The 55,557-nt window shown below is 71.4% G+C and carries 56 protein-coding genes and 1 riboswitch; of the genes, 30 read left to right on the top strand and 26 right to left on the bottom strand.

Annotated elements, in window-relative coordinates:
- The first annotated feature begins 104 nt into the window (after positions 1-104).
- Positions 105-1,517, top strand: coding sequence for an aminotransferase class V-fold PLP-dependent enzyme (locus tag ACWD02_RS00280; protein WP_451202791.1), 1,413 nt, complete (start codon positions 105-107; stop codon positions 1,515-1,517).
- Here ACWD02_RS00280 and ACWD02_RS00275 read toward each other — a convergent pair.
- From ACWD02_RS00275 to ACWD02_RS00245, 7 genes are all read right to left on the bottom strand, one after another.
- Positions 1,469-2,677 (bottom strand): glycerate kinase family protein, encoded by a 1,209-nt coding sequence (locus ACWD02_RS00275; protein ID WP_451202789.1) that lies wholly within the window; start codon positions 2,675-2,677, stop codon positions 1,469-1,471. The two genes, ACWD02_RS00280 and ACWD02_RS00275, sit on opposite strands and share 49 nt — an antisense overlap.
- A gap of 31 nt (positions 2,678-2,708) precedes the next feature.
- Positions 2,709-4,121 carry an SLC13 family permease gene (locus ACWD02_RS00270; protein WP_451202786.1) on the bottom strand — a complete coding sequence of 471 codons (1,413 nt, stop codon included), beginning with the start codon at positions 4,119-4,121 and terminating at the stop codon, positions 2,709-2,711.
- Between the two features lie 90 nt (positions 4,122-4,211).
- A complete protein-coding gene (locus tag ACWD02_RS00265; RefSeq protein WP_451202784.1) occupies positions 4,212-4,874 on the bottom strand; it encodes a response regulator transcription factor in 663 nt (220 codons plus the stop codon).
- Complete coding sequence (locus ACWD02_RS00260; RefSeq protein ID WP_451202782.1) at positions 4,871-6,388, bottom strand: ATP-binding protein; 1,518 nt, start codon at positions 6,386-6,388, stop codon at positions 4,871-4,873. Before ACWD02_RS00260 ends, ACWD02_RS00265 begins: the two co-directional genes overlap by 4 nt.
- A complete protein-coding gene (locus ACWD02_RS00255; RefSeq protein WP_451202779.1) occupies positions 6,315-6,656 on the bottom strand; it encodes a small secreted hydrophilic protein in 342 nt (113 codons plus the stop codon). Before ACWD02_RS00255 ends, ACWD02_RS00260 begins: the two co-directional genes overlap by 74 nt.
- A 96-nt stretch (positions 6,657-6,752) precedes the next feature.
- Positions 6,753-7,034 carry an Lrp/AsnC family transcriptional regulator gene (locus tag ACWD02_RS00250; RefSeq protein ID WP_363208281.1) on the bottom strand — a complete coding sequence of 94 codons (282 nt, stop codon included), beginning with the start codon at positions 7,032-7,034 and terminating at the stop codon, positions 6,753-6,755.
- A complete protein-coding gene (locus tag ACWD02_RS00245) occupies positions 7,031-7,762 on the bottom strand; it encodes a rhomboid family intramembrane serine protease (RefSeq protein WP_451202776.1) in 732 nt (243 codons plus the stop codon). Before ACWD02_RS00245 ends, ACWD02_RS00250 begins: the two co-directional genes overlap by 4 nt.
- A 138-nt stretch (positions 7,763-7,900) precedes the next feature.
- Here ACWD02_RS00245 and ACWD02_RS00240 point away from each other — a divergent pair, with 138 nt between their 5' ends.
- The 5 genes from ACWD02_RS00240 (at position 7,901) to ACWD02_RS00220 (ending at position 13,358) form a co-directional block, all read left to right on the top strand.
- The gene (locus ACWD02_RS00240) at positions 7,901-8,140 is read left to right on the top strand and encodes a hypothetical protein (RefSeq protein WP_363208279.1); all 240 of its coding nucleotides are present in this window, start codon (positions 7,901-7,903) and stop codon (positions 8,138-8,140) included.
- Between the two features lie 34 nt (positions 8,141-8,174).
- Complete coding sequence (locus ACWD02_RS00235; RefSeq protein WP_451202773.1) at positions 8,175-9,524, top strand: NYN domain-containing protein; 1,350 nt, start codon at positions 8,175-8,177, stop codon at positions 9,522-9,524.
- A gap of 317 nt (positions 9,525-9,841) precedes the next feature.
- Positions 9,842-10,873 carry a C40 family peptidase gene (locus ACWD02_RS00230; RefSeq protein WP_451202770.1) on the top strand — a complete coding sequence of 344 codons (1,032 nt, stop codon included), beginning with the start codon at positions 9,842-9,844 and terminating at the stop codon, positions 10,871-10,873.
- 224 nt (positions 10,874-11,097) lie between these two features.
- A complete protein-coding gene (locus ACWD02_RS00225) occupies positions 11,098-12,123 on the top strand; it encodes an NlpC/P60 family protein (protein ID WP_451202768.1) in 1,026 nt (341 codons plus the stop codon).
- Between the two features lie 38 nt (positions 12,124-12,161).
- A complete protein-coding gene (locus tag ACWD02_RS00220) occupies positions 12,162-13,358 on the top strand; it encodes a hypothetical protein (RefSeq protein ID WP_451202765.1) in 1,197 nt (398 codons plus the stop codon).
- Here the strand turns inward: ACWD02_RS00220 and ACWD02_RS00215 are convergent.
- Positions 13,315-14,589: a glycosyltransferase 87 family protein gene (locus ACWD02_RS00215; RefSeq protein WP_451202763.1), complete on the bottom strand. Its 1,275-nt coding sequence runs from the start codon at positions 14,587-14,589 to the stop codon at positions 13,315-13,317. The genes ACWD02_RS00220 and ACWD02_RS00215 overlap by 44 nt on opposite strands.
- A gap of 114 nt (positions 14,590-14,703) precedes the next feature.
- Between ACWD02_RS00215 and ACWD02_RS00210 the strand changes: the two genes are divergently transcribed.
- Complete coding sequence (locus ACWD02_RS00210; RefSeq protein ID WP_451202760.1) at positions 14,704-15,846, top strand: glycosyltransferase family 4 protein; 1,143 nt, start codon at positions 14,704-14,706, stop codon at positions 15,844-15,846.
- Positions 15,847-16,027: 181 nt separating this feature from the next.
- On the opposite strand, the gene ACWD02_RS00205 is transcribed toward ACWD02_RS00210, so the two are convergent.
- Positions 16,028-17,824 carry an AMP-dependent synthetase/ligase gene (locus ACWD02_RS00205; protein ID WP_451202757.1) on the bottom strand — a complete coding sequence of 599 codons (1,797 nt, stop codon included), beginning with the start codon at positions 17,822-17,824 and terminating at the stop codon, positions 16,028-16,030.
- 319 nt (positions 17,825-18,143) lie between these two features.
- Between ACWD02_RS00205 and ACWD02_RS00200 the strand changes: the two genes are divergently transcribed.
- The 6 genes from ACWD02_RS00200 (at position 18,144) to ACWD02_RS00175 (ending at position 23,036) form a co-directional block, all read left to right on the top strand.
- A complete protein-coding gene (locus ACWD02_RS00200; RefSeq protein ID WP_451202754.1) occupies positions 18,144-18,914 on the top strand; it encodes a metallophosphoesterase family protein in 771 nt (256 codons plus the stop codon).
- A gap of 90 nt (positions 18,915-19,004) precedes the next feature.
- Entirely contained in the window at positions 19,005-19,445 is a 441-nt protein-coding gene (locus ACWD02_RS00195; RefSeq protein ID WP_451202751.1) for an SRPBCC family protein, read from the top strand.
- Positions 19,446-19,505: 60 nt separating this feature from the next.
- Positions 19,506-20,642: an ArsA family ATPase gene (locus ACWD02_RS00190; RefSeq protein ID WP_451202748.1), complete on the top strand. Its 1,137-nt coding sequence runs from the start codon at positions 19,506-19,508 to the stop codon at positions 20,640-20,642.
- A 73-nt stretch (positions 20,643-20,715) separates the two neighbouring features.
- A complete protein-coding gene (locus ACWD02_RS00185) occupies positions 20,716-21,186 on the top strand; it encodes a DUF5304 domain-containing protein (RefSeq protein ID WP_451202745.1) in 471 nt (156 codons plus the stop codon).
- A 54-nt stretch (positions 21,187-21,240) separates the two neighbouring features.
- The gene (locus tag ACWD02_RS00180; protein WP_363208268.1) at positions 21,241-22,182 is read left to right on the top strand and encodes an ROK family glucokinase; all 942 of its coding nucleotides are present in this window, start codon (positions 21,241-21,243) and stop codon (positions 22,180-22,182) included.
- A 98-nt stretch (positions 22,183-22,280) separates the two neighbouring features.
- Positions 22,281-23,036, top strand: a complete 756-nt coding sequence (locus tag ACWD02_RS00175; protein ID WP_451202742.1) for an endonuclease/exonuclease/phosphatase family protein — start codon at positions 22,281-22,283, stop codon at positions 23,034-23,036.
- A gap of 26 nt (positions 23,037-23,062) precedes the next feature.
- Here ACWD02_RS00175 and ACWD02_RS00170 read toward each other — a convergent pair whose 3' ends face one another.
- Together ACWD02_RS00170 and ACWD02_RS00165 are read right to left on the bottom strand one after the other, a co-directional pair.
- Positions 23,063-23,728 (bottom strand): hypothetical protein, encoded by a 666-nt coding sequence (locus ACWD02_RS00170; RefSeq protein WP_451202739.1) that lies wholly within the window; start codon positions 23,726-23,728, stop codon positions 23,063-23,065.
- Positions 23,721-24,500, bottom strand: coding sequence for an alpha/beta hydrolase (locus ACWD02_RS00165; protein ID WP_451202737.1), 780 nt, complete (start codon positions 24,498-24,500; stop codon positions 23,721-23,723). The genes ACWD02_RS00170 and ACWD02_RS00165 overlap by 8 nt, the downstream gene beginning before the upstream one ends.
- A 156-nt stretch (positions 24,501-24,656) precedes the next feature.
- On the opposite strand from ACWD02_RS00165, the gene ACWD02_RS00160 reads away from it, so the two are divergent.
- The 5 genes from ACWD02_RS00160 to ACWD02_RS00140 all read left to right on the top strand — a co-directional run bounded on the left by ACWD02_RS00160 (position 24,657) and on the right by ACWD02_RS00140 (position 29,738).
- Complete coding sequence (locus tag ACWD02_RS00160; protein ID WP_451204301.1) at positions 24,657-25,403, top strand: lysophospholipid acyltransferase family protein; 747 nt, start codon at positions 24,657-24,659, stop codon at positions 25,401-25,403.
- A 69-nt stretch (positions 25,404-25,472) separates the two neighbouring features.
- Positions 25,473-26,735, top strand: coding sequence for a MacS family sensor histidine kinase (gene macS, locus ACWD02_RS00155; RefSeq protein ID WP_451202736.1), 1,263 nt, complete (start codon positions 25,473-25,475; stop codon positions 26,733-26,735).
- Complete coding sequence (locus tag ACWD02_RS00150) at positions 26,732-27,439, top strand: response regulator (RefSeq protein WP_451202735.1); 708 nt, start codon at positions 26,732-26,734, stop codon at positions 27,437-27,439. The genes macS and ACWD02_RS00150 overlap by 4 nt, the downstream gene beginning before the upstream one ends.
- A 146-nt stretch (positions 27,440-27,585) precedes the next feature.
- Positions 27,586-28,623 carry a 6-phosphofructokinase gene (locus tag ACWD02_RS00145; RefSeq protein WP_365822779.1) on the top strand — a complete coding sequence of 346 codons (1,038 nt, stop codon included), beginning with the start codon at positions 27,586-27,588 and terminating at the stop codon, positions 28,621-28,623.
- Positions 28,624-28,733: 110 nt separating this feature from the next.
- Complete coding sequence (locus tag ACWD02_RS00140) at positions 28,734-29,738, top strand: 2-hydroxyacid dehydrogenase (RefSeq protein WP_451202732.1); 1,005 nt, start codon at positions 28,734-28,736, stop codon at positions 29,736-29,738.
- On the opposite strand, the gene ACWD02_RS00135 is transcribed toward ACWD02_RS00140, so the two are convergent.
- The 3 genes from ACWD02_RS00135 to ACWD02_RS00125 all read right to left on the bottom strand — a co-directional run bounded on the left by ACWD02_RS00135 (position 29,735) and on the right by ACWD02_RS00125 (position 32,374).
- A complete protein-coding gene (locus ACWD02_RS00135) occupies positions 29,735-31,606 on the bottom strand; it encodes an anthranilate synthase family protein (protein ID WP_451202730.1) in 1,872 nt (623 codons plus the stop codon). The two genes, ACWD02_RS00140 and ACWD02_RS00135, sit on opposite strands and share 4 nt — an antisense overlap.
- Before the next feature lie 113 nt (positions 31,607-31,719).
- Positions 31,720-31,776, bottom strand: coding sequence for a trp operon leader peptide (locus ACWD02_RS00130; RefSeq protein ID WP_351162541.1), 57 nt, complete (start codon positions 31,774-31,776; stop codon positions 31,720-31,722).
- 10 nt (positions 31,777-31,786) lie between these two features.
- A complete protein-coding gene (locus ACWD02_RS00125; protein ID WP_451202728.1) occupies positions 31,787-32,374 on the bottom strand; it encodes a TetR/AcrR family transcriptional regulator in 588 nt (195 codons plus the stop codon).
- 51 nt (positions 32,375-32,425) lie between these two features.
- Here ACWD02_RS00125 and ACWD02_RS00120 point away from each other — a divergent pair, with 51 nt between their 5' ends.
- From ACWD02_RS00120 to ACWD02_RS00110, 3 genes are all read left to right on the top strand, one after another.
- Positions 32,426-33,355, top strand: coding sequence for an SRPBCC family protein (locus tag ACWD02_RS00120; RefSeq protein ID WP_451202726.1), 930 nt, complete (start codon positions 32,426-32,428; stop codon positions 33,353-33,355).
- 35 nt (positions 33,356-33,390) lie between these two features.
- The gene (locus ACWD02_RS00115; RefSeq protein ID WP_451202723.1) at positions 33,391-34,743 is read left to right on the top strand and encodes a class II 3-deoxy-7-phosphoheptulonate synthase; all 1,353 of its coding nucleotides are present in this window, start codon (positions 33,391-33,393) and stop codon (positions 34,741-34,743) included.
- A gap of 146 nt (positions 34,744-34,889) precedes the next feature.
- Positions 34,890-35,171 (top strand): (2Fe-2S)-binding protein, encoded by a 282-nt coding sequence (locus ACWD02_RS00110; protein WP_451202720.1) that lies wholly within the window; start codon positions 34,890-34,892, stop codon positions 35,169-35,171.
- A gap of 19 nt (positions 35,172-35,190) precedes the next feature.
- Here ACWD02_RS00110 and bfr read toward each other — a convergent pair whose 3' ends face one another.
- Positions 35,191-35,670, bottom strand: a complete 480-nt coding sequence (gene bfr, locus ACWD02_RS00105; protein ID WP_363208257.1) for a bacterioferritin — start codon at positions 35,668-35,670, stop codon at positions 35,191-35,193.
- 174 nt (positions 35,671-35,844) lie between these two features.
- Here bfr and ACWD02_RS00100 point away from each other — a divergent pair, with 174 nt between their 5' ends.
- On the top strand, positions 35,845-36,477 hold the full coding sequence (locus ACWD02_RS00100; RefSeq protein WP_451202717.1) for a sulfite oxidase-like oxidoreductase: 633 nt from the start codon (positions 35,845-35,847) through the stop codon (positions 36,475-36,477).
- 32 nt (positions 36,478-36,509) lie between these two features.
- On the opposite strand, the gene ACWD02_RS00095 is transcribed toward ACWD02_RS00100, so the two are convergent.
- From ACWD02_RS00095 to thiO, 6 genes are all read right to left on the bottom strand, one after another.
- The gene (locus ACWD02_RS00095; protein ID WP_451202715.1) at positions 36,510-37,046 is read right to left on the bottom strand and encodes a DUF4396 domain-containing protein; all 537 of its coding nucleotides are present in this window, start codon (positions 37,044-37,046) and stop codon (positions 36,510-36,512) included.
- 99 nt (positions 37,047-37,145) lie between these two features.
- A complete protein-coding gene (locus ACWD02_RS00090; RefSeq protein ID WP_451202713.1) occupies positions 37,146-38,045 on the bottom strand; it encodes a deoxyribonuclease IV in 900 nt (299 codons plus the stop codon).
- Positions 38,046-38,168: 123 nt separating this feature from the next.
- Complete coding sequence (pknB, locus tag ACWD02_RS00085) at positions 38,169-40,139, bottom strand: Stk1 family PASTA domain-containing Ser/Thr kinase (protein ID WP_451202711.1); 1,971 nt, start codon at positions 40,137-40,139, stop codon at positions 38,169-38,171.
- Between the two features lie 91 nt (positions 40,140-40,230).
- Positions 40,231-41,025: a thiazole synthase gene (locus ACWD02_RS00080; protein WP_160504559.1), complete on the bottom strand. Its 795-nt coding sequence runs from the start codon at positions 41,023-41,025 to the stop codon at positions 40,231-40,233.
- A 6-nt stretch (positions 41,026-41,031) separates the two neighbouring features.
- Positions 41,032-41,259, bottom strand: a complete 228-nt coding sequence (thiS, locus tag ACWD02_RS00075; protein ID WP_451202709.1) for a sulfur carrier protein ThiS — start codon at positions 41,257-41,259, stop codon at positions 41,032-41,034.
- Entirely contained in the window at positions 41,256-42,452 is a 1,197-nt protein-coding gene (thiO, locus tag ACWD02_RS00070; RefSeq protein WP_451202707.1) for a glycine oxidase ThiO, read from the bottom strand. The genes thiS and thiO overlap by 4 nt, the downstream gene beginning before the upstream one ends.
- Positions 42,450-42,562: riboswitch (TPP riboswitch) on the bottom strand. Its footprint overlaps the gene before it by 3 nt.
- A 183-nt stretch (positions 42,563-42,745) precedes the next feature.
- Here thiO and ACWD02_RS00065 point away from each other — a divergent pair.
- The 5 genes from ACWD02_RS00065 (at position 42,746) to ACWD02_RS00045 (ending at position 47,016) form a co-directional block, all read left to right on the top strand.
- Positions 42,746-43,912: an NAD(P)/FAD-dependent oxidoreductase gene (locus ACWD02_RS00065; protein ID WP_451204299.1), complete on the top strand. Its 1,167-nt coding sequence runs from the start codon at positions 42,746-42,748 to the stop codon at positions 43,910-43,912.
- Between the two features lie 65 nt (positions 43,913-43,977).
- Positions 43,978-44,343, top strand: a complete 366-nt coding sequence (locus tag ACWD02_RS00060; protein WP_363208251.1) for an Rv2175c family DNA-binding protein — start codon at positions 43,978-43,980, stop codon at positions 44,341-44,343.
- An 85-nt stretch (positions 44,344-44,428) separates the two neighbouring features.
- Positions 44,429-45,079, top strand: a complete 651-nt coding sequence (gene thiE / locus ACWD02_RS00055) for a thiamine phosphate synthase (RefSeq protein WP_451202703.1) — start codon at positions 44,429-44,431, stop codon at positions 45,077-45,079.
- Positions 45,080-45,168: 89 nt separating this feature from the next.
- Positions 45,169-46,089, top strand: a complete 921-nt coding sequence (metF, locus tag ACWD02_RS00050) for a methylenetetrahydrofolate reductase [NAD(P)H] (protein WP_365822753.1) — start codon at positions 45,169-45,171, stop codon at positions 46,087-46,089.
- A 45-nt stretch (positions 46,090-46,134) separates the two neighbouring features.
- Entirely contained in the window at positions 46,135-47,016 is an 882-nt protein-coding gene (locus ACWD02_RS00045) for a hypothetical protein (protein ID WP_451202701.1), read from the top strand.
- A gap of 22 nt (positions 47,017-47,038) precedes the next feature.
- On the opposite strand, the gene ACWD02_RS00040 is transcribed toward ACWD02_RS00045, so the two are convergent.
- The 5 genes from ACWD02_RS00040 to ACWD02_RS00020 all read right to left on the bottom strand — a co-directional run bounded on the left by ACWD02_RS00040 (position 47,039) and on the right by ACWD02_RS00020 (position 53,127).
- On the bottom strand, positions 47,039-48,565 hold the full coding sequence (locus ACWD02_RS00040) for a phytoene desaturase family protein (RefSeq protein WP_451202699.1): 1,527 nt from the start codon (positions 48,563-48,565) through the stop codon (positions 47,039-47,041).
- Between the two features lie 45 nt (positions 48,566-48,610).
- A complete protein-coding gene (locus tag ACWD02_RS00035; RefSeq protein WP_451202698.1) occupies positions 48,611-49,225 on the bottom strand; it encodes a DUF4126 domain-containing protein in 615 nt (204 codons plus the stop codon).
- A gap of 386 nt (positions 49,226-49,611) precedes the next feature.
- The gene (locus tag ACWD02_RS00030; protein WP_451202696.1) at positions 49,612-50,229 is read right to left on the bottom strand and encodes a TetR/AcrR family transcriptional regulator; all 618 of its coding nucleotides are present in this window, start codon (positions 50,227-50,229) and stop codon (positions 49,612-49,614) included.
- Positions 50,230-50,279: 50 nt separating this feature from the next.
- A complete protein-coding gene (locus tag ACWD02_RS00025; protein WP_451202693.1) occupies positions 50,280-52,364 on the bottom strand; it encodes a YhgE/Pip family protein in 2,085 nt (694 codons plus the stop codon).
- Complete coding sequence (locus ACWD02_RS00020; RefSeq protein WP_451202691.1) at positions 52,336-53,127, bottom strand: ATP-binding cassette domain-containing protein; 792 nt, start codon at positions 53,125-53,127, stop codon at positions 52,336-52,338. Before ACWD02_RS00020 ends, ACWD02_RS00025 begins: the two co-directional genes overlap by 29 nt.
- 163 nt (positions 53,128-53,290) lie before the next feature.
- On the opposite strand from ACWD02_RS00020, the gene ACWD02_RS00015 reads away from it, so the two are divergent.
- The 3 genes from ACWD02_RS00015 to ACWD02_RS00005 all read left to right on the top strand — a co-directional run bounded on the left by ACWD02_RS00015 (position 53,291) and on the right by ACWD02_RS00005 (position 55,417).
- Positions 53,291-53,827 (top strand): SAV_6107 family HEPN domain-containing protein, encoded by a 537-nt coding sequence (locus tag ACWD02_RS00015; RefSeq protein ID WP_451202688.1) that lies wholly within the window; start codon positions 53,291-53,293, stop codon positions 53,825-53,827.
- A gap of 128 nt (positions 53,828-53,955) precedes the next feature.
- On the top strand, positions 53,956-54,732 hold the full coding sequence (locus ACWD02_RS00010) for a methyltransferase (protein ID WP_451202685.1): 777 nt from the start codon (positions 53,956-53,958) through the stop codon (positions 54,730-54,732).
- A 274-nt stretch (positions 54,733-55,006) separates the two neighbouring features.
- On the top strand, positions 55,007-55,417 hold the full coding sequence (locus ACWD02_RS00005) for a DUF3040 domain-containing protein (protein ID WP_451202683.1): 411 nt from the start codon (positions 55,007-55,009) through the stop codon (positions 55,415-55,417).
- Positions 55,418-55,557: the final 140 nt, after the last annotated feature.

Here is a 55,557-nt window from a genome sequence, read left to right as displayed (position 1 = left end):
TAGGGCTTTCCGGCCCCTTTTCCGCACCCCCTTTTTCTTCTTCACTGCGGCGCCGTACGCGCGCTCTCGCAGTGAACTCGCCTGCCTTCCCACGGGAGTTCGCCATGTCCGCACGCTCTGTCGCCACCACCGAAGCCGTCTCCGCCGAGTCCGTCTCCGCCGAGTCCGCCGACCCCTGCTGTGCCGCGCCGCTGCCGGTGCTCGGCCGTGACGTCACCGTGCCGCTCGTCACCGGCGGCGAGGTGACCTACGCCGCGCTCGACTACGCGGCCAGCGCCCCGGCCCTGCAGCGGGTGTGGGACGACGTGGCCGCCTACGCGCCGTACTACGGCAGCGTGCACCGCGGTGCCGGGTACCTCTCGCAGCTCTCCACCGACCTCTTCGAGAACAGCCGGGTCACCGTCGCCGAGTTCCTCGGCTGCCGCGAGGACGACCAGGTCGTCTTCACCCGCTCGACCACCGACTCGCTCAACCTGCTCGCCGCCGCGCTGCCCGCCGACTGCCAGGTCTTCGTCTTCGAGACCGAGCACCACGCCTCGCTGCTTCCGTGGCGCGACGCCCGCGTGACGTACCTGAACGCCCCGCGCACCGCCGACCAGGCCGTCGCCACCCTGGAGCGCGCCCTCGCCGACCGCGACCCCTACGGCCCCGCCCTGGTCTGCGTGACCGGCGCGTCGAATGTCACCGGTGAGCTGTGGCCGGTCAAGGAGCTGGCCGCCGCCGCTCACGCGCACGGTGCCCGCATCGTCCTGGACGCCGCGCAGCTCGCGCCCCACCACCCGGTCTCCATCGCTGAGCTGGACGTCGACTGGGTCGCCTTCTCCGGCCACAAGCTGTACGCGCCCTTCGGATCGGGCGTCCTCGCGGGCCGCTCCGACTGGCTGCGGGCGGCCGAGCCGTACCTCGCGGGCGGCGGCGCGTCGCGGAAGGTCGCGCGGCGTACGGACGGCGGAGTGGACGTCGAGTGGCACGACACCGCGGCGCGGCACGAGGCCGGTTCGCCGAACGTCATCGGCGTGTACTCCATCGCCGCCGCCTGCAAGGCGCTGACCGAGGCCGGCTTCGACGAGCTCGTCGCCCGTGAGCGTCACCTCATCGCCAAGGTCCGCGAGGGCCTCGCCGAGGTGCCCGCCGTGAAGGTGCTCTCGCTCTTCGGCGACGACGCGCCGCGCGTCGGTGTCATCTCCTTCGTCGTGGAGGGCTGGAACAGCTCGCACTTCGCCGCCGCGCTCTCCGCCGAGTACGGCATCGGCGTACGCGACGGCCTCTTCTGCGCCCACCCGCTGGTGCGCACCCTCCTCGGCAGCGACCCGCAGACCCAGGGCGAGTGCGGTGCCCCCGAGGCCGCGCCCGGCGAGAAGTCCCTGAACGCGATCCGCGTCAGCTTCGGCGCGGGCACCCCGGACGAGCACGTGGAGCGTTTCGTGCGCGCCGTCAAGGAGCTCGTGGCGGACGGCGCACGCTGGAACTACCGCACCGAGGACGGGCGTTGCGTGCCGGACACCAACGCCGCCTGAGCCTTGGACCGTCCCCTCAGGCGTGACCCCAGGACGATCATCCGCAGGGCTCGTTCGGTCGCGTCGGTGAGGAACTCGCCACCACGGCCGAGCGCCTCGGTGAGCGAGACCGGCGCGGGCAGGATCGCGCTGTAGGCGTCCACACCCTCCGCCCGTACGTGGTGGGCGCCCTGGCCGATGGTGCCCGCGAGGACCAGGACGGGGCGGCCGAACAGCTTGGCCCGGCGCGCCACCTCGGCCGGCACCTTGCCGCGGGGCGTCTGGTGGTCGAGGGCGCCCTCGGCGGTGACGACGAGGTCGGCGCGGGCCAGGCGGGCGTTCAGGTCCAGGTGGTCGAGGAGGACGTCGAAGCGGGGGAGCAGCTGGGCGCCGAGTGCCGCGAGTCCTGCTCCCAGGCCGCCGGACGCGCCTGTTCCGGGGCCGAGGGCGAGGTCTCCCGTGGCGTGCAGGTCGCGGGTCAGGACGTGCGCCCAGTGTTCGAGGCCCGCCGCCAGCTGTTCGACCTGCGTGGGCGTCGCGCCCTTCTGGGGGCCGAAGACGCGGGCGACACCGCGCTCGCCGGTCAGGACGTTGAAGGGGTTGCAGGCTACGCGGATCTCGGTGTCCCGCAGGCGGGGGTCGAGGCCCGAGGGGTCGATGCGGCTCAGCCGGGTCAACTCCCGCCCGCCACGCGGCAGTTCCCACCCGTCCCCGTCCAGGAGCCGGGCGCCGAGTGCCTGCAGCGCCCCCGCGCCCCCGTCCGACGTGCCGGAGTCGCCGCAGCCCACCAGGATGCGGCGGGCGCCCGCGTCGAGTGCGGCACCGATCAGTTCGCCGACGCCGTACGTCGTCGTGGCGCCCGGGTCGCGCAGATCACGGGGGACGAGCGAGAGCCCCGCCACGGCCGCCATCTCCACGACCGCCGTGCCGTCCGGGAGCAGCGCGAAGTGCGTGCCGATCCGCTGGCCGACGGGGCCGGTGGCGGGCAGCGCGACCAGACGGCCGCCGCCCGAGCCGGCCAGGGCGCGCGCGGTGCCCTCGCCGCCGTCCACCAAGGGGATCAGATCGGTTTCGGCGTGCGGGACGACGCGGCGTACTCCTTCGGCGATGGCCTCGGCCGCGGACTGCGCGGACAGGGACTCCTTGAAACCGCTGGGGGCGATGGCGAAGTGGGTCAGCACGTGGGTCTCCAGAGTGGATGCGACAGCGGGATCAGCGGACGGGTACGCCGAGCAGCGGCCAGAGCGCCACGGCGAAGAGCAGGACGAGGGCGGCGGTCAGCGGTGCCAGGACCGCGGAGAGGCGCAGCAGGTCGCGCGGGGTGTAGGTGGGGGTGCCCGGGATGTCGGCGAAGAGCGTGACGGGCTTCGCGGAGGCGGGCAGGGTGTGGCAGAAGCCGGCGGCGGCCGTGGAGGCGAGCGCGGCGGCGACCGGGTTGACGCCCGCGCCGACGGCCGCCGCGACGACCAGCGGGACCAGGACGGACGAGCGGGCGGAACGGGACTGCAGGACCAGGTGCGCGGCCGTGCTGACCGCCACCACGAGGGCCAGGAAGAGCCAGGGCGGCACATCGAGGGGGACCCCGCCCACCAGCCACTTGGCCGCCCCCGACTCGGCGAGCGCGACGCCCATCGCCATCGTCGCCGCCATAAAGAGCAGCAGCGCCCAGGGCACGGTCTTCAGCGCGTCCTTGAGGCGTACGGTGCCCAGGGCGGGGGACGAGGCGACGACCGCCCCGATCAACGCGACGACGGCGGGCGGGACTTGGTGCAGCGGCTCGCTGCACCACAGGGCGACGACCGTGGCGAGGAGGAGCGCGCAACGGGTCTCGGCGGGCTCCCAGGTCCCGGTCACCGGCTGCTCGCTGTGCTCCTGGAGCTGTTCGACGGTGATGTGCACCGGGCCCTGGCGGTCGGCCCGCCGCGTCGTCGTCAACAGGACCGCTTCCGCGGCCAGATGGGAGGAGGCGACGGCGAGCGGGAGGCCGAGCAGCATCCACTGCGTGAAGCCGATCCGCTCCCCGGTGGCCTCCCACAGCACGGACACCGTGATCAGATGCGCGCCCGCGCCGATCAGGGTCGCGACCGCGGAGAGCAGGATCACGGTCGGGAACAGCAGCGCGAGCATCACCACGAGGCGTTTGCGGTCGGCGAGTACCTTCGCGAGCGCCAGGAAGACCGGCAGCGCCAGCGCGGCGCGGCCCGATGTGGCGGGCACCGCGAAGGCCGTCACGACCAGGGCGGCCGTCGTCAGATGCGTCAACTGCCGTACGCTGCGCGCCCCGCTGACCAGAAAGGCCGCCGCCCGGCCCGCCAGACCACTGCGGGCGACCGCGGCCGCCAGCACGAAGGCGCAGATCAGCAGCCAGACCGTCTCGTCACCGAGGGTGCCGAAGAGCGTGTCGCTGCTGATCACCCCGGTCGCGGTGAGCGCGAGCCCCGCGCCAAGCGCGATGTACGTGTCGTCGATCGGGGTGCTGATCCACGCGCAGGTCGCCAGGGCGAACACGCCGAGGGTGAGCCGTGCGTCGCCGCTCAGGCCGGGGAAGTTGCCCGGCACCAGGAGCAGCGCGCACAGGCTCAGCGCGACGCAGAGGGTGATGGCTTGGCGGGGATTCAGGGTCACGCACTGAGCCTCGGGGACGGGCGTGAGCCCTCAATGAGCCGTGGATGAAAGGAAATTCACCCGGGAGGGCGCGAGGCGAAACGGCGCCCTTCACCCCGGCAGGCGGTACCCCATCCCGCGTACCGTCTCCACGCGCTGCGCGCCCAGCTTCTTGCGCAGCGCCCGGACGTACACGTCCACGATGTTGGACCCGGGGTCGAAGTCGTACCCCCACACGTGCGACAGGATCTGCTCCCGCGAGAGGACCTGCCCGGGATGGCGCAGGAAGAGTTCGAGCAGCACGAACTCACGCGCCGTCAGGTCCACCGTCCGCTCGCCCGAACGCGCCCTGCGCGTACGCAGATCCAGCGTCAGGTCCCCGCCCCGCAGTACCGTCACCTCCGGCGCCCCCGCCGCCGTACGCAGCCTCAGGCGCACCCGCGCGAGCAGTTCCTCGAAACGGAACGGCTTGGTCATCCAGTCGTCGGCGCCGCCTTCGAGGCCCGCCACGGTGTCGCGGACCGAGTCGCGCGCGGTCAGCACGATGACCGGTGTGCTCACGCGGGCCTCGCGCAGCTGCCGCAGGACCGTGAAGCCGTCCTTGCCCGGCAGGCCGATGTCCAGGACGACGAGGTCGAAGCCGCCGGTCAGGGCGTAGTCGTACGCGGCGTCGCCGTCGCCGACGACGCTGGTGGTGAAGCCGTTGGCGCGCAGGCCCTTCTCGACGAAGGAGGCGATGCGTTCCTCGTCCTCGACGATGAGAATCCGGTTCATGTCAGTCCTGGTTCCTGTTCTCGCAGTACTTCTCGCAGTACGAGCACGAAGGTGGCGCCGCCGCCTTCCGTGGGCCGCAACTCGACCTGGCCGCCGTGTCCTTCGGCGATCGCCCGCACGATGGCGAGCCCGAGACCGGCGCCGGTGGCGCGGGCACCACGCCGTGCGGTGCCGCGCCGGAAGCGTTCGAAGATGACCGCGGCGTCCTGCGCCTGGACGCCGGGCCCGCTGTCGGCGACGTACAACTCGATCCGGCCCGCCGCGCTGCGTGAGCCGATGCCGATGCGCTGGCCGGGGACGGTGTGCTGGACGGCGTTCTGGGCGAGCTGCACCATCGCCTGGGTGATGCGCTGCGGGTCGAGACCGGTTTCTCCGTCGGCCACTTCGGCCAGCTTCCAGTCCCGGTCCCCGAGCGCCCGTGCCTTGACGAAGACGTCCGCGGTCAGCTCGGCGAGCTGTACCGGCCGCGCGGTGACGAAGTCGGGCCGCTCGGCCTTGGCGAGGAGCAGGAGGTCCTCGACGATGCGGCTCATCCGGTCGAGCTCCTCCATGACGATCCGGACCGTCTCCTCCCGTTCTCCCGGGTCGTCGCCCATCAGCTCCAGATGACCGCGCACGATGGTGATGGGCGTGCGCAGCTCGTGGCCCGCGTCGTCGACGAACTCGCGCTGCGCGGCGAACGCGCGCTCCAGGCGGTCCAGCATGCCGTTGAAGGTCTCGGCGAGCGCCGCGATGTCGTCCCTGCCCTGCACCGGGATGCGCTGGGTCAGGTCCTGTTCGGTGAGCTGCGCCGCGGTCGTGCGCACCAGGCGTACGGGCTTGAGGATGCGGCCCGCGACCGCCCAGCCGATGCCGGTCGTCATCAGGAGCGCGACCCCGGAGATGGCGAGCAGCATCGTGAACACGTCGCCCGCCTTGGCCTGTTCGCCCTCCGGGTGGAAGGCGACGACGAACGCCGCCGCCGGATGTCCGGCGCTCGCGGCGATCTCCACCTTGGCCCAGCGGACCTCGCCCCGGTCGCGGTGCAGCGTGCCGGTCGCGTCGGGGGAGTCGAAGACCGTGCGCAGCGCGGCGGGGTCCTCGGCGAGCGGATGGTCGATCCGCTGCTCGCGCGCCTGCTCCTTCTTGGCGGGCGGTTTCCCGGAGCGGCCGACCAGACCGAGCAGTTCCTCGTCGGGGTCGGCGTACTGCCGGGAGAGGAAGAGCCGCAGAAGGGGGTCGGGCGCGGTGAACTTCCGGCCCGTGTGCGGATCGACGCCTTCCCGCGCGAGGTTGGTGAACTCCCCCGTCTCCTGGGCGAGCAGCCGGTCGATGCGGTGGTCGACGTCGCGCAGCAGGACGGAACGCGTGGTGGCCGCGACCGCGGTGAGCGCGACGGCCATCACCACGAGCAGCCAGAGCAGGATGCGGACACGGGCGGATATCCAGCGGTGCGGGCGCTCAGCCGTCGTCACCGGGACCGTCGTCGTCGTTGTCGCCCTGTCCGCTGCCGTCGTTGCCGTCGTCGTCGTCATCGCCCGTGGAATTCTCGCTCACCGGCGGCGGGGACACCGTCTCGTCGCTCGGCGTCGGCCGGGGCGTGGTGGGTTTCCCGGACGGCGACGGAGGCGACGAGGGAGCCGACGACGAGGACGACGAGGACGGGGTGCCGCTCTCCAGTTCCACCTTGGGCGGGGCCTTGGGCGGTTCGGGGCTGTCGGTCAGGGCGTAGCTGGTCGCGGCGATGCCGAGGGGGATCGCCACGACGGCGGCCAGGGCGGCCATGCGGTGGGAGAAGACCATGACGGTGAGCGTGCGGGGCGTATCGCGTCGGAAGCATGAGCCGCAGATGAGGAAACCCTCATCCGGCAAGCGGATGCCGGGCCGGGGCCGGACGCCTCAGGAGTCGAGGCCGATCGCGAACGCCGCCTCGAGGTCGTGCTGCGAGTACGTGCGGAACGCGACGTGCGTGTCCGTCCCCTCCACGCCGGGGATCTTGCTGATCTTGCCGGGGATGACGTCGGCCAGGTCGTCGTGGCGCGAGACGCGCACCATGGCGATCAGGTCGTACGTGCCGGTCACGGAGAAGACCTCGCTGACGCAGTCGAGGGCGGCGATCGACTCGGCGATCTCCGGGATCCGGTCCACGCTGGTCTTGATGAGCACGATCGCGGTGATCACGGCTGACTGTCTCCCTCGGTAACCGGTGCTGGCTTCTTCACTCTAGCCGTCCACCTGTAGCGCCCCCACGCGTACAGAAAGCCCAGGGAGAATCCGACCAGGTGGGCCAGATAGGCCACTCCGGGCCCCGCCGCGCCCTGCCAGGCCGCGAGCCACTGCAGCACCACCCAGAAGGGCAGCACCACCCACGCAGGGAACCGCAGCGGCAGGAAGAAGAGGAACGGGAAGAGGCTGGTGACCCGCGCCTTCGGGAAGAGGCTCAGGAAGGCGCCGAGCACCGCGGAGATCGCCCCCGACGCGCCCACCAGGGTCTGGTCGGAGCCCGCGTGCGCGACCGCGTAGGCGAACAGGGCGAGATAGCCGCAGCCGAGATAGAAGAGCGCGAACTGGACGTGCCCCATCCGTTCCTCGGCCATCGCCCCGAAGACGAAGAGGAAGAGCATGTTGCCCAGGAGGTGCAGCCAGCTGCCGTGCACGAAGAGGGCGGTGGCGGGGGCGAGCAGGGGCCGCGCCGCGCCGCTGAACAGCTCGGAGGGAATCACCCCCCAGCGCTCGAAGTAGGCCTGTTGGGCGGCGAGCACCTCGTCGCCGGTGCCGTACGCGGGATTGAGGCCGGACACCGGCGAGATCACGAAGACCAGACAGCAGGCGGCGATCAGGCCGTACGTCACCGGGGCGGACTGCCCCCTGAGCATCCGGCCCGCCGTCGTACCCCATGCCTTGATCATGAACAGAGCATGACGTAAGGGCAGCAAACCGTACAGAGCGCCCCGCCGGGTGGGAGGCCGCCGCATGGAGACCCTTACAGGCCTTAGGGTTACGGGCACCACGCACCATGGAATTCCGAAGGAAAGCGAACAGCCACGATGACGGTTCCTCTGCCGACCGACACCACCAGGTGGCGCTGCCAGCTCTGCGGCAACCTCACGCGCTTCGACGTGACCCGCAGTTCGAAGGTCGTCGAATATGTGCACCTCGACCTGGCCGGTGAGTCGAACATCGAGGAACGCGAGGTGGTCAGTGAGACCATCGAGTCGGTGCGCTGCCGCTGGTGCAACGCGGTGGACCAGGTGGAACTCGTGGACAGGCCGGGCGCCGGCTCCTGACGGAGCGGGCCCCGCACAGCTAGTGGGGTGACGGATGGTGGAGAGCGCGAGCGGGGAGCCGGACGACGGCGCCGCTGAGGTGCTCGACCGCCCGCTGCCCGACGGAGTGCGCCGACGGGTCGTCCAGATCGTCTCGGACGGCTTCGGCGGCCTCACGGTCAGCGAACTGCCCGCACAGTTGCGGCAGTACGCCCGCTTCACGCCGACCCGGCGCACGAAGTTCGCGGGCAACGCGATGGCGGCGGCCCTGGAGGGCGACGCGCTCTTCCGGCAGCGCATCGGCGAACGTCTCAGAGAGGCGCAGCCCGAGCTCACCGGCGCCCTGGACGCGGGCTCACCGCCCCCGGCCGCGGACCCCCTCGACGTGGCGGCCGCGGCCTATGTGCTGCGTCCCACCGGCTGGGTGAAGCTGGTGACCGCCGCGGGCGAGGAGGCCCTGCGGGCGGACGCCGAGCGCGTCGACGACGAGACCCGGGCCGAGCTCGAACGGCTGCGCGAGGAACTCGCGGCGGCCCGCGGCCAGACGAAGGCCGAGACGGAGCGGCTGCGCACCGAGCTGGAGTCGGCGAAGAGGGAAGCCGAATCGATGCATCGCAAGCTGCGCGGCGCTCTCAGCGACGTCAAGCGCGGCGAGGCTGCCCTGCGCAAGGCCGCTGCCGAGTACGACGCCGCGCGGGCCGAAGGCCAGGCGCAGCTGTCCGCAGCCGAGAGCGAGGGCCGGCGGCTCAAGGCCCGGCTCAGTGAGACCGAGGCCGCCCTTGAGGCCAGTCGCAGGGCGGCGCGCGAGGGCCGCAGCGTCGAGGACATGCGGGTGCGGCTGCTGCTCGACACGGTGCTGGAGTCCGCCCAGGGGCTGCGCCGCGAACTGGCCCTGCCGCCGGTCTCCGTGCGGCCCGCCGAGACCGTGGACGCCGTCGAGCCGGGGCGGATGACGCCGAAGGACATCGCCGCGCGCGCTCTCTCCGAGAACGACCCGGCGATCATCGACCAGTTGCTCGCGCTGCCGCAGGCGCACATGGTCGTGGACGGCTACAACGTCACCAAGACCGGCTATCCGACGATGCCCCTGGAGAAGCAGCGGCTGCGGCTGCTCGGCTCGCTCTCGCAGCTCGCCGCACAGACCGGCGCCGAGATGACCTGTGTCTTCGACGGGGCCGAACTCGCCGCGCCCGTACTGCTCGCGCCGCCGCGCGGGGTGCGGGTGCTGTTCTCCAAGGCGGGCGTCACCGCGGACGAACTGATCCGCCAGCTGGTGCGCGCCGAGCCTCCCGGCCGCCCCGTGGTCGTCGTCTCGACCGACCGCGAGGTGGCCGACGGGATCGCGAAGGCGGGTGCGCGGCCCGTCGCTTCGGCCGTTCTTCTGAAGCGGCTCTCGCGCGGCTGACGCGCGCCGTTCCCGCACGCCCCGCGTACGCCGGTTTCGCACTCCTAAAGGGGTGCAAGTAACTCCTGCGCCCTATGCCCGAATTGGGGCGCCGGTGACGCGACGTAGCGTCAAGAGATCATCACCGGCTGTGCGTTATCGGTAAAATATGCCTCCCGCACCCCACTTTTTGCCGGTCAGGATTTGAACTGATCACAAGAAGGTCACTAGGGTCTCGCCTCGAACCTCCGCTCGGTTGATCACCCATCCGGGGTGACAGCGGTGGTACCCGCCGACCGGGTCTCGGTAGGCGGCTGGAGGAAGAAGGAGCCGCCTTCGTGGCGTCCCACCGTCGACCCAAGCAGCCGAGCCGCGCGCGCGTGACCGTGCTCACCGCGACCGCCGCCGCTGCCGTCGCACTCACCTCCCAGGCGGCCAACGCGACGCCGAGCGAGAAGCCGAGCAAGGACGAGGTCAAGTCCAAGGTCGACAAGCTCTACGAGGACGCCGGCCGGGCCACCGACCGGTACAACGGCGCCAAGGAGAAGCAGGAGAAGCTCGAGAAGGAGATCGGCGAGCTTCAGGACAAGGTGGCCCGCGGCCAGGAGGACCTCAACGACCTCCGCGGCGGCCTCGGTTCGATGGCCAGCGCGCAGTACCGCTCCGGCGGCATCGACCCCTCCGTCCAGCTCTTCCTCTCGGCCGACCCGGACGACTACCTCGACAAGGCGTCCACCATGGACCAGTTGAGCAGTCAGCAGGTCGAGGCGCTCAAGAAAGTCCAGGAGAAGCAGCGGACCCTCGCGCAGGAGCGCAAGGAGGCTTCCGACAAGCTCAAGGACCTCGCCGACACGCGCAAGGAACTGGGCAAGAAGAAGAAGGAAGTCCAGAGCAAGCTCGGCGCCGCCCAGAAGCTGCTCAACACCCTCACCGCCAAGGAGAAGCAGGAGCTCGCCGCCAAGGAGCAGCGCGCGAGCCGCGACGCCGGCGACCGCGTGGACCTCGGCAAGGAGGCGCCGGCCTCGCAGCGCGGCCAGGCCGCCCTGAGCGCCGCCGCGACGCAGATCGGCAAGCCGTACGTCTCCGGCGGCAGCGGCCCCAACTCCTACGACTGCTCCGGCCTGACGCAGTGGGCGTACAACCAGGCCGGTGTGCAGATCACCCGGACCACGTACACCCAGCAGAACGACGGCCCGAAGATCGGCCGTGGCGAGCTGAAGCCCGGCGACCTGGTGTTCTTCAACAGCCTCGCGCACGTCGGTCTGTACGCGGGCAACGGTCAGGTGCTGCACGCCCCGAAGCCGGGCGCCGTGGTGCGCTACGAGTCGATGTCGACCATCGGCTCCTTCCAGTTCGGCGTCCGCATCTGAAACGACCGGAGTGCCGCCCAAACGGGCGAATTCCGGCAACTCACGCTGACCCCACGCCCCGTCGGTGACCTGCGTCTCCGGCGGGGCGTCACGTTGTGTGCACGGCAGGGTCTTTGGCCGTGACGTGATCCCACGGCTACTCTCGCGCCCATTCCCCCGACGCATCGGGGGATTTTCCCCCGGTTCGCCCGGGGGTCCGTCATGCGGAGGGAGAGCGGCTTCCCGTGGGGTCCCATCGTCGTCCCGCGCTGTCCGGTCTGGACCGGAGCACGCGCGTAACCGTCCTGTCAGCCGCCGCGGCGACCGCCGCGGCCGCCTTCGCCGCACCGGCGGGCGCCGCACCGCAGGACACCCCGGCGACCACCAAGGCCAAGGTGGACCGCCTCTTCGAGCAGGCCGAGAAGGCCACCGAGGCGTACAACAAGGCCGACGAGCGCGCGGACACACTGCGCGAGCAGGTCGAGCGGGCCAAGGACAGCGTCGCCCGCGGCCAGGAGCGCATCAACACGATGCGCGGCGCGCTCGGTTCGCTCGCCGGGGCGCAGTACCGCTCGGGCGGCATCGACCCCTCCCTGGTCCTGATGCTCTCCTCCGACCCGGACGGCTACCTGGACAGGGCGGCCACGCTCGACCGCATCAGCGTCCGGCAGGCCGGTGAACTGACCGATCTGCAGCAGGCCCAGCGCAGCCTCGCCCAGGAGCGCACGGAGGCGGGACACAAGCTCGCCGAGCTGGAGAAGAGCCGCACCGCCGTCGCCCGCCAGAAGCGGAGCGTCGAACACAAGCTCGCCGAGGCCCGCCGGCTCCTGAACTCGCTGTCCTCGCAGGACCGTGAGGAGTACGACAGGTCGTCGCGCTCGGGACGTGAGGAGATGCCGGACCTCGGGAGCGCGGGGCCGTCCTCGTCGCGGGCCGCGGCCGCCATCGCGGCGGCGCGGTCGGCGATCGGCCGCCCCTACGTGTGGGGCGCCAACGGCCCCTCCGGCTTCGACTGCTCGGGCCTCACCCAGTGGTCGTACGCGCAGGCGGGCGTCGGCCTGCCGCGCACCTCGCAGGCCCAGCGCCATGCGGGGCGCCAGGTGCCGCTGGCCCAGGCGCAGCCGGGTGACCTGGTCGCCTACCGCGACGACGCCAGCCACATCGGGATGTACATGGGCAACGGCCAGGTCGTGCACGCCCCCTACCCCGGTGCCGCCGTGCGCTACGACCCGGTCGGCATGATGCCGGTCTCGTCGGTGACGCGGATCTGACCGGCGGTCCGCGGCCCGTTGCCCTTACGATCTGAAACGTGGCTGGTCGCGGGCGTGGGGCGTGGGTGTCGGGGATCTGTGTCGCCCTGCTCGTCGGGTGCGGCGGACCCACGGCGTCCGATGCCGCGCCCGGCGACGTGCGCAGGCTGCTCGACCGGCGGGCGGACGCGCTGCTCGACCGGGACGCGAAGGCGTACCGCGCGACGGGCCGCGACGCCGGAGCCGCCGTGGCCTACGACAACCTCCGTGAGGTCCCGCTGGAGTCCTGGCAGTACCGCCTGACCGCGTTCCGGCGCGACGGCGCGCGCGCCACGGCGACCGCCGACCTGCGGTACCGCATCAAGGGCTACGACAGCGAGCCGCTCATCACCTCGCGCTCGCTCACGCTCCAGGAGCGCGACGGGCGGTGGTACGTCGTCGCTGAGCGGCCCGCGAAGAAGGCCACGCAGCAACTCTGGGACCAGGGGCCGGTGACGTCCGTACGGGGCGCTCAGAGCCTCGTGCTCGGCGTGGGACGCGGCGAGCGGGAGAAGACGACGCTGCGCGAGTACGCGGCCCTCGCCGACCGGGCGGTTCCCCTGGTGCGGGACGCCTGGCAGGGGAAGTGGCCGCGGCGGGTCGTCGTGATGGTGCCCAAGTCCCTCGACGGCATGGCGGGGCTGCTCGGGGCGCCCGCCTCCGGCTACCAGGGGATCGCGGCGGTGACCACGGGGGAGACGGGCGGCTCCGGCGAGGCGCCCGCGGACCGGATCATCGTCAACCCCGAGGCGTACGGCGTGCTCGGCGACTTCGGCAAACAGGTCGTGCTCACCCATGAGACGACCCATGTCGCGACCCGCGCGCACACCTCGCGGGCGACCCCCTTGTGGCTCTCCGAGGGCTTCGCCGACTGGGTGGGCTACCGCGGCACGGGCCGCACCGCCGCACAGGCCGCCCCCGAGCTGCGCAGCGCCGTCCAGGAGGAGCGACTGCCCGGCGCGCTCCCCGAGGACGACGACTTCGGCTTCAGCGGGGACGCGGGCAGGCTCGCGCAGGCGTACGAAGGGTCGTGGCTGGCCTGTCGGATGATCGCGGACCAGTGGGGCGAGGAAAGCCTGACGGACTTCTACGAAGCCGTCGGCGAGCGCGAGAAGAGGCCCGGCGCGGTGGAGGACGCCCTGCGGGACGTCCTGGACATCTCCCTGGAGGAGTTCACGGCGCAGTGGCGTAGGTATCTGCGGGCCGAGCTCGGCTGACCTCCTCGGACGCCGACGCCGACGCCCGCGCCCGGGTCCGCGGTTCGGACACCGTCTGCCGCCACAGGTTCCGGCAGGCGAGCAGCGCCGCCGCGACGAGCAGGCCGTTGCGCACGAAGAGCAGGGTGATGCCCAGCGGGTCGCTCGCCACCACGTGCGAGAACCACACGGGGAACTCCAGGAACGTGACGAACGTGGCCGCGAGGACCAGGCGCGCGGGCAGCGCCATGCGGCTCGCGCGAAACGCCGTGCACACGGCGGCGACCCCGACCAGCCACAGCAGGTACTGCGGGCTGATCACCCGGCTCGTCGTCGTGAACAGCAGAACGGCGACGAAGGCCGCGTCCGCGACCGTGCTCGCCGACCACTCACGGGCCCGGAGCCGCCACCCGATGAGCCAGCAGAAGGCGGCCACGGAGAGCCCCTGCGCCACCGTGCTGACCAGCGTGACGTAGGGGCCGAGGAACTCCACCGAGCCGTAGTTGAGCTGCACCTCGCCCTGCCAGCCGAGGTGGCGCGCGACGTGGAAGACGAGCGCGCCGAGCGACTCGACCTCGGTGCCGCGGTCGCGCTGGAAGGTCAGGAAGGCGAGCGCGCCGGGCATCGTCACCAGGAAGGCGAGGGTCAGGCCGAGGGCGGTGGCGGCCGCCGCGCCCCAGGAACTCCGGGTGGCACGCGCGCGTGGCATGCCGACGAGCAGCAGGGCGGGCCACACCTTCAGCAGCGCGCCGAACCCCGCGAGCGCCCCCATCACGCGGGGGTGCCGTGCCCCGGCGAGCAGCGCGGCGACCGCGACGGCCGTCACCATGACGTCGTAACGGGCGTAGACGGTCGGCCCGAGCAGCGCCACGCCGAGGACCCACACCCAGGCCCCACGGAGGGACTTGCCGGGCCGCCGGCCCGCGTACAGGAGCAGTCCGCAGACGAGCGCGTCGGACAGGAAGGCGAGCACGAAGAACGCCGACGTGTAGTCCACGAAGGGCAGCAGGGCGGGGGAGAGGACCGCGAGGGCGGCGGCGGGCGGGTACTGCCAGGTGACGTCGTCGAGGGGGAAGGTGCCGGTCCGCAGGACCTCGTACCAGCCCTGGTAGATGACGGCGACGTCGCTGGTCACGTCGGGGCCGGGGGCGGTGAGCACCTTGAAGACGCAGAGCAGAAGCACTGTCCTGGTCAGCACCCAGACGGTCAGGATCCGCGCCACGCGCACCACGCCCCTTTTCGGATACTTCATTGTGGTTCGTGGAGCCATGATGCCGGGCGCGGCCGTGGATGGGCGATGAGGCGGGGCCGTCCGGAGGGCGAGGCCGTCCCACGCCCCACCGGGCTTTGGGTACTGTCGGCGACGATGCACAAGACCCTGATCGTCACGAACGACTTCCCGCCCAGGCCCGGTGGCATCCAGGCGTTCCTGCACAACATGGCGCTGCGCCTGGACCCCGAACAGCTCGTCGTCTACGCCTCCACGTGGAAGCGGGGACGCGAGGGCGCCGAGGCGACCGCCGCCTTCGACGCGGAGCAGCCCTTCAAGGTCGTACGCGACCCCACGACGATGCTGCTCCCGACGCCGCGCGTCACGCGGCGCGCGGTCTCGCTGCTGCGTGAACACGGCTGCGAGTCGGTGTGGTTCGGGGCCGCGGCGCCGCTCGGCCTCATGTCGCCCGCGCTGCGCAAGGCGGGCGCGAGGCGGCTCGTCGCCACGACGCACGGGCACGAGGCGGGCTGGGCGCAGCTGCCCGCGTCACGCCAACTGCTGCGGCGCATCGGTGATTCGACGGACACGATCACCTATCTGGGTGAGTACACGCGCTCGCGCATCGCCGCCGCGCTCTCGCCTGCTGCGGCTGGGCGGATGGTCCAACTGCCGCCGGGCGTCGACGAGAAGACGTTCCACCCGGGCTCGGGTGGGGCCGCGGTACGGGCCCGGCTCGGTCTGACGGACCGGCCGGTCGTGGTGTGCGTCTCGCGGCTTGTGCCGCGCAAGGGGCAGGACACGTTGATCCTGGCCATGCCGCGGATTCTGGCTCGGGAGCCTGAAGCGGTGCTCCTCGTGGTCGGAGGCGGCCCTTACGAGAAGGAGCTGCGGAAGCTGGCCGCCGAGACCGGGGTCTCGGACTCCGTTCGCTTCACCGGCGCGGTGCCGTGGGAGGAACTTCCCGCGCACTACGGCGCGGGGGACGTCTTCGCGATGCCCTGCAGGACCAGGCGCGGGGGCCTTGACGTGGAGGGCCTCGGGATCGTCTACCTGGAGGCTTCGGCCACCGGCCTTCCCGTGGTCGCGGGGGACTCCGGCGGGGCGCCGGACGCGGTGCTTGACGGTGAGACGGGGTGGGTCGTCCGGGGCGGCTCCCCGGAGGCGGCCGCGGACCGGATCGTCACCCTGCTCGGGGACGGGGAGTTGCGGGCTCGGATGGGGGAGCGGGGCCGGGAGTGGGTCGAGGAACGGTGGCGCTGGGATCTCCTGGCGGAGAGGCTGCGGGAGCTGCTGTGAGCGCCTGCGCCTGAGGGGTTGCCGCTGGGCGCTGCGTGCGACTGACGGCCGTCATGGCCTGAGCGCGCAGTTCCCCGCGCCCCTTCAAAGGGGCGCGGGGAACTGCGCGAGCAACCGGCTACGACCGCAAGGCGCAAAGGAAGCAGCCCCCCTCACGGCGAGTGGGCGGGAACCGTCAACGCTACCCGCGGTAAATCGCCTCGATCTCGTCCGCGTAATCCTTCGCCACAACATTCCGCTTCAGCTTCAGCGACGGAGTCAGATGGCCCGACTCCTCCGTGAACTGCGAGGCGAGGACACGGAACTTGCGTACGGACTCCGCCTTGGAGACCGCCGCGTTGCCGTCGTCCACCGCGGTCTGGATCGCGGCGAGAAGGTCCGGGTCCTCCCGGAGCGACGCGGCCGTGGAGTCCGCGGGCTTCCCGTGGTCCACGGCCCAGCGGCCCACGAACTCGTCGTCCACCGTGACGAGCGCGCCCACGAAGGGCCGCCCGTCGCCCACGACCATGCACTCCGCGACAAGCGCGTGCGCCCGGATGCGGTCCTCGATCACCGCGGGAGCGACGTTCTTGCCGCCCGCCGTCACGATGATCTCCTTCTTGCGGCCGGTGATCCGGAGGTAGCCGTCCTCGTCGAGGGTGCCGATGTCACCGGTGTGGAACCAGCCGTCGGCCAGCGCCTCTTCGGTCGCGCCCTCGTTGTTCCAGTACTCCGTGAACAGGTGCTCGCCGTGCAGCAGCACCTCGCCGTCGTCGGCGATCCGGACGACCGAGCCGGGCAGCGGCTGGCCGACCGTGCCGATCTTCTGGCGGTCCCAGGGGTTGAAGGCGGTGGCCGCGCAGGACTCCGTCAGGCCGTAGCCCTCCAGGACCGTGAAGCCGATGCCGCGGAAGAAGTGGCCCAGGCGCTCACCGAGCGGCGCGCCGCCCGAGATCGCGAACTCGCCGCGCCCGCCGAGGACGGCCCGCAGCTTGCTGTAGACCAGCTTGTCGAACGTCTTGTACTTGATCTTCAAACCGAGCGAGGGACCGCTCGGGGTGTCGAGCGCGCGGCTGTACGCGATCGCCGTGTCCGCGGCCTTGTCGAAGATCTTGCCCTTGCCGTCGGCCTGCGCCTTGGCACGCGCCGAGTTGTAGACCTTCTCGAAGACGCGCGGGACGCCCAGGATCATGGTCGGCCGGAACGAGGCCAGCTCGTCCGTGAGGTTCTTGACGTCCGGCGCGTGCCCCAGCTTGATCGGCGCCATCAGCGCGGCGACCTCGACCAGACGCCCGAAGACGTGCGCGACGGGGAGGAAGAGGAGGACCGAGCACTCGCCGGTGCGGAACAGCGGCTTCAGGCGCTCCACCACGTTGCCGCACTCCGCGAAGAAGCTGCGGTGGGTGAGCACACAGCCCTTGGGGCGGCCGGTGGTACCCGAGGTGTAGACGATGGTGGCCGGGTCGTCGGCGCCCGCGACCGCGCTGCGCTCGTCGACGGTCTCCTCCGAAACCTCGGCGCCCGTGCGGTTCAGCTCGTCGACGCCGCCGCCGTCGATCTGCCAGACGTTGACCAGGTCGGGCAGACGGTCGCGCACGGACTCGACGGCGGCGCGGTGCGCGTCGAGCTCCACGACGATGCCCACGGCGCCGGAGTCCCCGAGGATCCACTGGATCTGCTCGGCCGAACTCGTCTCGTACACGGGAACGGTGATCGCGCCCGCGCTCCAGATCGCGAAGTCGAGGAGCGTCCACTCGTAACGCGTGCGGGACATCAGGGCGACGCGGTCGCCGGGGCGCACCCCGGAGGCGATGAGCCCCTTGGCGGCGGCGCGCACCTCGGCGAGGAAGGTCTTGGCGTTGACGTCCTGCCAGGTGCCGTCCACCTTGCGGCCGATGACGGCGACATCCGGGTGCTGCGCGGCATTTCTGCGGACGATGTCGGTCAGATTGCCGTCCGCAGGGACCTCGTACAGGGCCGGAAGGCTGAACTCGCGCAAGACTGCTGCTCCTACATAGGGCGCCGGCGCCACGGCGTTGTGCGATGCGACGGTGCGGTCCAAGATCGGGCAGGTGCTCCGGGGGGAATGGGGGGAAAGACAGCTGGAGCACTACTGGACTGCCCGGACGTTACCCATGGGTATGGCTTGTTCGGTAGGGGGTCCGGGCCAGATGTTCGGTGCGTCACACGACGTTGTGGTCTGAACCGCACAGTACGCCACGCCATTCCCGACTCGGAAGTAACCGCAGGTCCGCCCCCTTCTCCGTGCTTCTCGGGGCCTCTACCCTCGTTTGCCCGCTCGTTCTAGGGTGATCGGCATGCCAGGTTTCCGGGTCAATGTGGTCAGTGACGTGCACGGCAACACGAAGGATCTCGCCCGCGCGGGCGAGGGAGCCGACGCGCTCGTCTGTCTCGGTGACCTGGTCCTCTTCCTCGACTACGCCGACCACTCGCGCGGCATCTTCCCCGACCTCTTCGGCAAGGAGAACGCCGACCGCCTGGTCGAGCTGCGCACCGCCCGCCGCTTCGAGGAGGCCAGGGAGTTCGGATCCCGGCTGTGGGCGGGCATGGACCGCGGGCCCGCCATCGAGAAAGCGGTGCGCAAGCAGTACGCCGAGATGTTCGCCGCCTTCCCCGTGCCGACGTACGCCACCTACGGCAATGTCGACATACCGACCCTCTGGTCCGAGTACGCGAACCCCGGCACCACCGTCATCGACGGCGGCCGGGCCGAGATCGGCGGCCGGGTCTTCGGCTTCGTCGGCGGCTGCCTGCGCACGCCCATGCGGACGCCGTACGAGATCAGCGACGAGGAGTACGCGGCGAAGATCGAGGCCGTCGGCGAGGTCGACGTGCTCTGCACGCACATCCCGCCGGACGTCCCCGAGCTGGTGTACGACACCGTCGCGCGCCGCTTCGAGCGGGGGAGCCGCGCACTGCTCGCCGCCATTCACAGGACCCGCCCGCGATACGCACTTTTCGGCCACGTTCACCAGCCGTTGACCCGGCGGATGCGGATCGGGGCGACGGAGTGTGTGAACGTGGGTCACTTCGCGAGCTCGGGCAGGCCGTGGGCCCTGGAGTGGTGACGGTGGGCCACTTCGTGCGCGGTAGCCTTCACGCGTCACACACGTACACACCACCCCCCGTACCGGACCGCATCTGGAGGAGCCACAGAGATGGCGGAACACACCAGCTCGAGCATCACGATCGAGGCGGCACCGGCCGAGGTGATGGGGGTGATCGCCGACTTCGCGCGCTACCCGGACTGGACGGGTGAGGTGAAGGAGGCGGAGGTGCTCGACACCGACGACCAGGGCCGCGCCAAGCAGGTCCGCCTCGTCATGGACGCGGGCGCGATCAAGGACGACCAGACGCTCGGATACACGTGGACCGGCGAGAACGAGGTCAGCTGGACCCTCGTCAAGTCGCAGATGCTGCGTTCGCTCGACGGCTCGTACCTCCTGAAGCCCGCGGGGACCGGCACGGAGGTCACCTACAAGCTGACCGTCGACGTCAAGATCCCCATGCTCGGGATGATCAAGCGCAAGGCGGAGAAGGTCATCATCGACCGGGCGCTCGCGGGCCTGAAGAAGCGCGTGGAGTCCGGCGGGAAGTAGCGCCGGCGGGGGAGATCCGCCGCGCGGCGGCGGGACTCACCTCACGTACCGTTCACTCCTATGCGCACCCTCCTCGTCACCGGCCCCGGCGGCTCGGGCCGAACCACTGTCGCCGCGGCCACCGCGCTGTCCGCGGCCCGCGAGGGGCACCGGACCCTGTTGGTCTCCGCCGACCCCCTAGACGCCCTCGGCGCGGACCACGCGAACCTCACCCTCCGCGGACTGACCCCCGGCGACGAGTTCCGTGACGACCTCCTGGCCCTGCAGAACCGCGCGGGTTCCGCGCTCGACCTGCTCGGCGCCGGACGCCTCGACGGCGAGGAGCTCACCCCCCTGCCCGGCAGCGACGAACTGGCCCTGCTGCGCGCCCTGCGCGACGCCGGGCAGGGCGCACACGACACCGTCGTGGTGGACCTGCCCCCGGTGCCCCGCGCCCTCGTGGTCCTCGCGCTCCCCGAACAGCTGCGCCGCTATCTGCGCAGGCTGCTCCCGCCCGAGCGGCAGGCGGCCCGCGCCCTGCGGCCCATGCTCGGCCGCCTCGCGGGCGTCCCGATGCCCGCCTCCTGGCTGTACGAGACCGCGGCCCGCTGGGACACCGAACTGGCCGCCGCGCAGGCCGTGATCGAGGACCCCGGCACGACGGTCCGCCTGGTCGCCGAGCCCGGACCCGCGGGCGCCGACGCCGTGCGCGCCGCCGCCACCGGCCTGGCGCTGCAGGGCCTGCGCACCGACGCCCTGCACGCCAACCGGGTCCTCCCGGACGACACCGCCGACATCTGGCTCGCCGGGCTCGTCACCCAGCAGCGCAAGACGCTGGTCGAGTGGGCACAGACGTCCGGTGACATCCTCGGCACGCTTCCGCACCTGGGCCGCGACCCGCGGGGCGCCGACGACCTGGCCGCCCTGGGGGTGCCCGCCCCCGCCGCGGCCCCGGATCCCGTCCGGTGGCACGTCGCCGACGCCCTCGCCGACGACGGCGTACTGGTCTGGCACATCCCGCTCCCCGGCGCCGTACGCGAAGAACTCGGCCTCATCCGGCGCGGGGACGAACTCGTCGTCACCGCCGGAACCTTCCGGCGCATCGTGCCCCTGCCTTCCGCCCTGCGCCGCTGCACCGTCGCGGGGGCCGGACTGCGCGACGGCGAGCTGCGGGTGCGGTTCGCGCCGGACCCCGATCTGTGGCCGCAGACACGGTGAACGCACAACCGCCGTTCGGGTAACGTCGAGGGTACGAATCCACCTGGACCGCCCTCCGCAGGAGTCTTCCGTCATGAGCGATGCCACCGAGCGCGAAGTGCCCGAACCCGAAGTGGCCGACACCGACGCCGACGCGTGGGAGAAGGCGTGCGCCGAGGACCTCGCGGCGGAGAAGGCCCGGCGCCGCGCCCAGTACGGGCCGCCGCCCGGATCGGCGGGCGAGGAGCTGCGCAAGCTCGTCGACGCCGTCTCGGAGAAGCTGTCCGGACTTCAGAGCCCGTTGCTCGGCGCGGTCGCGCAGGGCGCCGTCGAGCAGACCGTGCGCCAGGTCGTCCAGCAGGCGAAGGCCGCCGTCGAGCCCGTCATCGAGCGCAACCCCGACGTCTTCGACCACCTCGCATCCGCCGGCAGCGAACTGCTCGCCGCCTACCGCTCCGCGGTCGAGGGCCAGGAGGGCCGCTGGACCCGTGGCAGCGACGCCGCGAAGGGCCCCGACCGGCGCGACGAGGGCCCCGGTCCCGCCGAACACATCGACCTGGACTGAACACCCCTCGGGTACGGTTGCCCATAGCGGGGCTCGACCGAAACTGAGGGACACATGGGACTCACCATCGGCGTCGATATCGGCGGCACCAAAATCGCGGCCGGAGTGGTCGACGAAGAGGGCACCATTCTCGACACCCACAAGGTGCCCACGCCGCCGACCGCCGAAGGCATCGTGGACGCGATCTGTGCCGCCGTGTCCGGGGCCGGCAAGGGGAACGACGTGGAGGCTGTCGGCATCGGCGCCGCCGGTTACGTGGACGACAAGCGCGCCACCGTTCTCTTCGCACCGAACATCGACTGGCGCCACGAGCCGCTCAAGGACAAGGTCGAGCAGCGGGTCGGCCTGCCGGTCGTCGTGGAGAACGACGCGAACGCCGCGGCCTGGGGCGAGTACCGCTTCGGCGCGGGCCAGGGCCACGAGGACGTCATCGTCATCACCCTCGGCACGGGCCTGGGCGGCGGCATCATCATCGGCAACAAGCTGCGGCGCGGGCGCTTCGGTGTGGCCGCCGAGTTCGGACACATCCGGGTGGTTCCTGACGGGCTGCTGTGCGGCTGCGGGAGCCAGGGCTGCTGGGAGCAGTACGCCTCGGGGCGCGCCCTTCTGCGGTACGGGCGCCAGCGCGCCAACGCGACGCCGGAGAACGCGGAGATCCTGCTCGGTCTCGGCGACGGCACCGTGGAAGGCATCGAGGGCAAGCACATCAGCGAGGCGGCCCGGCACGGCGACCCCGTCGCGGTCGACTCGTACCGCGAGCTGGCCCGCTGGGTCGGCGCGGGCCTCGCCGACCTGGCCTCGCTCTTCGACCCCTCCGCGTTCATCGTGGGCGGCGGCCTCTCCGACGAGGGCGAGCTGGTGCTCGACCCGATCCGCAAGTCGTTCCGCCGGTGGCTCATCGGCGGGCAGTGGCGTCCGCACGCGCAGGTGCTCGCCGCGCAGCTGGGCAACAAGGCGGGGCTCGTGGGCGCCGCCGACCTGGCGCGCCAGGGCTAGTCCGCGCTGATCGCGCAGGTCGCAGGAGGCCCGCTGTCCCCCTTCCGGGGTGGCGGGCCTCGTCGTGGCACCACCTCGCGGCGCGTATCTTGATCCCCATGGTGACGCTGCCCAACTCCCGCACCGAAGACGACGGTTCAGCCGTGATCCGGGTGCTCAGCTACAACATCCGGTCCATGCGGGACGACACCGACGCGCTGGCCCGGGTCATCGCCGCCTGTGCGCCCGACCTCGTACTCGTCCAGGAGGCGCCCCGGTTCTTCCGGTGGCGCAAGAAGCTGGCCCGGCTGGCGCGCGCAGCCGATCTGGTGATGCTCTCGGGCGGCGCCACCGCGTCGGGGCCCGCGCTGCTCTGCTCGCTGCGGGCCACCGTCGAGCGGACCGAGGACGTGCTGCTTCCGCTGACGCCGGGTCTGCACCGGCGCGGCTTCGCCACCGCCGTCGTGCGCTTCGGCGGGGCCCGGCTCGGCGTGCTGAGCTGCCATCTGAGCCTGCAGACCGACGAGCGGTACGAGCAGGGCGGGATGCTGCTCGACCGGCTTGCCGGGATGGGCGTGGAGCACGCCGTCGCGGGCGGTGACCTCAACGACCGGCCCAAGGGGCGTACGTTCCGCAGGCTCGCCTCGGAGCTGCGGGACTGCTGGGCGACCGCGCCCTGGGGCGGCGAGAACACCTCGACGCCGGGGGACCCGCATCAGCGCATCGACGCGATCTTCGCCACCTCGGGCGTCGAAGTCCTCGGCTGCGGCGTGCCGTTGGAACTCGAAGGGGTGAGCGAGGCGGATCTGCGGGCGGCCACCGACCATCTGCCGGTGCTGGCCGCCCTCAGGATTCCCGCCGCCCGGGGCGCCTAGGGTCCTGCGCGGATCCCCGTGGCGCGTCAGACCACCGCGCCGCGGCCCGGGTCCTCGTTCTCCTCGTCGTCGTCGCCCTTCATCCGTGACACCAGCGTGGCGAAGCCGCCGAGGAAACCGCCGATGCTGAGGGTCGCGAGCCACCACGTCATCTGCCAGCCGAGCAGCACGGTGAGCAGGAGCAGCAGCGGGCCGCCGAGCACCGCGAGCCAGGCGAACTTCGCCGTCACGTCCGCGGCGGGCAGCGGCGGCGGCTCCGGCGGGACGAAGTGGCCCTCGTCGTCCGCGCCCAGGTCGTCGTCCGACGCCTCGGGCGCGGCATAGTCACGCGGGCCGCCGCCGGCAACGCCGGGGGCGAAGGAGACGGAGCCGCCCAGTGTCTTCTTGGAGCCCGAGTCGTCCGGGTTCTCGGGGGCAGTGGGGTTCTTGGTGCTCTTGCCGCCCGCGTCACCCGTGTCGCTCTTGTCGCCGGCCGGGGTGTCGTTCGTCTCCGGCTCCAGCAGGGCCAGGTCCTCGATGGACTTGAACGGCTTGGCACCCGGCGGGTCCGCCGGCTCCTGGCCGTACCCCGCGACGATCGCCTGCCAGGCCGCGTCCTCGTCGAGCGGCAGCCCCAGGCCTTCTGCGGGCTCCTGCCGCTTCTCGGGCTCGCGGCTCTCGCCGTCGGGTTCGATTCGGTCCTGCTCAGCCACCGGTGGCCGTCCCTTCCTTACCGACACTGGGGGCGAGCCGGCCGATGAACGCGTAGCTCTCCTCGAAGATCCGGTCCGCATCATGGTCCAACGTCGCGACGTGGTAGCTCTGTTCCAGGATGGTCTCGGTGACGTCCGTGGACGAGACCCGGCCGAGGATCCTCGCCGAGTCGGCCGGCGGCACCACGTGGTCCTGCGGGCTGTGCAGCAGCAGCAACGGCTGGGTCACCTGCGGCAGTTCACCGTCCACCCGCTGGAAGAACCGGCGCAGGGAGTGCGCCGCGTGCAGCGGAATCCGGTGGTAACCGACCTCCTCCGAGCCCTCGAGTGCGATGTCGCTCACGATGCCCTTCGTGGACGGCACCAGATACCGGGCGACCGGCAGCGCGTGCGCCGCGAGGCCGTGCACCTTGTTCCCCGGGTTCACCACGACGACGCCCCGGACGTCGTCGCCGTGCTTCGCCGCGAGCCGCAGCGCCAGCGCCCCGCCCATGGAGAGGCCGAACACGAAGACCTCCGTGCACCGCTCGAGCAGTGCGCGCAGCTCGCGCTCCACCTCCGCGTACCAGTCCTGCCAGCCGGTGACCTGGAGGTCTTCCCAGCGCGTGCCGTGCCCCGGCAGCAGCGGGAGCGAGACGGTCAGGCCGCGGGCCGCGAGGAACTCCGCCCAGGGGCGCAGGGACTGCGGGGTTCCGGTGAAGCCGTGGCAGAGGAGGACGCCGACCTCGCCGCCCTCGTGGCGGTACGGCTCGGCTCCGGGGAGGACCGGCACTTCGGTCTCCTTCGTCAGATGTTGCTGCGGGGTGGGAGTACTTCACCGTACGCGACCGGACTGACACCGACCAGGGCCGTCGGGCCCTTTGGCCTTACTGCGGGTTAAGGTCTGATCCACACATAACAGGAGGCACTCGGTTTGATCTACGGCGCAATGAAGGTCGCCATCGGAGGGCCGCTGAAGCTCGGCTTCAGGCCCTGGGTGGAGGGCCTTGAGAACGTACCCGCCGAGGGACCGGCCATCCTGGCGAGCAACCATCTCTCCTTCTCGGACTCCTTCTTCCTGCCCGCGGTGATCGACCGCAAGGTCACTTTCATCGCGAAGGCGGAGTACTTCACGTCCCCGGGCGTGAAGGGCAAGCTCACGGCGGCCTTCTTCAAGGGCGTGGGCCAGCTGCCCGTGGACCGCTCCGGCGGCCGGGGCGCGGGCGAGGCGGCCATCAAGAGCGGCATCGAGGTCCTGGAGCGCGGTGAGCTCTTCGGCATCTACCCGGAAGGCACCCGTTCGCCCGACGGGAGGCTCTACCGTGGCAAGCCCGGCGGCCTCGCGCGCGTGGCCCTGGCCACCGGGGCGCCCGTGCTCCCCGTGGCGATGATCGACACGGAGAAGATCCAGCCGCCCGGCAAGGTGATGCCGAAGCTGATGCGGCCCGGCATCAAGATCGGCGAGCCGCTCGACTTCAGCCGCTACCACGGCATGGAGCACGACCGGTTCGTCCTGCGGGCGGTGACCGACGAGGTCATGTACGAGATCATGAAGCTGTCCGGCCAGGAGTACGTCGACGAGTACGCGACGGCGGCCAAGCGCCGCCTCTCGGACGAGGCGAAGGCCGAGAAGGAAGCGGAGAAGAGGGCGGAGAAGGCGGCCGCCGCGGCCGAGAAGGAACGGTCCGGCGCGTAATCGCGTCGTGCAAGGGGGAACCGGCGGGCACCTTGCGGGCCGGCCGGGGGGTGCCATGGGGTGGGGGACATGACCAAGCGCGTTCGTGTCATGAGGATGTCGGTCGAGCAGCCGCTGTGGCGCGCCCTGACCGGCTACCGCGTGCTGACGATGCTGTACGCGATCGGCCTGTTCGTGGCGGCCCACCAGAAATTCGACCGCCCCTGGGTGGCCGTCGCGTACTACGTGGTGCTCGCCGGCTGGACCCTCGGCACGCTCCCGAAGGTCGCGAACGCGGCGAGCTGCACCAAGCGGTTCCTGATCACCGACCTGACCATCGCGCTTGTCGGCATCCTGCTCACGCCGGTCGCCGACTCGCACCAGCGGATCGTCCACGACGGCCCGACGCTGCCGTCGATATGGACGGCCGGAGCGGTGCTCGCGTTCGCGATCAAGGGCGGCTGGCGGTGGGCGGCGTTCGCGTCGGCGCTCGTCGGCGTGGCCAACATCGCGCAGCGCGGCAGGCCCACCCAGGACACGCTCCACAACGTCCTGCTCGTCTGCATCGCCTCCATCGCCATCGGTTACGTCGTCGAGGTGGCCCGCGCCTCCGAGCGCACCCTCGCCCGCGCCCTGGAGATCGAGGCCGCGACCCGCGAGCGGGAGCGTCTCGCCCGCGACATCCACGACAGCGTGCTGCAGGTCCTCGCGATGGTGCAGCGGCGCGGCACCGCGATCGGCGGCGAGGCGGCGGAGCTCGGCAGGATGGCGGGGGAGCAGGAGGTCGCGCTCCGTACGCTGGTGGCGGGCGGCCTGGTCCTGACGTCGCACGAGTCGGAGGACGCCTCGCTCGGAGCCGTGGTCCGCGCGGTGGACGAGCCCGACGATCCGGCCGGCACCGACGGGGGCGAGCCCTGTGACCTGCGGTCGCTGCTCTTCCCGTACGCGGGCGCGAAGGTCACCCTCTCGGAGCCGGGCGCTCCGGTCGCCCTCGCGCCGCAGGCCGCCCGAGAGCTGGCCGCCGCGGTGGGCGCCGCCCTGGACAACGTCCACCGGCACGCGGGCCCGGACGCCGGGGCCTGGATCCTGGTCGAGGACGAGCCGGACGCCGTGATCGTGACGGTGCGGGACGACGGCCCCGGTATCCCCGAGGGACGGCTCGCGGAGGCCGAGGGGGAGGGGCGGCTCGGTGTCGCCCTGTCGATCAGGGGGCGGCTGCGGGACATCGGGGGCACGGCCGAGCTGATCTCGGTGCCGGGCCAGGGCACAGAAGTAGAACTGAGGGTTCCAAGGGCCGCGGCGCCCTCGGAGAACGTACGCGGCACACGGGGGAAGGCAGGCAAGGAACGATGAGCGAGCAGCATCAGCCACAGCGGCAGAACGGCGCGGACACCATGGACACGGTCAGGGTCATGGTGGTCGACGACCACCCGATGTGGCGGGACGCGGTCGCCCGCGACCTCGCGGAGGCCGGGTTCGACGTGGTCGCCACGGCCGGCGACGGCGAGCAGGCCGTGCGCCGCGCCCAGGCCGTCGCGCCCGACGTCCTCGTGCTCGACCTGAACCTGCCCCTGAAGCCGGGCGTCCAGGTCTGCAAGGAACTCGTCGCAGCCAACCCGGCGCTGCGCGTGCTCGTCCTCTCGGCGAGCGGCGAGCACGCCGACGTCCTGGAGGCGGTCAAGTCCGGCGCCACCGGCTATCTCCTGAAGTCGGCCTCCACCGCCGAGCTGACCGACGCGGTGCGTCGCACCGCCGTCGGCGACACGGTCTTCACCCCGGGGCTCGCGGGCCTCGTCCTCGGCGAGTACCGCCGTCTCGCGTCCGATCCGGTGCCCGGCGCCCCGGACGAGCCGAAGGCCCCGCAGCTGACCGACCGCGAGACCGAGGTGCTGCGGCTCGTCGCCAAGGGCCTGAGCTACAAGCAGATCGCCGAGCGCCTTGTCATCTCGCACCGCACCGTGCAGAACCACGTGCAGAACACCCTGGGCAAGCTGCAGCTGCACAACCGCGTGGAGCTCGTGCGGTACGCGATCGAGCGAGGTCTCGACGACGCATGACCCCTCGGGCGACCCCTCATAAGGGTGAACTCGCGTGATCAACTCCCCTTGAACGGCCAGGAATTGACCATCCGGACCGTCCCCGAGTGACCTGGATCACCATTAGCGTGACTCGCATCAGGTCACTGAGGCGAAGGGACGTTTCCATGGCGGCCAAGAAAATCGGAGTACTGACCGGAGGCGGCGACTGCCCCGGGCTCAACGCCGTCATCCGGGGCGTCGTCCGCAAGGGCGTGCAGGAGTACGGCTACGACTTCGTCGGCTTCCGGGACGGCTGGCGCGGCCCGCTGGAGGGCGACACCGTCCCGCTCGACATCCCGGCCGTGCGGGGCATCCTGCCCCGGGGCGGCACCATCCTCGGCTCCTCGCGCACCAACCCGCTCAAGGCGGAGAACGGCATCCGCCGGATCAAGGAGAACCTCGCCAAGCACGAGGTCGACTCCCTCATCGCGATCGGCGGCGAGGACACCCTCGGCGTGGCCGCGCGGCTCACCGACGAGTACGGCATCAATGTCGTCGGCGTACCGAAGACCATCGACAACGACCTCTCCGCCACGGACTACACCTTCGGCTTCGACACCGCGGTGGGCATCGCCACCGAGGCGATCGACCGGCTGCACACGACCGCCGAGTCGCACATGCGGGTCCTCGTGGTCGAGGTCATGGGGCGGCACGCGGGCTGGATCGCGCTGCACTCCGGGCTCGCGGGCGGCGCCAACGTCATCCTCATCCCCGAGCAGCGCTTCGACGTCGACCAGGTGTGCGCCTGGGTGACCTCGCGGTTCAAGGCGTCGTACGCGCCGATCGTCGTCGTCGCGGAAGGGGCCATGCCCAAGGACGGCGAGATGGTCCTCAAGGACGGCACGCAGGACTCCTTCGGGCATGTGCGGCTCTCGGGCGTGGGGGAGTGGCTGGCCAAGGAGATCGAGGGACGGACGGGCAAGGAGGCGCGGACGACCGTCCTCGGGCACGTCCAGCGCGGCGGTACGCCCAGCGCCTTCGACCGGTGGCTGGCCACGCGCTTCGGCCTGCACGCGATCGAGGCCGTGCGGGACGGCGACTTCGGGAAGATGGTGGCGTTGCGGGGGACGGACATCGTGCGGGTGCCTATCGCTGACGCCACGTCGAAGCTGAAGACTGTCGACCCGGCGCTCTACTCCGAGGTGGGGGTCTTCTTCGGCTGATCTCCGGTGGGCGGGTGCCCCTGTGCCGCCGCTTCGCGGCGGAGCTCTCCCACCCGCCCACCCGTTTCCCCGTAGTGCCGTCCTGCCCCGAAATACCTAGACTCGCCCCCATGGAGATCCTCGCCTTCGGCGTGCAGGCCGATGAGAAGCCGTTGATCGAGAAGGCCTTCGCCGCGCACCACGACGTGCGCTGTCTCGACGTCTTCCTCACCGAGGACACCGCCCCCATCGCCGCCGGCTACGAGATCATCTCGACCAGCGTCAACGCCGATCTCGGCAACCGTGTCCTGCAGACCCTCGCGGCGGGCGGGACGCAGATGATCGCCCAGCGTTCGACCGGCTTCAACAACATCGATCTCCTGGTCGCCGAGCGCCTCGGCCTCACCATCGCCCGCGTCTCGTACTACTCGCCGTACTCCGTCGCCGAGTTCGCCTGGACCCTGGCGATGGCCGTCAACCGCCGCATCGTCCGCGCCAGCAACCGCACCCGCGACTTCGACTTCAGGCTCGACGGCCTGATGGGCAGGGACCTGCGGGGCCGCACGGTCGGCGTGCTCGGCACCGGGAAGATCGGCGAGGCGTTCACCCGCATCGCGCACGGCTTCGGGATGCAGCTGCTCGGCTGGGACGTCGCCGAGAACCCCGCGTGCGTCGAGCTCGGCATGAAGTACGTCGCGAAGGAGCAGCTCTTCGCCGAGGCCGACCTGATCAGCCTGCACGTCCCGCTGCTCCCCGCGACGCAGCACATCATCGGCGCCGACGCGCTGCGGATGATGAAGGACGACGTGATCCTGGTGAACTCGAGCCGCGGCGGCCTGATCGACACGGACGCCCTCGTCTCGGAGCTGCGGATGGGGCGCTTCGCGGGCGTCGGGCTCGACGTGTACGAGGCGGAGGCGGGGCTCTTCTTCCTCGACAAGTCCCTCGAGGCCATCGAGGACGACACCCTGGCGCGCCTGGTGACGTTCCCGAACGTCGTGGTCACCTCGCACCAGGCGTACTACACCGTGGACGCGGTCGGGCAGATCATCGACACCACGGTGCGGAACGTCCTGGACTACAAGGAGGGCCGCCGCAGCGAGAACGTGCTCGTCCCGGCGGCCCCCAAGCCCTAGACCAGCACCCCGGAAAGCAGCTCCCGCACGATCGCCGTCCCGCGCAGCGAGAGCACCGACTCCGGGTGGAACTGGACGCCCGCGAAGCCGGGTCCCCGCAGCGCGTGCACTTCTCCGGTGGCCGCGTCCCTGCTCACCTCGATGCCGTGCGCGGCCAGTTCCAGTGCCGTCTCCTCGTCGCAGTGGGCCGCGAAGCTGTTGTAGTAGCCGACCGTCTCCGGCCGCCCGAACAGGTCGATCCGCGTTTGGGCGCCTTGGTACGGGACCTCCTTGCGGACGATCTCCAGGCCCAGTTCCGCGGCCAGGAGCTCATGGCCGAGGCAGACGCCGAGCAGGCCGTGCCGGTGGTCGCGGACTGCCTCGGCGGCCAGGGAGCGCAGGAAGACCATCTTCGGGTCGGCGGGGTCCGAGGGGTTGCCGGGCCCGGGGCCGATGACCAGCGGGCCCTCGTGCGTGCGGACCGCTTCCCGCAGGCCCGGCTCGTCGTAGCGGCGCACGGAGACCGTGAGGCCCGAGGAGCGGAGCAGATGCGCCAGCATCGACGTGAACGTGTCCTCGCCGTCGATCACCAGGGCGTGCCCGGTCAGCTCGGTGGTCTGCTCCTGCATCCGCAGCCAGAACGGCGCGAGCCCGGCCCGTCGGCTGTCGAGGGCCGCCCGTACCCGCGGGTCGTCGGCCAGGGCGGGGCGTACGCGCTCGTCGCGGGGGCGCCCGGGACGTACCCCGAGCGCGGTGAGCACCCCGGCCGCCTTGGCGTGCGTCTCGGCCACCTCGCCCGCCGGGTCGGAGCCCCGTACGAGCGTCGCGCCGACCGGGACCCGCAGCTTTCCGTCCGCGGAGATGTCGGCGGTGCGGATGAGGATGGGGGAGTCGAGGGTCTGCGCGCCGCCCGCGTCACGGCCGATGAGGGCGAGGGCGCCCGCGTAGTAGCCGCGGCCGCCCGTCTCGTGGCGCTCGATGACGCGGCAGGCGTTCTGCACGGGCGAGCCGGTGACGGTCGCCGCGAACATCGTCTCCTTCAGGACCTCGCGCACGTCCAGGGACGACTTGCCGCGCAGCTCGTACTCGGTGTGCGCGAGGTGGGCCATCTCCTTGAGCCGCGGTCCGACGACGACACCGCCCATGTCCCCGACGGTGCACATCATCTTCAGCTCCTCGTCGACGACCATCGACAGCTCCTCGGTCTCCTTGCCGTCGGCGAGGAAGCCGAGCAGATCGTCCGCCGTGGGGCCCTCGGCCGGGTAGCGGTACGTCCCGCTGATCGGGTTCATGACGACCGTCCCGCCGGACATCCGCACATGCACCTCGGGGCTCGCCCCCACAAGCGTCCGGTCCCCGGTGTGCACGACGTACGTCCAGTACGCGCCCCGCTCGCCCACGAGCAGCCTGCGGAAGAGGGCCAGGGCGTCCGCCCGTGAGAAGCCGGGGATCTCACCCTCGTACGTACGCCGGATGACGAAGTTCGCGCCCTCGCCCCGACCGATCTCCTCGCGAAGCACCCGCCCGACGATCTCCCCGTAGGCGGCGTCGTCGACGTCGAAGGCTCCGTCCACGACGTGCACGTCATGGCCGGGCAGCGTCGACAGGGCTTCGGAGAGCGGGAGTTCGTACGTCTCGTCGGGGGTCAGGACCGTGAGCGGCGTGCCGTCGTCGCGTACGTCGAATCCGCGCTCCCTGATCTGCCGGAAGGGGATCAGGGCGAGGCCCTCGTCGGGGATGTCGGCGAGCCGGTCGTACGTGCCGACCGCGCCGATCAGGACCTCGACGGTGTCGTGGTCGTGGCCGGGCGTGCGGCGGCGGAGCACGGCGAACGGGCGGTCGTCGTCGACGAGATCGAGCAGGTGCGGGTGGGAACGGGTGGAATGCATCGGGTCGGTTCCTTCTCACTCGGAGAGGAACGGCCACGCCCCCCGGACCCGGGTCCGGAAAACACTGAAGGCCGCCCCTCGGGCGGCCTTCGCGAGTCTCGAAACGCGCAGAGTCAGTGGGCCGCCGGATGAGCGGGCCACCACCAGTTTCGGGTCGTCTGCGCGTGCATGCCCCGCACCCTAGCGCATCATCAGGACGTCCAGGGCCTCGTCCAGATACGCGCCGAACTCGTCGAGGCCGGGCAGCGCCGACGGCACCGCGTGCCCGAGCTGCGCGTGCCCCAGATAGACCGTGTACGCGAGCAGCCCGCGACGCCGCGCCTCCGGTTCGGGAAAGCCGAGCCCGGCGAAGAGCTCGGCGACGTACGCCACTCTGCGCTCGGTCACGCGGCGCATGACCTCGGCGACCTGGGGGTGCGAGGCGGTCGCGAGGAGGGCGACCTCCAGGGGGTCGGAGGTGGCCGACGCGATGGCCTCGGCGAAGAGCAGGCGGATGCGCCGCCGGGGGTCGGGCTCGGCCTCCACCTCCTGGATCGTCCCCTCGGTGTGGATCTCGGCCCAGCGGTTCAGGGCGGCCTCGATGAGCGCGTCACGGTTGGCGAAGTGCCAGTAGAAGCTGCCCTTCGTGGTGCCGAGCCGGACGGCGAGCGGCTCCACGGCGACGGCCGCGAGACCGCCCTCGCCGATCGCGGTGAGGGCGGCGTCCGCCCAGTCCTGAGCGGACAGCCGGGGCTTCCCCGTGGGCTTCTTCTGCTGCCGTTGCACCATGACCGTACGGTACCGTATGGTCGACCATACGCCAGCGTATGGAGGTTCGTGATGGGCACGGTGCGCAATGAACACGAGCGTGTGATCAAGGCTCCTGCGGAGGAGGTCGGCGCCCTCCTCGACCGGCTCTCCGCCGAGGACGACCCGGTCTTCCCGACGCCGGCCTGGGCGGCGATGCTCTTCGACCGGCCACTGGGCGTGGGAGCGGTCGGCGGCCACGGCCCGGTTCGCTACGGCGTCACCGAGTACGAACCGGGGAGGCGCGTGCGCTTCGCCTTCACCCCGCCGGACAACGGCTTCCACGAGATGTCCGTCGAGCCGCTCGGGGAAGGACGCTGCCGCGTCCGCCACGTCCTGGAGATCCGGCCGCTCGGCAAGGACCGCCTGTTGTGGCCCGTCGTCGTCAGGCCCCTGCACGACACGATCATCGAAGAGGTCTTCGACAACTTCGAGCGGGCGGCGACGGGCCGCTGCGCCCGCCCCGTCCGGTGGTCGCCCAGGGTGCGGCTCTGCAACCGGCTCATGTGGAGCCGCCCGGAGGCGGTCGCGACCCCGGAGGCCGCCCGGCTGATCCGCACGGCCGTGGACCGCCCCGGCTACCAGGACGCCTACCGCATGGAGCTGCTCCCCGGGCAGCCGCGCGACCCGGAGGCCTGGACCGGCATCCTGCGCGACGCCTTCCCCGTCCTCGCCCGCGAAGGCGGCGAACTGCTCCTGGAAGTGGACACCGCGGGCCTGGCCGCCCGCGCCTCGATCCTGGTCGACGACCGGCACGTCACGCTCAGCACCGCCGTCCGGGCCGACACCCCGCGCGCCAAGGTCTACTGGGGCGTGGTCAGGCGCGCGCACCCGTTCATGGCCCGGACCATGCTGCGCCGCACGCACCGCGGGCTCGCCCTGGCGACGCCGAGCGCGGGCGAGCGGGAGCTGGAGCGCCGACGCTCGGGTGTGTCGGGTCCGTCTCACTTGGTGAGCGGGTGAATGGACGGCGGACATCACCCCGTAATGTTGTGGGGGTGACCGTGAACGCTAAGACCACCCCTAACGGTGGCAACACCTGGCGAGACCTTCCCGCGGCGCAGCAGCCTGAGTACCCCGATGCCGAGGCTCTGCGCGATGTGATCGCGGACCTCGAGTCGTATCCGCCGCTCGTCTTCGCGGGCGAGTGCGACCAGCTGCGCGCCCGACTGGCCTCCGTCGCCAAGGGAGAGGCGTTCCTGCTTCAGGGCGGCGACTGCGCCGAGGCCTTCGACGCCGTGTCGGCCGACCACATCCGGAACAAGCTGAAGACGCTGCTCCAGATGGGCGCCGTCCTGACGTACGCGGCCTCCGTGCCCGTCGTGAAGGTCGGCCGCATCGCCGGGCAGTACTCGAAGCCGCGCTCCAAGGGCACCGAGACCCGCGACGGCGTGACCCTGCCGACCTACCGCGGCGACTCGGTCAACGGCTTCGACTTCGACGAGAAGTCCCGCGTCCCGGACCCCGAGCGCCTGAAGCGGATGTACAACGCCTCCGCCTCGACGCTCAACCTGGTGCGCGCCTTCACCACCGGCGGTTACGCCGACCTGCGCCAGGTGCACGCCTGGAACCAGGACTTCGTGAAGTCGTCCCCCTCCGGCCAGCGGTACGAGCAGCTGGCGCGCGAGATCGACAACGCGCTCAACTTCATGCGCGCCTGCGGGACGGACCCGGAGGAGTTCAAGACCGTCGAGTTCTACGCCTCGCACGAGGCGCTCCTCCTCGACTACGAGTCGGCCCTCACCCGCGTGGACTCGCGCACCGGCCGGCTCTACGACACCTCGGGCCACATGGTCTGGATCGGCGAGCGCACCCGTCAACTGGACGGCGCGCACATCGAGTTCGCCTCCAAGGTGCGCAACCCGATCGGCATCAAGCTCGGCCCGACGACGACCCCGGAGGAGGCGCTGCAGTACATCGAGCGCCTCGACCCGGACCGCGAGCCCGGCCGCCTGACCTTCATCGTCCGCATGGGCGCCGACAAGGTCCGGGACAAGCTCCCGGAGCTCGTCGAGAAGGTCACCGCATCCGGCGCGACCGTCGCCTGGGTCACCGACCCGATGCACGGCAACACCTTCGAGGCGGCATCGGGGCACAAGACCCGCCGCTTCGACGACGTGCTGGACGAGGTCAAGGGCTTCTTCGAGGTCCACAAGGGTCTGGGCACGCACCCGGGCGGCATCCACGTCGAGCTCACCGGTGACGACGTCACCGAGTGCGTGGGCGGCGGCGACGAGATCTTCGTCGACGACCTGCACCAGCGCTACGAGACGGCCTGCGACCCGCGCCTGAACCGCAGCCAGTCCCTGGACCTGGCGTTCCTGGTGGCGGAGATGTACCGCGACCAGTAGGTGTTCCCGAGGTATTCCCGCGAGACGCGACGGTGGGGCACGGATCCATGTGATCCGTGCCCCACCGGCGTATCGGGGCTTTTGTGGACCCGGGGACGTGGGTAAGGTTAGGTTAGCCTCACCGATTAATCGGGACGGCGCCGCCGATGAATCCTGATCCTGTCCGGGAGGTGAACCGCGTGTACGTCTGCAACTGCTTCGGGGTCACCGAGGCGCAGGTGAAGCAGCACGCGGCGGACGGTGCCTGCACACCCCGCCAGATAGCGTCCGCCAGCAAGGCGGGCACCGACTGCGGTTCGTGTGTGCGCAGCATCCAGGCGCTCCTGGGCCGGGGCACGTGCCCCCGCAGGGAGCTGGCCGACCAGGGGCAGCCCGTGCTCACCGGCCTGGACGCGGCCATGGACACCAGCCTGGACGAGGCCGCCTAGCCCGCTCGTCAGCCCGCTGTCAGCTCTCCGGCTGCTCGATGAGCTGCGCGATGTAGAGCGGCTCACCGAGCTTCTCGACCAGTTCGAGCTGGGTGTCGAGATAGTCGATGTGGTGCTCCTCGTCCTCCAGGATCGACTCGAAGATGTTCGCGGAAGTGATGTCTCCCTTGCCGCGCATCACCTCGATGCCGCGCTTGAGGCGGTCGATCGCCTCCGCCTCGATCTGCCGGTCGGCCTGGAACATCTCCGTGACGGTCTGGCCCACGCGTACGTGGAAGAGCCGCTGGTAGTTGGGCAGGCCGTCGAGGAAGAGGATCCGGTCGGTCAGGATCTCCGCGTGCTTCATCTCGTCGATCGACTCGGACCGGGTGTACTTCGCGAGCTTGGGCCAGCCGAAGTTCTCCTGCATCTTGGCGTGGAGAAAGTACTGGTTGATCGCCGTGAGCTCGGCGGTCAGCTGCTCGTTGAGAAATTCGATGACCTCGGGGTCGCCCTGCATCGCAGAGGCTCCTTCCACGTGGTAACTGGGCAGGTTCCGCGCATCCTTGCACCGGTACGGGAGACCGTCCAGTAAGTGCATGCTTAGTAGGAGTTGCCCCAATCAGCCTCCGACCGGCGCCTGTCGGCGGCCTCCTGGTCACGTCCACCTACCCGGGTCTGTCAGGATGGACTCATGGGTCAGTCGGCGGATCGCGCATCTCGGGAAGCAGTGGAGCCGGAGCTCCCACCGGGGCAGCGACTGCAGAGGGGCTGGCCGGTCACCCACTACGGACCGGTGCCGAAGTTCCGCCCGGAGCGCTGGGAGTTCAGGGTCTTCGGGGCCACCGCCGACGGGGACAAACACTGCTGGACGCACGAGGAGTTCTCGGCCCTTCCGTACGCCACCGTGGTCGGCGATCTGCACTGCGTCACGAAGTTCAGCATGCTCGGCGCCGAATGGGGCGGGGTGCCCGCGCGCTCACTGCTCGAGATCGCACCGCCGGCTCCGGACGCCACCCATGTGATGGTCTGGGCCGAGTACGGCTTCAGCTCGAATCTGCGGATGGCCGACTTCATGGACGAGCGCACGATTTTCGCCACCCACAAAGGGGGCGAGCTGCTGACCGCGGAGCACGGGTTCCCGCTGCGGCTCGTGGTGCCTCATCTGTACGCCTGGAAGGGACCCAAGTGGGTCCGTGGCGTCGAGTACATGACCGCCGACCGCCGCGGCTTCTGGGAGGAGCGCGGCTATCACAACGTCGGCGACCCCTGGACCGAGCAGCGCTACTCGTACCAGGAAGAGCCCGGGGGCGGCCCCGAGCTCTAGGGCCCCCAGAAGGGCCCTGGTCCTGGCTTCCGTCAGTGGTGGTACTGGTGCACCACTGCGTGGCCCTTGCCGCGGCCGATCATCCACTTGTTGACCGGGACGGTGATCACGAAGGCGGCGGCCAGGGCGATGGCGAGGATGTACCAGAACATCGGGTCCGCCAGATGGGCGTCCATCGCTCCCGGCCAGAGCGCGATCACGCCGTTGTCGATGAGCTCCATCACCGCGATGGACAGGGTGTCCGCGGCGAGTGCGACCCGGAACGCCGTCCTGAAATCGACCCCCGCCTTGAGGATGCCGCGCAGGGTCAGGGCGTAGCCGAAGAAGAAGGCCAGGGTGATCGCGAGGATCATCGTCTGCACGTTCCCCCAGCCCAGCGCGGTGCCGATGACCATGCCGAGGATCTCGCCGATGGCGCACCCGGTGAGGCAGTGGAGGGTGGCCTGCGCCGCCATGCGCCAGCTGACCTTGCCCATGCCGTGCTGCCCCGCGTGCTGGTGCCCGTGGTGCTCCGTGAGCTCGTGCTCGTGATGCGCGGGCTCGGCGTGAGTGTCGTGATCGTGCTGCATGAGAATCCCCCAACGTCGGACAACGGTTCCTGCCGCCTGGCAAGAACCGTATACCCCTAGGGGGTATTCCTCAAGGGATCTCTGAGGTTGCTGGGGTCGCTAGACGCTCCTGAGTTCCTTCAGGCGCGCCACGTCCGCCGCGTGCCCCTCCTTGCCGCCGGGCGTCTCGATGATCAGCGGCACGTTCTCGGTCGCGGCGTGGGTCATCAGCTCGCGGAAGGGCTCCTCGCCGATGTGGCCGGTGCCGATGTTCTCGTGACGGTCCTTGTGGGCGCCGACCACGTCCTTGGAGTCATTGGCGTGTACGAGCTTCAGGCGGCCCTCGCCGACGGTGTCGACCAGAAGGTCCAGGGTTTCCTTCATGCCGCCGGGGCCGGCCAGGTCGTGGCCCGCCGCGAAGATGTGGCAGGTGTCCAGGCAGATGCCCAGCTTCGGGTGGGCGTCCAGCGCGTCGAAGTACGGGCCGAAGTCCCAGGTGCGTGAGCAGAGCGAGAAGCCCTGGCCCGCGGTCGACTCCAGGAGGAGGAACGGGTCGTCGTCGTGCGTCAGCTCGTCAAGGAGCGGCAGCATCCGCTCGCGCACCTGCCGCAGGGCGACGGCGCGATCCCGGCCGCCGGTCGCGGAACCGGTGTGCACGACGACCCCGAGCGCGCCGATCGCGCGGGCCCTGCGCAGCGAGTGGCGCAGGGAATCCACGGACTTCTCCACGGTCGCCTCGGTGTGCGAGCCGAAGTTGATGAGGTAGGGCGCGTGGACGTACGCGGGAATCCCTTCGGCGGCACAGACCGCGCGGAACTCCTCGTCCTGCTTCGGGTTGCCGGGCGGCGTGGCCCAGCCCCGCGGATTGGCCACGAACACCTGGACGGCCTCGGCGCCCAGGTCACGGGCGTACGAGAGACCGACGGAGGCGAGGCCGCCGGCCACCGGGACGTGGCCGCCGACGGGATTGCGGGACGGGGTGCCGCGGGACGGGATGCTGGGGGACTTGTCGCTGCTCACGCGCTCAAGAGTGGCACGCGCGCGTGAGTCTCCCGTCAGCGGATCGGCGGATCGGCGGATCGGCGGATCAGCGGATCAGCGGGTCAGCGGGTCAGCGGATCAAGGGACCAGGGCATCAAGGAGTCAGCGGATCTTGATGGTGATCGTGGAACCCTTGGGGGCCTTGTCGCCGCCGTCCACGGACTGGTCCTCCACCTTGTCCCCGAAGATGCCGAGCAGCCCGCGGTCCTCGTCGACGTCGAAGTCCACGGCTTCCAGCTCCTGCTTGGCCTCGTCCACGCTCATGCCCTCGACATCCGGGACCTCGATCATCTCGGGTCCCTTGGACAGCGTCAGCTTGACCGTGTCGCCCTCGGCGAGCGGCTTCTGGTCCTCCCTGGGGGACTGGTCGAGGACCGTGCCCTTGTCCTCGTCGGAGTGGACCCGCTTCGTGATCTCGACCTTCAGGCCCAGGTCCTCCAGCTCGGAGGTCGCGTCGGCCTGGGAGTCGCCCGTCACGTCGGGGACATCGACCTCGGGTCCCTTGCTGACGATGATCGCGACGGCCGAGCCCGCCTTGCGCTTGGTGCCCGCCTTCGGGTCCGTGCCGATCACGGAGCCCCTGCGGACCTCATCGCTGAAGGCCTTGTTCGTCATCCCGGGAGCGAACCCGGCGTCCTTGAGCTCGTCCTTCGCCTTGGCCAAGGAAGTGCCCTCGAGGCTCGGGACCTTCACGATCTCGGGGCCCATCGAGATGGTCAGCGTCACCCGGTCGTTGTCACGGATGCGCTCGCCCGCCTCGGGATCGGTGGCCATGACCGTGCCGCGCTTGTCGGTGTCGCTGTAGGCGCGCTTGACGTCGTTGACCTCGAGTCCCTCTTCGGCGAGGCGCTTCTTGGCCGCCGACTCGGTCTTCGCCAGGAGCGGCGGGACCTTCGTGAACTGGCCGGAGTTGATGTACCAGACGCCCGCGCCGAGGCCGAGGGCGAGCAGGACGGCGGCGACCACGGTCAGCGTGCGGCGGCGCGGATCGAGGCGCCTGCGGGCGGGCGCGGCCGGTGGAGCGGGCGGCGGCGACGCCAGGATGCTCGTGCGGTTGAGCTGGTCCTGGCGGTCCTGCCGGTCCTGCCCGCTCTGCCGGTCCTGGTCGCCGTCCGTGGGGAGCGGCAGCTGCACGGGCCGGCCCGCGCGCGGAATCACGCTCGTACGGTCGTCGGAGTTGTCGTGCTCCGCCGCGTGGGCCTGCGGCGGCACCGCGTCCAGCTGCTCGACGGAGAGCGCGGCGCGCGCCGTCCTGGCCTGCCCGAGGAGCGCCACCGCGTCGTACGGGCGGACGTCGGGCGTGCGGGCGGTGGCGGAGGCCACGAGCTCGTCGAGCTCGACGGCGAGACCCGGGACGGCCGCCGAAGGGGGCGGTACGTCCTCGTGGAGGTGTTGGTAGAGCACCTGGGCGGGCGACTCACCGGAGTGCGGCTTGGCGCCGGTCAGCATCTCGTAGAGCACGACGCCGCACGCGTACACATCCACCCGGGTGTCCGCGGTGCCGTGCTCTATCTGCTCGGGGGCGAGGTAGGAGACGGTGCCGAGGACCGTGCCGGTCGTGTTCGTGACGGTGTCCACCGCGCGCACGAGCCCGAAGTCGGCGACCTTGACCCGGCCGTCATCCCCTATGAGGACGTTCTCCGGCTTCATGTCGCGGTGCACGAAGCCCGCGCGATGGGCGGCGCCGAGCGCGGCGAGGACCGGCTCCAGGATGTCCAGGGCGGCGCGCGGCTGCAGGGCGCCGCGGTCGCGGAGCACGTCACGCAGGGTGCAGCCGGCGATGTACTCCATCGCGAGATAGACGTACGCGCCGTCGGCGCCCTGGTCGTACACCCCCACCACGTTCGGGTGCGAGAGCCGGGCGATCGACTTCGCCTCGCGGATGAAGCGCTCGACGAACGAGACGTCGGCGGCCAGCGTCGGGTGCATGACCTTGAGCGCGAGCACGCGGTCCAGGCGGGTGTCCACGGCCCGGTAGACCGTGGCCATCCCGCCGACCGCGATCCGCCCGTCCACGCGATAGCGGCCGTCGAGCACTTGCCCGACGAGCGGGTCCTGAAGGGTCGTGTCCACGCAGGGAGTCTACGAGCCACCGCTGACACCGCTGCCCGCCCGGGCGCGCTCGGGCCTCGACTGCAGCCGAGCTGTGACAGGCACGCGACGCTCAGAACGCGGGCCGCTCCGGATCGAGCCGGGCCATGCCCTCCGCGGGCGAGGACGCCTCGGCGAAGTGCCGCCGCGGGATGCGCCCGGCCCGGTACGCCAGCCGCCCCGCCTCGACCCCGTGCCGCATGCCCTCGGCCATCAGGACCGGCTCCTGCGCCCGCGTCACGGCCGAGGCGAGCATCACACCCGCGCAGCCGAGTTCCATGGCGAGCGCCGCGTCGGACGCCGTCCCCGCGCCCGCGTCCAGGATCACCGGCACGCCCGCGCGCTCGACGATCAGCTGGAAGTTGTGCGGGTTGCGGATGCCGAGGCCGGAGCCGATGGGGGAGCCGAGCGGCATGATCGCCGCACAGCCCACGTCCTCCAGTTTCCGGGCGAGCACCGGGTCGTCGTTCGTGTACGGGAGGACGGTGAAGCCGTCGTCGACGAGGGTCTCGGCGGCGTCGATGAGCTCGATCGGGTCGGGCAGCAGGGTGCGCTCGTCCGCGATGACCTCCAGCTTGACGAGGTCGGTGCCGAGGGCCTCCCGCGCGAGGCGGGCGGTCAGGACGGCTTCGCCCGCGGTGAAACAGCCCGCCGTGTTGGGCAGGACGCGGATGCCGAGCCGGTCCAGGACGGAGAGCACCGAGCCCTGCACCCCGGGGTCCAGGCGGCGCATCGCGACCGTCGTCAGCTCCGTGCCGGAGGCGACGAGGGAACGTTCGAGCACGTCCAGGCTCGGCGCACCGCCCGTACCCATGATCAGGCGGGAGGAAAGGGTGAGCCCGCCGATGACGAAGGGGTCGTCTGCCATGTCGGTTCAGCCTCCTTGGACGGCGGTGAGGACCTCGACGCGGTCCCCGTCGGTGAGTTCGGTGGTGGACCACCGCGCGCGCGGGACGACGGTTTCGTTGAGCGCGGCGGCGACCCCGGACGGGGCCGCGGTCAGGGTGGCGACGAGGGCTTCGAGCGTGGTGCCCGCGGCCACGTCGCGTGCTTCTCCGTTCACGGAGACGGCGGTGACGGCTGTGTCGGACGGGAGAGTCATGCGGGCTGCTCCAGGAAGCGCTGCGTGCGGGGGTCGCGGACGAAACGCTGGGGGGTGAATCCCCTTGCCTCGTCGGGCAGTTCACCGGTGGTCAGGCAGTGCGCGAGCACGTCGCCGGTGACGGGCGTCAGGAGGACGCCGTTGCGGTAGTGCCCGGTGGCCAGCTGAAGGCCGGGGAGCGCGGTCGGGCCGAGCAGCGGCGCGTTGTCGGGGGAGCCGGGGCGCAGGCCCGCGCGGGTCTCGGTCAGCGGCAGTTCCGTGATGCCGGGTACGAGCTCGTGGGCGTCCCGAAGCAGCTCGTACACGCCGCCGGCCGTGACCGTCGTGTCCCAGCCGAGTTCCTCGCTGGTCGCGCCGACGACGAGCTCGCCGTTCTCGCGCGGCACCAGGTAGACGTGGCTGCCCCGCACCACGGCGCGCACGGTGCGGCTCAGGAACGGCGCGAGACGCTGCGGCACCGTAAGGCGCAGCACCTGGCCCTTCACGGGGCGCACGGGCGGCAGGACGCCCTCCGGGACCCCGGCGAGGCGCCCGCTGAGGCTGCCCGCGGCGAGCACGGTCTGGTCGGCCTCCAGGGCCGTGCCGTCGGCGAGGACGACTCCGGTGGCCCGGTCGCCCGTCACCGAGAGGCGCTCCGCCCACGCGTGGTGGAAGACCACGCCGGTCCGCTCGCAGGCCACCAGGAGCGCCGCGGCGAGCCTGCGCGGGTCGACCTGGTGGTCGCCGTCGACCCGCAGCCCGCCCCGGACGCCCGGCGCGAGCATCGGTTCGAGGCGGCGGCACTCACGGCCGCTCAGCCACTCCGACGTCAGCCCTGACTGCTGCTGAAGGGTGTGCAGCTCCCGCAGGTGGGCGCGGTCGTCGGAGTCGAGCGCGACGGCGAGCGTGCCGCACGCGCGGTAGCCGAGATCGCGGCCGCTCGCCTCGGCCAGCTCGGCCGCGAACTCGGGATAGCGCCGCGCGGAGGCCAGATTCAGGCCGAGCAGCGTCTGCTCCCCGTAGTGCAGCTCGGTGACGGCGGCCAGCATGCCCGCGGCGACCTGCGCCGCGCCGCCGCCGGGCTCGGGGTCCACTACCGCGGCGGACAGGCCGCGCTGCGCCGCCCGCCAGGCCGTGACCAGGCCGATGATGCCGCCCCCGACGACAAGGACGTCGCTCGTGTCCGTCGTACGGGGTGGTGTTCGTGGATGCATGGGTGTCCAGCCCCTCCCTTCGCCGGCATGACCCGGATCAGGTTCGTACGGTCGGAGGCCGTCCAGCCTCCCTCTCAGCCCGGTGCGTCCGGGCTCCCGCGAGTGCTTTGCACGGCAACCCTAGCCCGTGGTGCCCCGGGCAGGTAGAGCAGCTCTGCGGTCACCAGCAGTGACGGTGTGTCAGAGATCTCGCCGTCGCGCCCTGAGGCGCGCCTCACCCGCCGTCCTACAGTGATCGGGTGAGTGAGCAGCGGAGGCAGGAAGAGCGCCGGGTCGTCGTCGTGGGCGCGGGGATGGCCGGGGTGCAGACCGCCGTGGCCCTGCGCGAGCAGGGGTTCGCCGGTGCGGTCACCCTGATCGGTGCGGAGCCCCACCAGCCGTACGACAGACCGCCGTTGTCCAAGGCCGTGCTGCTCGGCAAGGCGGAGGGCTCCGCCTTCGACGTCGACTTCGAGGCGCTCGGCATCGAGCTGAGCCTGGGCCACGAGGTCACGGGGGTCCGCCCGGCGGACCACGAACTGGACACCGCGTCGGGACCCGTTCCCTACGACGCGCTGGTCATCGCCACCGGCGCCGAACCGATGTTGCTCCCCGGGGTCTCCGGAGTGCCCGGCGTCCACCTGCTGCGCACGCTCGACGACGCCGAGCGGCTGCGGCCCGTGCTCGCCGAGCAGCACCGCATCGTGGTCGTCGGCGCGGGCTGGATCGGCGCCGAGTTCGCGACCGCCGCACGCGAGGCGGGCTGCCAGGTCACCGTCGTCGAGGCCGCGGAGCGACCGCTGGCCGGGGCGCTGCCCGCGGAGGTCGCCGCCCCGATGACGGCCTGGTACGCCGACTCCGGGACCGAACTGCGCACCCACGCGCGCGTGGACCGCGTCGAGCCCGGCAGCGTCCACCTGACCGACGGCACCCGGCTGCCCGCGGACGCGGTCGTCGTCGGCATCGGCGCACGCCCCGCCACGGGCTGGCTCGCGGACTCCGGCATCACCCTGGGCGCACACCGGGAGGTCCTCGCCGACGACCACCTGCGGACGTCGGAACCCGATGTGTACGCGGTCGGCGACTGCTCCTCGTTCCCTTCGGGAAGGTACGGCGAGCGTCTTCTCGTCCACCACTGGGACAACGCACTCCAGGGCCCGCGCACGGTGGCCGCGAACATCATCGGCGAGACCCCTTCGGCGTACGACCCCGTCCCGTACTTCTGGTCGGAGCAGTTCGGCCGCTTCGTCCAGTACGCGGGCCATCACACGGCCGCCGACGAGCTGGTGTGGCGCGGCGATCCGGCGGGGGCGGCCTGGAGCGTGTGCTGGCTGCGGCAGGGGGCTCTGGTGGCCCTCCTCGCGGTGGGCCGCCCCAGGGATCTGGCGCAGGGCCGCAAGCTGATCGAGGCGGGCGCCCGCCTCTCCGCCGAGCTGGCCTCGGACCCCGCGATTCCGCTGAAGAAGGCACTGCTGCCGTAGCGCTGCCGCCGTGACCGGGGGCCTCTGCCCGGCCGCTGTCGGTGCCCGGAGATACGCTTGACCCCGTGACCGAGATTGACGCAAAGACTGATGCTCTCGTCCCCGAGTGGCTCCACCTTCCCGACATCGCAGAAATGCTCGACGTCGAGGTGACGCGTGTGCGCCAGCTGGTCAAGGAGGGCCAGCTGATCGCCGTGCGCCGTGGTGAGAACCGCGCGCTTCAGGTGCCGGCCGCCTTCATCGACGGCGACAAGGTCGTCAAGGGCCTGACCGGCACCCTGACGCTCCTGAAGGACGACGGCTTCTCCGACGAAGAGATGCTGGAGTGGCTCTTCACTCCCGACCCGACCCTGCCCGGGACTCCCGCGCAGGCCCTGAGCGAGAATCGCGGCACGGAGGTGAAGCGCCGCGCCCAGGCGCTCGCCGTCTGACCGAAACGGAAAACCGTTGCGTACGGGCCGCGGATCCCCCGGGACACGCGGCCCGTAGGCCACCGACGACCGGGGGGACCTTTCCATGGCCACCAAGCCTGCCCGCGAGCAGCTCGCCGACGCCCGCCTCTACCTGTGTGTGGACGCCCGCAAGCGCCAGGGAGACCTCCCGGAGTTCCTCGACGCCGTCCTCGCCGGCGGCGTCGACATCGTGCAGCTGCGCGACAAGGGCATGGAGGCGGCCGAGGAACTCGACCACCTCCAGGTCTTCGCCGACGCGGCCCGCAGGCACGGCAAGCTCCTCGCGGTGAACGACCGCGCGGACGTCGCGCACGCCATCGGCGCCGACGTGCTGCACCTGGGCCAGGGCGACCTGCCCGTCCCCGCGGCCCGCGCCGTGCTCGGCCAGGACGTCCTCATCGGCCGCTCCACGCACGCCGACACGGAGGCCGCCGCCGCCGCGACGCAGGACGGCGTGGACTACTTCTGCACGGGGCCCTGCTGGCCGACCCCCACCAAGCCCGGCCGGCACGCCCCCGGACTCGACCTCGTCCGGTACACCGCCTCGCTGGGCACCGGGCGCCCGTGGTTCGCCATCGGCGGCATCGACGCGGGCAACCTCGACGAGGTGCTCGAAGCGGGCGCCCGCCGGGTCGTCGTCGTACGGGCGATCACGGAGGCGGACGATCCGGGCGCCGCGGCTGCCGACTTCGCGAAGCGGCTGCGTACGGCCTGATCGGCGATCTTCGGCCAACCTCCGGCGACGCTGTCCGCAGGGTGGACGGGGATTGGCCGGTAGCGGTGCCCCGTGGCTAACCTGCCCGTATGGCCCTAGGCACTGCTTCCACCAGAACTGATCGCGCACGCACCGTGCGCGACATGCTCGCGACCGGCAAGACGACGTACTCGTTCGAGTTCTCGGCGCCGAAGACCCCGAAGGGCGAGCGGAACCTGTGGAACGCCCTGCGCCGGGTCGAGGCGGTGGCCCCCAGCTTCGTCTCCGTGACTTACGGAGCGGGCGGGTCCACGCGTGCGGGCACGGTCAAGGAGACGCAGCAGATCGTCGCCGACTCGACGCTCACGCCGGTCGCCCACCTCACCGCGGTCGACCACTCCGTGGCCGAGCTGCGCAACATCATCGGGCAGTACGCGGACGCGGGCATCAGGAACATGCTCGCGGTCCGCGGCGACCCGCCCGGCGACCCCCTCGCGGACTGGGTCAAGCACCCCGAGGGCCTGACGTACGCCGCCGAACTGGTCCAACTGATCAAGGAGTCCGGTGACTTCTGCGTGGGCGTCGCGGCCTTCCCCGCGATGCATCCGCGCTCGGAGGAATGGGACACCGACGTCCGGCACTTCGTCGACAAGTGCCGCGCCGGCGCCGACTACGCGATCACACAGATGTTCTTCTACCCGGAGGAGTATCTGCGCCTTCGCGACCGGGTCGAGGCCGCGGGCTGTTCGACGCCGATCATCCCGGAGATCATGCCGGTGACGAACGTGCGCATGCTGGAGCGGCTGCCCCAGCTCAGCAACGCTTCCTTCCCCCCGGCGCTCAAAGAGCGCATCCTCACAGCCAAAGACGATCCGGCGGCTGTACGCTCCATTGGCATCGAGTTCGCGACGGAGTTCTGCGCGCGGCTCCTTGACGAGGGTGTGCCGGGGCTGCACTTCATCACGCTGAACAACTCCACGGCGACGCTGGAAATCTACGAGAATCTGGGTCTGCATCACCCGCAGACCTGACCGGTCGTACCCCTGGGGGCGGCGGCCGCGGGGAGAGGGGCGTACATGGGCTGGACGGTCCTCTACATCGCGTTCGGATGCGTCGCGCTGTGGCTGCTCGGCGAAGTGCTGCTGCAGTACAAGGCGCGGCTGCGCTGGCGGCTGCTCGCCTTCGGCGGCTTCCTCGGCGTGGTCATCGGCGTGCTGCTGCCGTCGGTGATCGTCATCGGTGCGGGCGCGATCGCCTTCGCCACGGGCCAGACGTACGTGACGCTGTCCTTCCGGCGCGGCTTCTCCACCGGTTGGGCGCTCGGCGGCCAGCCCGGTCTGAGCAAGCGCCGCAAGACGACGCCGCGGGGCGCGGAGGCCCACCAGGACCCGACGCTCCAGGTCTCCGACCTGGAGTACGAGGCGGCGGGCCCGGCAGGACCGCCGCCCGAGACCCCTCCCGGCGGCGGGGTCTACGCACCGGAGCCGATGCCCGACGACACCGGGCAGTACGGCGTCTACAGCGACGACGCGTACGCACAGCAGCAGGCCCAGCAGGCCGCCCACCAGGACACCGCCTACGGCTACGACACGTACGCCACCGCGGGCTACGACCCCCAGCAGCCCTACGCGTACGGCGAGACGGGGCAGCAGCAGTACGCCGCGTACTCCGACCCGTACATCGGGACGCAGTCGTACGGCGGCGAGCAGAGCTACGACGCGTACGGCGACCAGCAGCAGTACGCGCCCTATCCCGCCGCCGATCCCTACGACAGCGGGGCCGGCACGTACAACGAGACGCCGCCCGGCGGGGTCTGGGTGCCCCAGCAGCGCAGCGTCGAGGACCCCTACGGGCAGTACGGCGGCGAACTCCCGCCGGAGCAGCCGTACCCCTACCAGGGCGAGCAGGCCCAGGGGAACGGATACGACGCGGGCTACAACGAGCAGTACCGCTACTGAGTCCGCGGGGCCGGGGCCTTGCTCACTGCGAGCCCCGGAACTCCGGTCCCTCGACGATCAGTCCGGCGACCAGCGTGCCGGACATGCCCGCGTGCGGAAGACCGCCGCCGGGATGGGCCCAGCCGCCGGCCGTGAAAAGTCCGGGCAGGCGCGTGCTGTTGGCCGGGTGGAGCAGCCGGCCCTCACCCGCCGCGAGGGACGGGGGCGGGACCGCGCCGCCGTCGGCGCCGGTGGCCTCCGCGATGTCGGCGGGGGTGCGCACCTCGTGCCACAGCAGGCGGTCCCGGAGTCCGGGCAGCACGGCCTCGGCACGGTCGAGCAACCCCTCCACGTCCGCTTCGGTGACCTCCGTGTGCGCGGGCACGGTGGCCGACAGGGTGACCGCTTCGTGCCCGGCGTCGGGCGTGAGCGCCGGGTCGGCCGGGCGCAGCACCGTGAGGGTGGGGGCGGCGGGCAGCCCCGGGCGGTCCCCGAAGAGCCGGTCGAGCTCGTCGCCGCGGTCGGGGGTGTGCAGCACCGTGCGGTGGGGCGTGCCGTCCGGGCGCGCGCCGGTCAGCGCGAGGAAGATCAGCAGGCGGCTGGGAAGACCGGAGCGGGCCTGGATCTCACCCTCCGCGCGTATGTTCACACCGGAACCGCCGGGCATGCCGGATACACCGGACAGCAAGCCGTCCAGTGCGCCGGGCGCGACACCGGCGACCACGAAGTCCGCCTCGTGCGCCGTCCCGTCGGCGAGCTCGACGCCCGCCGCGCGGCCGTCCTTCTCGATGATCCGGGTGACGGGGGAGTCGAACGCGAACTCGACGCGCCGGGCGAGACACCGCTCGTACACGGCCCGGGCGAGCGCGCGCATCCCGCCGCGCACGGACCATGCGCCGAAGGTGTGCTCCAGGTACGGCAGGACGGCCGCGCTCGCCGGGGTCGCACGCGGGTCGAGGCCGCACGCGAGGGCGTACTGCTCGAGGAGCGCCAGGAGGCGTGCGTCGCCGCCCAGTTCGAGCTCGCCGACTTCGGTGAGGGTCGTCGCGCGCCGCTCGCGCCGCAGGAGGCGCTTGTGCGGCACCGAGGGGTAGGGCTCACGCTCGGCGAGAACCTGCCAGTTCGGCCAGAGGGGCTCTTCCAGGAGGGGGCGCCGGGTGCGGTCCCATGCCTCACGGGCGCGGTTCATGTACGCCGCCCAGCGGGCGCCCGCGCCGCTGCCGAGGGCCGCGTCGAGGGCGTCACCGACGCCCGCGCGCGAGGCGTTCGGCAGATCGGCCGTCGTGCCGTCCGCGAAGACGTGCCGCACGGCGGGCTCCACCTGGGACAGCTCGACGCACTTCTCCAGCGGTTCCTTGCCCGTCTTGACGAACAGGTCGCGGTAGACGGCGGGGAGCTGCAGGAGGCCCGGGCCCGTGTCGAAGGCGAAGCCGTCCCGCTCGAAGCTGCCGAGCGCGCCGCCGTACGTCCCCGACCGCTCGTGGACCACCACCCGGTGGCCCGCGACGGCCAGCCGGGCGGCCGCCGTCATCGCGCCCATCCCGGCGCCGATCACCACAATCCGTGCCATGCCAGGGACTTTATCGGCCACCACTGACAGTCACGCCGGGAGCCCTCAGTCCGGCGGCCGGCCTCCGTGCGCCGCCAGCCGTTTCTCCTCGCGCCGCTGCGCCCTGCGCCGCAGGAACCGCCTGATCCGCGAGATCAGGAAGTACAGCAGGATCAGGCCGAGCACCAGCAGGACGGCCGCGATGATCGCCGCCGCCTCCGGATGGAACATCGCGAAGGTGACGATCCCGGCCACCCCGAGATCCTCCGCCGTGCTCACGATGACGTTGCTGAACGGCTCCGGCGAGGTGTTGATCGCCATCCGCGTACCGGCCTTCACGCAATGGCTCGCCAGCGCCGTCGAACCGCCCACCGCGCCCGCGGCCAGGTCCGGGAGCGAACCGCTCTGCCCGGCGAGCAGCGCGCCCACCACGGCGCCGGACACCGGCCGGATCACGGTGTGCGCCGTGTCCCACACCGAGTCGAGGTAGGGGATCTTGTCGGCGACGGCCTCGCAGGCGAAGAGCACCCCGGCGACGATCAGCACATCAGGACGTTGCAGCGACTCCGGGACCTCGTCGGTGATCCCGGTCGCGCCGAAGACACCGAGCAGCAGGACCACGGCGTACGCGTTGATCCCGCTTGCCCAGCCGCTGGTGAAGACCAGGGGGAGTACGGACACGGACGCGATCGTAACCAGTCGGGAACGACCCGGCCTGGGGATGAGTGCCCAGGTCTGAGTATCCGTACCTAGTGATGGAGATGAGTATCAGCGCGGATGGGTCCCGACCTGCGCAGACGGAAGAGTGAGGGACACGGAGAAGGGCGCAGCGTCCGTACCGCCGACACGGGGCGGCGGAACGGCGCGGCGCCCTTGGCCGCTCCTCCCACCCCACCGAAGGTGGGAGTGAGACGCGGGGAGACGGACGGCGGCTCGGGAATGACCACCCGAGGGGCCGAACGGGGGACTGCGGGGGAACACGAGAGCGCCGGCCCGGTGCCGCCTGGAGATCAGGCGGCGCCGGACCGGCGCCTTGTCGTGCGTGCCGTATGTGCCGTGACGGCGGCTCAGCGGCCGCCGCTCACCCGGCCCTGCAGCAGGCGCGAGAGCGCCGAGTGCACGTCGTCGAGGGAGCGCTCCGGCTGGAAGGCCTGCCAGTCCAGGGCCGCCACCAGGACCATCCCGACGAGCGCGGCGGCCGTCAGGGGGATGTCGATCTCCTCGCTGAGCTCGCCGTTGTCGACGCCCGCGCGCAGCACGTCCTCCACGACGGCGACCGCCTGCTGCCTGACCACCATCAGGGTGGACTGCCAGGCACGGTTGGTGCGCCACAGCTCGGCGACGTACAGCTGGGTGAAGGCGGGATAGCGGTCGATGAAGACCAGGCCCGCCCGGATCATCGCGTCCAGCGCGTCGAGCTGGCTGCCGCCGCGCTCCGCCGCCTTTTCGGACGCTTCCTTCAGGGAGGCGGTGAGCAGGCCGACGCCGTGCCGCAGCAGCTCTTCGAAGAGGACCGACTTGCTCGCGAAGTTGTAGTAGACGGTGCCCTTCGCGACCCCGGCCCGCTCGGCGATCTCGTCGACCGTCGTGGCCGAGAAGCCCTGCTCCGCGATGAGGGTGACGGCCGCCTCGTAGAGCTTCTGCCGGGTGGCCTCACGCCGGGTGCTGGTTGCGCTGCTGTCCATGGGCCCGATTCTCACAGGTCTCGGCGCCCGGGCAGGCGCACTTGCGGGTCTCACAGGCTCAGCTCCGGGTGCAGGCGGTCCAGGGTCCACACCTGCTTCTGGCGTGCGGAGAGCGCGGTCAGCGCGAGGGCGCCCGCCGTGAAGGCCGTGAGGACCACGCACGCCTGCCAGACGGGGCCGAGCCCGCCGCCCGTGATGAGCCTCCGCAGGGCGTCGACCACGTAACTCATCGGCAGGAAGGGGTGGATCGCGCCGAAGAAGGACGGGCTCGTCTGGACGGGGTACGTGCCGCCGGCCGAGGTCAGCTGGAGCATCAGGACGGCGAGGACGAGGATGCGCCCGGCCGCCCCGAAGCGTGCGTTCAGCCACTGCACGATCGCCGCGAAGCAGCAGGTCACCAGGCAGAGGAAGCCCACCGTCCCGGCCGCTCGCGTCATCTGCAGGCCGAGGCCCCAGTGCAGGACCGACATCAGGGCCGCCACCTGGAGCACGCCGAGGGCGGCGACCGGCAGCCAGCCCGCGAACGCGATCCGCCAGGAGGAGGCGCCCGCCGCGAGCGCGCGCCGGTTGAGCGGCTGGATCAGCATGTACGCCACCATCGCGCCGACCCACAGGGACAGCGGGATGAAGTACGGGGCGAAGCCCGTGCCGTAGTTGGGCGCCTTGTGCATCGACTGGGAGGCGAGCTGCACCGGGTCGGCCATGACGTCGGTGCGCTGGTCGCGGTCCTTCTTGTCGTAGTCGGGGATCTTCTTGACGCCGTCGTGCAGCCCGCCGGACAGCTTCTCGGAGCCGTCGGCCAGCTTGAACATGCCGCCCTTGAGGTCGGTCGCACCCGTCTTGAGCCTGCCGATGCCGGTGTCGAGGTCGTCGGCGCCGGTCTTGGCGGTGCCGAGGCCCGTGTGCAGCTTCTTGGCGCCCTTGGCGACCTTGCCCGCGCCGGTGTTGAGTTCGTTGATCTGGGTGACGGCCTTGTCCAGGTCCTCGTCGAGGTGCGGTGCGCGGTCGGCGAGCGCCTGGGACTTCTTCTGCAGCGCGGCGAGGTTCTTGTCGATCTTCTTGACGTCGCTGCTCTGGTCCTTGACCACGGTGTTCATGTCGTCCGCGATGGTCGACACGTTCTCCGCTGCCGTCTTGGCCTTCTTGAGCTCAGGGCAGGCGGGGTCGGGGACCGGGAGGTTCTCGCAGCGATCCGTGTAGAGGCCGCCGATGGTCTCGGACCCCTTCTTGGCGCCGTCGGCCGCCACGGGGGCGAGCTTGACCCAGGTGTCCAGGTTGCCGCGCAGGGCCTTGGAGGAGTCGGCGACGAGCTGGGCCGTGTCCCCGATGGTCTTGCCGTTGTCCTTGAGGAACGGCCGCACCTTGTCGGCGGTGCCGTTCACCTTGTCGGCCAGCTTCTGGGTGCCGTCCGAGACCTTCTTCGACCCGGCCTCCAGGTCGCCGGCGCCCTTGTCGAGCTTCTTGATGCCCCCCGCCAGGTCCCCGCTGCCCTTCTTGGCGTCCTTGAGGCCGGTTGCGAGCTTCTTGGAGCCCTTCTTGGCCTCGCCGATGCCGCTGTCGAGCTTGTCGGCGCCCTTGGCGGCCTTCTCGGTCGCCCCGTGGATGTCGGAGAACGAGATGAAGATCTTGTCGAGGAAGGAGCGCGAGGCCTTCGTGGAGGCCGCCGTGCGCACCTCGGAGAAGACCGTCCGGGAGATCTGCCCGACGATGTAGTTGTTGGCGTCGTTCGTGCGCACCTGCAGGGCGCCCGTCTCCGGGGAGTCGCCCGAACTCGACGCGACGCGCTTGCTGAAGTCGGACGGCATGGTCAGCGACAGGTAGTACGTCCCGTCCTCGACACCTTCGCGCGCCTCGGCGGAACTCACCTCGTGCCAGTCGAAGGTCTTGCTGTCCTCGAGGCCGTCGACGATGCCGTCGCCCACCGCGAGCTTCTTGCCCGAGGCCGTGGCACCCTTGTCGTCGTTGACGAGCGCCACGGGTATGCGGTCGAGGCGGCCGTACGGGTCCCAGAACGAGCAGAGGTACAGCGCGCCGTACAGCAGGGGCAGCAGCAGGAGCGCGACGAGCGCGGCACGCGGCAGCTTCCCCCTGCCGAAGCGCCTGAGCTCAAGCGAGGCCAGCTTCGGCGAGCGCATCCGCCGTCTCCTTGTCGTCGTTGTTGTCGTCGGCGTCGTCCTCGGCGTCGTCCTCGGCGCGGCCCGTGGAAACGGCGATCGCGTCGTCGGGGGCTTCGTTGCACACGGCCACGACGGAGGTGCCGCTCTGCGCGATGGACCTCAACAGGTCCCAGGCCTCGCGCCGTTCGGCGTCCGACAGCTTGAGGTCGACGTCGTCGACGCCCAGCAGCCGGGGCCGCCCGATCAGCGCAAGCGCCACGGAGAGCCGCAGGATCTCCAGGCGCTCCAGATCGCGTACGGAGGTCCGCCGCCCCTTGGGCAGCGACTCCATGTCGAGCCCCGCGGCGGACAGCGCCGCGTCGACCCGCAGCCGCGCCTCGGTCTTCCGCTCGGCGCGCGGTCGCAGCAGGCCCCGCAGAGAGCCGCCGAACCGCCGCTGCAGCAGCGCCCGTTCGTGAAGGTGCTCGGCGACGGTCAGCGCCGGATCGAGATCCGTCACGCCGGGCACGGGCCCGAGCGCACTGATCCGGCGGACCGCCGCGAGCTGCTTGGGCAGCCGGAAGCCCCCCACCGAGGCCTCACCCTCGGTGGGGCGCATCCGCCCGGTCAGCGCGAGCAGCAGACAGGTGCGGCCCGACCCCGAAGCCCCCTCGATCGCGATCAGCGACCCGGGTCCGGCCTCGACGCCGACCCCGCGGAACGCCCAGCCCCGCGGTCCCTTGAGCCCGAACTCCCGTGCTGTGACGGCGGCTCCCCGCTCGCCGTCGTTCGGCCCGTCCACAGTTTCCCCTCGCGCCCTCTTTTTTGAACTGACTGGTCAGTGCAAAAACTAACGCGAACCGGCGATCCAGGCAAAAGCGCTGGTCAGGACCGATTGTCAGTGGCGTACTACACGATGTGCACATACGGCCTCATAGCCGTTACGCGACGACAGGAGGTTCGTCATGGCCAGCACTTCCGCAGCAGCCGCACGTCGGCACCGCCCCGTCGGCCCTGCCCCCGTAGCGACCGGCCCCGCGAGCGACGTGCACCCCGTCCTGCGCCGGGCCACGGCCCCGCCCGCCGCACTCGAACTGCTCGCCCAGGCCCGCGCCGGCATCGACGAGGCCGCGCACCTGGAGCCTCCGAACGAGCGCTATGCCACCGCCCACCTCGCGGCCCTGCGCACCGCGGCCGCCGTCCTCGCCGCCCGCGGCCGGCCCGAGGCGACCCCGCGCCGCAGGCAGCGCATCCGCAGCGCCTGGGAAGTGCTCCCCGAGATAGCCCCCGAACTGGCCGAGTGGAGCGCCCTGTTCGCCTCCGGCGCACCACGCAGGGCCCGCGCGGAGGCCGGCATACAGGGCGCGGCCTCCGTCCGGGACGCGGACGATCTGCTGCGTGACGTGGGGATGTTCTTACGCCTCGTCGAGCGGATGCTGGGCCTGCAGCCCGTGCTGCCCCAGCCCAGGCGGGAGCCGCCGGACGCGAGCCGGGACGGGTGACGGGGCAGTCGTCCGAAGGCAATAAGGTGGGAGCGCCCGCACCCTCCTGACTTGCCGCAAGAGCAGGCGGAGGGAACCCCCTAGCTCCGCCGCGGACGTGCGGTGGACGCGCCGAGGAGTCAACTGCCGTGTCGGACCCGATGCGCCCCCGCGCTTCTCTCCGTACCGCCGTGGTCTGGGAGGTCCTCAAGGACGCCCTCGACCGCCGGGTCAAGGCCACGGGCCGGGAGTCACACTCCCTCGACGTGCTCGACACCGGAGGCGGCAGCGGAAACTTCGCCGTGCCCGTCGCCCGCCTCGGCCACCGCGTCACCGTCGTCGACCCCAGCCCGAACGCCCTCTTCGCGCTCGAGCGCCGGGCCGCCGAGGCGGGCGTCGCCGACCGCGTGCGCGGCGTCCAGGGCGACGTGCACGGTCTCTTCGACGTCGTGGAGCGGGCCGGGTTCGACGCCGTCCTGTGCCACGGCGTCCTGGAGTACGTGGACGACCCCGCCGAGGGCGTGCGCAACGCGGTCAGCGCGCTGCGGCCCTCCGGCACCCTCAGCCTGCTCGCCGCCGGTCTCGGCGGAGCCGTGCTCGCCAGGGCGCTCGCCGGGCACTTCACCGAGGCCAGGCAGGCGCTGAGCGACCCGGCGGGCCGCTGGGGCGAGGGTGACCCCGTGCCGCGGCGCTTCACCGCCGACCAGCTCACCGAGCTGGTCGAGGACGCGGGCGTCAGGGTCGACGCCGTGCACGGCGTGCGGGTCTTCGCCGACCTCGTTCCCGGCGTTCTCGTGGACACCGAACCCGGCGCCCTCGAGGCCCTGCTCAAGCTGGAGGCGGCCGCCGCCGAGCTCGCCGCCTTCCACTCCGTGGCCACCCAGTTGCATGTGCTCGGTGAGACCCGGGATGCCGAAGAGGCCTGACGTCCGGCACGGCTGCCCCGCTGATCAGCGGCGCAGCCGCACATGGAGTACGGCACACACCCCCCGAACGGGCTACGGGCGCCGTATGATCGAGGCAGACCGTCCGGCATGCCGGATCGGCCGCTGGGGAATGAACGCTTCAGCGAGCCGGAGCGGCAGGGTGGTCCGGTTTGGCGAAGTTGGCGCAGAGGGGCGGGTTTCACGGGGGCGATTCCCTGCCTATCCTGAAGGGGACCCCCGGTCGCCCCGGCGACTGCACGATGAGGAGGACTCCGTGCCGCTCTCGGAGCACGAGCAGCGCATGCTCGAGCAGATGGAGCGAGCGCTGTACGCCGAAGATCCCAAGTTCGCGACAGCGCTCGAGGGAAGCGGGCTGCGTACGTACACCCGGCGACGGGTCTACCAAGCGGTCGCGGGCTTCCTTGTGGGTATTGCCCTTCTCATGGCGGGAATGGTCGCCCAGCAGATCTGGGTGAGCGTGGTCGGTTTCCTCGTCATGCTGGGTTGTGCGGTGCTCGCCGTCACCGGATGGCGCAAGGCGCCCAAGCCAGGTGAACAGCCGGCCGCCGGTACACCAGCGGCCCCGGGCAGCACCCCGGCCCGTCGGCAGACCAGGCAGCGCCGGTCGATGATGGACCGGATCGAGCAGCGTTGGCAGCGTCGCCGCGACGAACAGGGCCAATAGGCTTCTCGCTTTTCAGCAGCAGATCTTTCAGCAGCACGTAGGGCGCCGGCCGCCCCCCACAAACAAGGGGGCCCCCCGCGCCCGAAGAGGAATAAACACGGACGGGGGGTAGACCCCCGCAGCGTAAAACCCGCGAGGGC

The sequence above is a fragment of the Streptomyces sp. NPDC002853 genome, from assembly GCF_053591915.1.
The sequence above is the reverse complement of the archived record's forward strand: the minus strand, read 5'-3'. Positions and strand labels throughout refer to the sequence as shown.

Bases quoted from the DNA above. Each gene is read 5' to 3' on its own strand.
- ACWD02_RS00185 (WP_451202745.1), top strand. From the start codon at position 20,716: ATGAGCGATGCCACCGAGCGCGAAGTGCCCGAACCCGAAGTGGCCGAC.
- ACWD02_RS00150 (WP_451202735.1), top strand. From the start codon at position 26,732: ATGAGCGAGCAGCATCAGCCACAGCGGCAGAACGGCGCGGACACCATG.
- ACWD02_RS00260 (WP_451202782.1), bottom strand. From the start codon at position 6,388: ATGACGACGACGACGGCAACGACGGCAGCGGACAGGGCGACAACGACG.
- ACWD02_RS00045 (WP_451202701.1), top strand. From the start codon at position 46,135: ATGGGCTGGACGGTCCTCTACATCGCGTTCGGATGCGTCGCGCTGTGG.
- ACWD02_RS00190 (WP_451202748.1), top strand. From the start codon at position 19,506: ATGCGCACCCTCCTCGTCACCGGCCCCGGCGGCTCGGGCCGAACCACT.
- ACWD02_RS00160 (WP_451204301.1), top strand. From the start codon at position 24,657: ATGAAGGTCGCCATCGGAGGGCCGCTGAAGCTCGGCTTCAGGCCCTGG.
- thiO (WP_451202707.1), bottom strand. From the start codon at position 42,452: ATGCATCCACGAACACCACCCCGTACGACGGACACGAGCGACGTCCTT.
- ACWD02_RS00125 (WP_451202728.1), bottom strand. From the start codon at position 32,374: ATGGTGCAACGGCAGCAGAAGAAGCCCACGGGGAAGCCCCGGCTGTCC.
- ACWD02_RS00065 (WP_451204299.1), top strand. From the start codon at position 42,746: ATGGCCGGGGTGCAGACCGCCGTGGCCCTGCGCGAGCAGGGGTTCGCC.
- ACWD02_RS00215 (WP_451202763.1), bottom strand. From the start codon at position 14,589: ATGAAGTATCCGAAAAGGGGCGTGGTGCGCGTGGCGCGGATCCTGACC.
- thiS (WP_451202709.1), bottom strand. From the start codon at position 41,259: ATGACTCTCCCGTCCGACACAGCCGTCACCGCCGTCTCCGTGAACGGA.
- ACWD02_RS00025 (WP_451202693.1), bottom strand. From the start codon at position 52,364: ATGCGCTCGCCGAAGCTGGCCTCGCTTGAGCTCAGGCGCTTCGGCAGG.
- ACWD02_RS00210 (WP_451202760.1), top strand. From the start codon at position 14,704: ATGCACAAGACCCTGATCGTCACGAACGACTTCCCGCCCAGGCCCGGT.
- bfr (WP_363208257.1), bottom strand. From the start codon at position 35,670: ATGCAGGGCGACCCCGAGGTCATCGAATTTCTCAACGAGCAGCTGACC.
- ACWD02_RS00080 (WP_160504559.1), bottom strand. From the start codon at position 41,025: ATGGCAGACGACCCCTTCGTCATCGGCGGGCTCACCCTTTCCTCCCGC.
- ACWD02_RS00200 (WP_451202754.1), top strand. From the start codon at position 18,144: ATGCCAGGTTTCCGGGTCAATGTGGTCAGTGACGTGCACGGCAACACG.
- metF (WP_365822753.1), top strand. From the start codon at position 45,169: ATGGCCCTAGGCACTGCTTCCACCAGAACTGATCGCGCACGCACCGTG.
- ACWD02_RS00100 (WP_451202717.1), top strand. From the start codon at position 35,845: ATGGGTCAGTCGGCGGATCGCGCATCTCGGGAAGCAGTGGAGCCGGAG.
- ACWD02_RS00120 (WP_451202726.1), top strand. From the start codon at position 32,426: ATGGGCACGGTGCGCAATGAACACGAGCGTGTGATCAAGGCTCCTGCG.
- ACWD02_RS00195 (WP_451202751.1), top strand. From the start codon at position 19,005: ATGGCGGAACACACCAGCTCGAGCATCACGATCGAGGCGGCACCGGCC.
- ACWD02_RS00245 (WP_451202776.1), bottom strand. From the start codon at position 7,762: ATGATCAAGGCATGGGGTACGACGGCGGGCCGGATGCTCAGGGGGCAG.
- ACWD02_RS00180 (WP_363208268.1), top strand. From the start codon at position 21,241: ATGGGACTCACCATCGGCGTCGATATCGGCGGCACCAAAATCGCGGCC.
- ACWD02_RS00240 (WP_363208279.1), top strand. From the start codon at position 7,901: ATGACGGTTCCTCTGCCGACCGACACCACCAGGTGGCGCTGCCAGCTC.
- ACWD02_RS00140 (WP_451202732.1), top strand. From the start codon at position 28,734: ATGGAGATCCTCGCCTTCGGCGTGCAGGCCGATGAGAAGCCGTTGATC.
- ACWD02_RS00145 (WP_365822779.1), top strand. From the start codon at position 27,586: ATGGCGGCCAAGAAAATCGGAGTACTGACCGGAGGCGGCGACTGCCCC.
- ACWD02_RS00110 (WP_451202720.1), top strand. From the start codon at position 34,890: ATGAATCCTGATCCTGTCCGGGAGGTGAACCGCGTGTACGTCTGCAAC.
- ACWD02_RS00095 (WP_451202715.1), bottom strand. From the start codon at position 37,046: ATGCAGCACGATCACGACACTCACGCCGAGCCCGCGCATCACGAGCAC.
- ACWD02_RS00030 (WP_451202696.1), bottom strand. From the start codon at position 50,229: ATGGACAGCAGCGCAACCAGCACCCGGCGTGAGGCCACCCGGCAGAAG.
- macS (WP_451202736.1), top strand. From the start codon at position 25,473: ATGACCAAGCGCGTTCGTGTCATGAGGATGTCGGTCGAGCAGCCGCTG.
- ACWD02_RS00135 (WP_451202730.1), bottom strand. From the start codon at position 31,606: ATGCATTCCACCCGTTCCCACCCGCACCTGCTCGATCTCGTCGACGAC.
- thiE (WP_451202703.1), top strand. From the start codon at position 44,429: ATGGCCACCAAGCCTGCCCGCGAGCAGCTCGCCGACGCCCGCCTCTAC.
- ACWD02_RS00040 (WP_451202699.1), bottom strand. From the start codon at position 48,565: ATGGCACGGATTGTGGTGATCGGCGCCGGGATGGGCGCGATGACGGCG.
- ACWD02_RS00175 (WP_451202742.1), top strand. From the start codon at position 22,281: ATGGTGACGCTGCCCAACTCCCGCACCGAAGACGACGGTTCAGCCGTG.
- ACWD02_RS00255 (WP_451202779.1), bottom strand. From the start codon at position 6,656: ATGGTCTTCTCCCACCGCATGGCCGCCCTGGCCGCCGTCGTGGCGATC.
- ACWD02_RS00265 (WP_451202784.1), bottom strand. From the start codon at position 4,874: ATGAACCGGATTCTCATCGTCGAGGACGAGGAACGCATCGCCTCCTTC.
- ACWD02_RS00235 (WP_451202773.1), top strand. From the start codon at position 8,175: ATGGTGGAGAGCGCGAGCGGGGAGCCGGACGACGGCGCCGCTGAGGTG.
- ACWD02_RS00015 (WP_451202688.1), top strand. From the start codon at position 53,291: ATGGCCAGCACTTCCGCAGCAGCCGCACGTCGGCACCGCCCCGTCGGC.
- ACWD02_RS00280 (WP_451202791.1), top strand. From the start codon at position 105: ATGTCCGCACGCTCTGTCGCCACCACCGAAGCCGTCTCCGCCGAGTCC.